This is a genomic window from Craurococcus roseus (assembly GCF_039523795.1).
Classification (GTDB): Bacteria; Pseudomonadota; Alphaproteobacteria; order Acetobacterales; family Acetobacteraceae; genus Craurococcus; species Craurococcus roseus.
Map to the genome: position 1 here is coordinate 1 of NZ_BAAAFZ010000014.1, position 48328 is coordinate 48328.

Sequence of the window (48328 nt, forward strand, 5' to 3'; positions counted from 1 at the left end):
GCGCGCCCGCGCGCCGGGCCTCCGGGTCACGCTCGACCCGGTGGAGTTCCGCGGCCTGCGCTACCACGTCGGCGTCGCCTTCACCCTGTACGGGCCGGGGGGCACCGGCGAGCTGGCGCGCGGCGGGCGCTACATGTCGCCGGGCGACGAGCCCTCCACCGGCATGACGCTGTACCCGAACGCCGTGCTGCGCGGCGCCCCGGCCCCGGCGGCGCGGCCACGCCTCTTCGTGCCGGTCGACAGCCCGGACGACGCGGTCCGGGCGTTGCGGCGCGAAGGCTTCGCCACCGTGGCCGCGCTTTCGGCGGCCGACACGCCGGAGCGGCTGCGCTGCACCCACGCCTTGCGCGACGGCCGCGCCGTGCCGCTCGCCGCGCGGACGTAGAAGAGAAGGTCCAGGAGCATGGCGAACGTCGCCGTCATCGGCGCGCAATGGGGCGACGAGGGCAAGGGCAAGGTGGTGGACTGGCTCGCCAGCCGCGCCGAGATCGTGGTGCGCTTCCAGGGCGGGCACAACGCCGGGCACACGCTCGTCGTGGGGGACCAGACCTACAAGCTGAGCCTGCTCCCCTCCGGCCTGGTGCGCGGCAAGCTGGGCATCATCGGCAACGGCGTGGTGCTCGATCCGCAGGCGCTGCTGGACGAGATCGACCGCGTGGCCGCGCAGGGGCTCAAGGTGACGCCGGACACGCTGCGGATCGCCGAGAACACGCCATTGATCCTGCCTGTCCACCCGGCGCTGGACCGGGCGCGGGAGGCGGCGCGCGGCGCGGGGGCGATCGGCACCACCGGGCGCGGGATCGGCCCCGCTTACGAGGACAAGGTGGCGCGGCGCGCGATCCGCCTTTGCGACCTGGCGGAGCCGGACACGTTTTCGGCCAAGCTGGACGAGTTGCTGCTGCACCACAACACGCTGCTCCGCGGCCTCGGCGCGCCCGAATTCGCCAAGGACGAGTTGCTGTCCCTGCTGAACGGCTGGGCGCCGCGGCTGCTACCCTTCGCCGAAGCGGTCTGGGAGCGGCTGGACGAGGCGCGCCGCGCGAACGCCCGCGTGCTGTTCGAAGGCGCGCAGGCGGTGATGCTGGACGTGGACCACGGCACCTACCCGTTCGTCACTTCCTCCAACACGGTGGCTGGCAGCGCGGCGGCGGGCGCGGGCATCGGGCCGGACGCCATCGGCACCGTGCTCGGCATTGCCAAGGCTTACACCACGCGCGTCGGCAGCGGCCCCTTCCCCACCGAGCTGCACGACGAGGTGGGCCGGGGTTTGGGCGACCGCGGGCGCGAGTTCGGCACCGTGACCGGCCGCCGGCGCCGTTGCGGCTGGTTCGACGCCTGCATGGTGCGGCAGGCGGTGAAGCTCGGCGGCATCCAGGGCCTCGCGCTGACCAAGCTCGACGTGCTGGACGGGATGCCGCAACTGCGCGTCTGCACCGGTTACCGGATCGGGAGCCGCGGCGAGGTGGTGCGCCGCTTGCCGGCGGCGTCCGGCGCGCAGGCCGCGGCCGAGCCGGTCTACGAGGAGATGGAAGGCTGGAGCGGCTCCACGCGCGGCGCCCGCTCCTACGCCGACCTGCCGGCGGCGGCCGTGAAGTACGTCCGCCGCATCGAGGAGTTGGTCGAGGCGCCGGTGGTGCTGCTCTCGACCAGCCCCGAGCGCGACGACACCATCAGCCTGCGCGATCCCTTCGCCGATTGAGCCGGAACCCGCCCGCCATGCGCCTCGCCGCAGCCCTCGCCGCTTCCGTCGGCCTCGCCGCGCCCGCCCTGGCCGAGAAGGCCTGCTTCATCTCCTACAGCGGGTTCGAGGAGAAGATCGCCCACCTCGACATCGAGATCTGCCCCGGCGCGCCGATGAAGCCCGAGGAGGGCTTCTGCCGCATCGGCCTCGATGGCGGCGCGGTGCTGATCTACACCTTCCGCCACACGGACGCGGAGCCTTGCCTAGCGCGGGTGGACCGGTACGAGTTCAACGATTTCGTCGGCCGCTTCGGCGCCACCTACGACAAGCCCTGAAAGGGCCGCGGCCTTGGAGACGTTGCTGCCGCTCGCGGAAAAGGCCGCCGCGCTGCTCAAGCCGCGCAACGAGACGGTCGCCGTGGCGGAATCCTCGGCCGGCGGGCTGGTGTGCGCGGCCCTGCTCGCGGTACCGGGCGCCTCGGCCTACTTCCGGGGCGGGGTCGTGGCCTACACGCGCGAGTCACGGCGCGTGCTGCTCGGCTTGTCGGACGCGGCGCTGGACGGTGTGCCGCCCAACTCCGAGCCGCTGGCGTCGCTGCTCGCGGAGGCGGCGCGGGACCAGCTCGGAACGGTTTGGGGGCTCGGCGAAACCGGCGCCGCCGGGCCGACCGGGAACCGCTATGGCCACCCGGCAGGGCGCGCCTGCCTCGCCGTGGCGGGTCCGGGGGGTTCACGCAGCGCCGCCTTGGAGAACGGCAGCGCCGACAGGCCGGCCAACATGCGCCTGTTCGGCGCGGAGCTCCTACGGTTGTTGATCGGGGCTTTGGAAGCCGCCTAAGGCCCGGGCCGCCGGGCCACCACGAAAGGCGGGAGATTGCCGCCGTTGCGGGCGCGCAGCCGGCGCAGCCGCCACCAGATCGAAACGAAGGCCACCAGCCCGGCGCCGATGGCGACCGGCAAGAGCAGGCCGAGCAGCACGAAGGCGAGCGCCACGACGACCAGGCCGCCGGCGGCGACCGCCAGCAGCAAGGCAGCGCCACCGACCCGGGCGAGCGCCCGGTCGAGCCAGCCCTTCGGCGCCGCGGGTTCGCGGAAGCCGCCCTCGGGCGTCATGTCCAATATGGGCGGGCCAGGCCGCCAGCGCCGGTCGTGGTCCATGGGTCCCAAATTGCCCCGCGGTGGAGCGCCTTCAAGCCCGGCGCGGGCCCGGCGCGGAACGACGTACTCTGCTCGCCGTTTTTCAAGCCTGCACAGCGGACGAGGGGAGCGGCGCGGCATGATGCCTTGGAACCAGAATTACGACCCTCTCGGCTCCATCCTGCTTTCCGCGCTGGTGGCGGCGCTGCCGGTGGCCACCATGCTGGTGGCGTTGGCCTTCCTGCACGTAAAGGCGCACATCGCCGCCATCGCGGCGCTCGCGGTGGCCTTCGTCACGGCCGCCTTCGTCTTCGGCATGCCCTTCGGCCTCGCGGCCCGGGCGGCCGGCTACGGCATCGCCTACGGCCTGTTCCCGATCGGCTGGATCGTGCTGAACATCATCTTCCTGTAACGGCTGACGGTGGAGCACGGCAGCTTCCGCACGCTGCAGGAAAGCATCGCGGGCATCACCCCGGACCGGCGGTTGCAGCTCCTGCTCATCGCCTTCGCCTTCGGCGCCTTCTTCGAGGGCGCGGCCGGCTTCGGCACGCCGGTCGCCGTGACGGCGGCGGTGCTGATCGGCCTCGGCTTCTCGCCGCTCGCAGCCTCCGGCCTGTCGCTCATCGCCAATACCGCGCCGGTCGCTTACGGCGCGCTGGGGACGCCGGTGATCGCGCTGGCGGCCGTGACCGGGCTGGACCTGCTGGACCTCTCGGCCATGATCGGGCGGCAGTTGCCGTTCTTCTCGCTGATCGTGCCCTTCTGGCTGATCTGGGCCTTCGCCGGGTTCCGCGGCATGGCGGAGATCTGGCCGGCCATCCTGGTCACGGGCGTCACCTTCGCGGTGCCGCAGTTCCTCGTCTCCAACTACCACGGGCCCTGGCTGGTGGACGTGATCGCGGCGCTGGTGTCCATGGCCTGCCTGATCGGCTTCTTGCGCGTCTGGCGGCCGGCGTAAATCTGGACCAGCCCGAGCCTGCGCGGGCACGAGGAGAAGGAACTGGCGACCGCGCGGGGCAGTGGCCCCAGCGGCGCGGGGGCGGCGGCCGGCCTGGCGCGGGAGGTGCCGGAGGAGATCGCCGTCACCGCCGTCGGCCGGGATGGCGCGGCCGTGGCGACTACGGTGGCCGATGGCGAGCCGGTCTGGAAGGCTTGGGTGCTCTGGCTGATCCTGACCGTCTTCGTCTTCCTTTGGGGCCTGCCGCAGGTGAAGACGGCCCTGAACGCCCTGTTCAACGCCAACTACACCTTCGAGGGCCTGCACCGCATGATCGTCAAGGTGCCGCCGGTGGTGGCGGCGCCGACGCCGGAGGCGGCGGTGTACGCCTTCAACATCCTGTCCATGACCGGGACGGGCATCCTGCTGTCGGCGATACTGGCCGGGGTGGTGATGGGCTTCGGGCCGGTGGCGCTGGTGCGCGAGTACGGCCGCACCATTTGGAAGGTGCGCTACTCGCTGCTGACCATCGCGGCCATGCTGGGACTCGGCTACCTGACCCGGTACTCCGGCCTCGACGCCAGCATGGGCCTGGCCTTCGCGCAGACCGGGGTGCTCTACCCGCTCTTCGGCACGCTGCTCGGCTGGCTCGGCGTGGCGCTGACCGGCTCCGACACCGCCTCCAACGTCCTGTTCGGCGGCTTGCAGAAGATCACGGCGCAGCAGATCGGGCTGTCGCCGGTGCTGATGGCGGCGGCGAACTCCTCGGGTGGCGTGATGGGCAAGATGATCGACGCGCAGTCCATCGTGGTCGCCTCCACCGCCACCAACTGGTTCGGCCACGAGGGCGACATCCTGCGCTACGTCTTCTTCCACTCCATCGCGCTCGCGGTGCTGGTGGGGCTGCTGGTGACCTTGCAGGCCTACGTGCCGCCCTTCACCGGCCTCGTGATCCACGGATGAGGCCGCGCCCCTACTCGGGGCGCACGATGAGGGTGGTGCCGTCCACGCCCTCCACCCGCACCGGCACCGGCCCTTCCGGCACGCGCTGGTCGCGCGGCAGCCGGGCGGGCCAGTCGGAGTCGCCCACGCGGACGCGCAGGCCCGGGCCTTCGCCGGGAAGCAGCGTGCCGGTGCGGCCGATCAAGCCGGAGCCGGGCGTGTTCACCGTCGGCCTGGGGCGCTTCGAGCGGCGGCCCAGGCCGAACCAAACGCCGCCGGCAAGCAGCGCCAGGAAGAACAGCACGGCCGCCCCGAAGCCCGGCGTGGCCACCAGCAGCAGGGCGCCGGTGCCGATGGCGGCGAGGCCGACCCAGAGCAGGAACACGCCGGGCAGGACGAGTTCGGCCACCAGCAGCAGCAGCCCGGCCAGGATCCAGATCAGCCCCGGTTCCAAGGCTCAGACTCCCGGCAGGCTGCTTGTCGCCGGCGGCGGCGTGCGCGGCGGCCGTGGAGCTTCGCTCGCCGGCCGGCCCTCCGCGGCGCCGCCGCCGCCGGCGCGCAGCAGTTCCAGGGCCCCGGTGATGCCGCCGGCGAGCGCGCTCGCCTCCACCGGCACCACCACGAGCTTGCTGGTCGGGTTGGACGCCAGCCCCTCGAACGCCTTCACGTACTTGTCGGCGATGAAGTAGCGGAGCGCCGCTTCGCCCGCGCCCGCGGCGGCCTGGGCGACCATCTCGGTCGCGCGCGCCTCGGCTTCCGCAAGCCTTTCGCGCGCTTCGGCGTCGCGGAGCGCCGCCTGCTGGCGGCCTTCGGCGGCCAGGATCAGCGCCTGCTTCTCGCCTTCGGCGCGCTGGATGGCGGCGGCGCGGTCGCCTTCCGCCCGCATCACCGTGGCGCGGCGCTCGCGCTCGGCGGTCATCTGGAGGTTCATGGCGCGGACGAGGTTCTCCGGCGGCTCCACCTTGCGGATCTCGACGCGGCCGACCTTGACGCCCCAGGGATCGGTGGCGCCGTCCAGCGTGACCAGGAGGTTGGTGTTGATGCGTTCCCGCCCGCTCAGCGTCGCGTCCAGGTCCATCTCGCCGATCACGGAGCGGATGTTGGTCATGGCCAGGGCCGCCAGCGCGCCGGTGAGGTCCTGCACCTGGTAGGCCGCCTTGGCCGCGTCCATCACGCGGTAGTAGACGATGCCGTCCACGGCCACCGTGGCGTTGTCGCGGGTGATGACGGACTGCTCGGGGATGTCGAGCACCACCTCTTGCACGTTCATCTTGCGGCCGACGGTGTCGACGTAGGGGATGATGAGGTTCAGCCCCGGTTGCAGCAGCCGGGTGAAGGCGCCGAACCGCTCCACCGTCCACACCCAGCCCTGCGGCACCGTCTTGATGCCCTTCCAGGCGGTGACGACGCCGAGCAGCAGCAGGACGAGGAAGATCACGGTCCCGGTGGTCATGGTCGCTCCGCTGCGGTTCCGGCACGACCATACCACGGCCGTGGCCGGTTCCGGCACCGCCCGCGGCGCCCTAGTCTCGCGCGGCAGGTGGCAGGGAGGGACGCGATGCAGGGCAGCAAGACGCCGCTGACGGTGCGGCTGGACGGATTGCGGGTGGCGGTCAGCGCCGGAGCGGCCGGAATCGGCCGGGTGATGGCGGACAGCTTCACCGCCTGCGGCGCGCGGGTGTTCCTGTGCGACGTGGACCGCGAGGCGCTCGCCGCTTGCCCCCACCCGTCCGTGTTCGCGGACGTGGAAACGCCCGAGGGCTGCGACGCCTTCATGGACGCGGCGCTGTCGCACCTCGGCGGGCTGGACGCGCTGCTCAACAACGCCGGCATCGCCGGGCCGACGGCGCGGGTGGAGGACGTGGCGCCGGATGCGCTCTCTCGCACGTTGAAGATAGATTTGGAGGCGATGTTCCACTGCGCGCGCCGCGCCGTGCCGGCGCTGCGGGAGGCTGGCGGCGGCAGCATCGTCAATCTCTCCTCCGCGGCCGGGCGCTTCGGCTTCCCTCTGCGCAGCCCCTACGCCGCGGCGAAGTGGGGCGTGGTCGGCTTCACCAAGTCGCTCGCCATCGAGGTGGGCCCGGACGGCATCCGGGTGAACGCCATCCTCCCCGGTCTGGTGGAGGGCGACCGCATCCGGCGCGTGATCGAGGCCAAGGCGCAGGCCCGGGGCGTCTCCTTCAAGGAGCAGGAGACGGAGTCGCTACGGAACGTCTCGCTCCGCTGCTACGTGACGCAGCAGGACATCGCCAACATGGCGCTGTACCTGTGCAGCCCCTTCGGCGCCACGGTCAGCGGGCAGGCGCTGGCGGTGGACGGCGACACGCAATCCCTGGTGTAGGAGGCGCCGCCTTGGAGCCCATCCGGTCTTTCGACGAACTGTCCGTCGGCCAGGAGTTCCGCTTCGGAACCATGGCCATGCCGCTGGACGAGGTGCTCGACTTCGCGCGGCGCTGGGACCCGCAGCCCTTCCACACGGACGAGGCGCGGGCGCGCGAGAGCCCCTACGGCGGGCTGATCGCCAGCGGCATCCACACCCTCGCCGCCGCCTTCGGCCACATGCTCCGGACCGGCTTCGTCGAGCAGGTCTCGATGGGCGGCACGGGCCTGGAGGTGCGCTGGCCGGCGCCGGTGCGGCCGGGCGACGAGATCGCCGTTTCCGGCCGGGTGGAGGAGCTGACGCCGAGCCGGAGCCGCCCCGACCGCGGGGCGGTGAAGGTCCGCTACACCGGCACACGCGTTTCGGACGGCGCGGTCGTGATCGAGATAACCGCGACGCACATCTTCAAGCGGTGAGCGGGGCGGGGCGCCCTACCCCGCCTTAAAGTTTGACCTTCAGCAGGTTGCCCAGCTCGCCGATGATGCCGCGGCGGAAGGCGAGCACGCAGGCCACGAAGATCACGCCCTGGATCACCGTCACCCAAGCGCCGAGCTCGGCGAGGTAGTTCTGCATGGTGACGATCACCGCGGCGCCGATCACCGGGCCGAACACCGTGCCCAGGCCGCCTACCAGGGTCATCAGCACAACCTCGCCACTCATGGACCAGTGGACGTCGGTCAGCGTGGCGATGCCGAAGACGAGCGACTTGGTGGCGCCCGCCACGCCGGCGATGGCGGACGACAGGATGAAGGCGATCAGCTTGTAGTCGTCCGTCCTGTAGCCCAGCGAGGTGGTGCGCGGCTCGTTCTCACGGATGGCCTTCAGCACCTGGCCGAAGGGCGAGTGGACGATGCGGTGGATCAGCAGGAAGCCCGCCAGGAAGATGCCCGCGACGAACCAGTACATGCTCATGTCTTCGTCGAGCGGCACCGCGCCGAGGAGGTTGCCGCGCGGGATCGCCTGGATGCCGTCCTCGCCGCCGGTGAACGGCGCCTGGACGCAGAAAAAGTAGACCATCTGCGCCAAAGCCAAGGTGATCATGGCGAAGTAGATGCCCTGCCGGCGGATGGCGACCCAGCCGAAGGCCGCGCCGAGCAGGCCGGCGACGGCGCCGCCGCCCAGGATGGCGAGTTCCGGCGACAGGCCCATGCTCTTCGCCGCGTACCCGGCGATGTAGCCGCCCATGCCGAAATAGGCGGCGTGGCCGAAGGACAGCAGCCCGACGTAGCCGATGAGCAGGTTGAAGGCCAAGGCGAACAGGGCGAAGCAGAGCAGCTTCATCAGGAAGACGGGGTAGAGAACGAAGGGCGCCACGGCCAGGAACACGACCATGACGACCAACGCGCCCAACTGCGCCCGCGAGAAGCCCCAAACGCCCTCCTCGGACCTGGGGGCGGGCAGCGCGCCCGCGGTGATGGCGGTGTCGGACATGGGGCTCAAGCCCTCCCGAACAGGCCCGCTGGGCGCGCCAGCAGGACGATGACCATGATGACGAAGATCACGGTGGCGGAGGCCTCGGGGTAGAAGACCTTGGTCAGCCCCTCGACGATGCCCAGGCCGAAGCCGGTCAGCACCGCGCCGAGGATGGAACCCATGCCGCCGATCACCACCACCGCGAAGACCACGATGATGAGGTTCGAGCCCATCTGCGGGTTCACCGAGTAGATGGGCGCCGCCAGCACGCCGCCGAGCGCGGCCAGCGCCACACCCGCGCCGTAGGTGAGCGTGACCATGCGCGGCACGTTCACCCCGAAGGCCTGCACGAGGGGCGCGTTCTCCGTCGCCGCCCGCAGGTAGGCGCCGAGTCGGGTCTTCTCGATGACCAGCCAGGTGGCGAGGCAGGCGACCAGCGCGAAGATCACCACCCAGCCCCGGTACACCGGCATGAACATGAAGCCGAGGTCCCACGACCCGGACAGCTCGGGCGGGATGCGGTAGGGCAGGCCGGAGGAGCCGAACTGGTTGCGGAACACCCCTTCGATCACCAGCGCCAAGCCGAAGGTGAGCAGCAGGCCATAGAGGTGGTCCAGCTTGTAGAGGCGGCTGATGAACAGCTTCTCCAACAAGACGCCGAACGCGCCGACGATGAAGGGCGCGAGGAGCAGCGCCCACCAGTAGCCGAGGTCCAGCCAGGTCAGCAGCATCCAAGCCACGAAGGCGCCCATCATGAACAGCGCGCCGTGGGCCATGTTGACGATGTTGAGCAGGCCGAAGATCACCGCCAGCCCGAGCGAGAGCATGGCGTAGAAGGCGCCGTTGATGAGGCCGAGCAGCAACTGCCCGAAGAGCAGCGGCAGCGGTATGCCGAAAATCTCGCCCATGGTGTCCGTCGGTCCTTCCGGTCAGCTCCGTACGAGGGGGCAGCCGCCCTCGGCCAACGGGCGGAACGCCTCCTCGGCCGGGGTCGTGCCCACGACCTTCAGGTAGTCCCACTGCCCGCGCGACTCCTCGGGCTTCTTCACCTCGAAGAGATAGGTCGGGTGGATCTTGCGCCCGTCCTCGCGGATGCGCCCCTGGCCGAAGGCGTCGTCGTCGGTCGGCATGGCCTTCATGCGAGCCACCGCGGCGCGGCCGTCGGCCTTGGCCTGCGCGGCGCCCATGTCGGCCACCGCCTTGAGGTAGTGCAGCGCCACGCCGTAGCAGCCGGCCTGCACCTGGGCGGGCATGGCTTGGCCCGGCATGCGCGGGCGCACGCGCTCGGCGAAGGCGCGGGTGCGGTCGTTGAGGTCCCAGTAGAACGGCTCGGTCAGGACCAAGCCCTGCGCGGTCGGCAGGCCGAGCGAATGCACCTCCATGAAGGAGAGCAGCAGGCCGGCCACCTTCATGTTCCGCGTGAGCCCGAACTCGCGCGCCTGCTTGATGCAAGTGGCGGCGTCCGTGCCCGCGTTGGCGAGGCCGAGTACCTTCGCGCGGCTGGCCTGGGCCTGGAGCAGGAAGGCCGAAAAGTCGGTGGTCGCCGGGAACGGGTAGCGCGCGGCGCCAAGCACCTTGCCGCCGGCGGCCTCGACGAAGCGGGAGGTGTCGCGCTGGAGGGCGTGGCCGAACGCGTAGTCGGCGGTGATGAAGAACCAAGTGTCGCCGCCGGCCTTGGCGAGCGCGGCGCCGGTGCCCTTGGCCAGCATGTAGGTGTCGTAGGTGAAGTGGATGGTGTTCGGGCTGCACGCCGGCCCGGTCAGGTCGGAGGTGGCGGCGCCCGAGTTCAGGAACACCTTGTTCTTCTCGCGCGCGATGCCGTTGATCGCCAGCGCCACCGACGAGGTCGGCACGTCCACGATCGCGTCCACGCCCTGGTCGTACCACTGCCGGGCGATGTTGGCGCCGACGTCGGGCTTGTTCTGGTGGTCCGCCTGGAGGATCTCGACCGTGAGGCCCCGGTTCGCCATCTCCGCCGCAGCCTGCTGCGTGCAGGCGGCGCTCCCCGGCCCGGTGGGGTCGCGGTAGGGGCCGGACATGTCGGTGAGCACGCCGAGGCGGATGGTGTTGCCGCCGGGGGCTTGGGCCCTCGCCGGGACGCCCGGGCCGAGCAAGGCGAGGCCCCCCGCGGCGAGCAGGCCCCGGCGGCCGATGTCGCCGGGCGCGCCCATCATGAACGCACCAGGGAGCAGCCGCCCTCGTTGATCGGGCGGAAGGCTTCGTCGGCGAGCGTGGTCTGGAGCAGCTTCAGGTAATCCCAGGGGCCCTTCGCCTCATCCGGCTTCTTCACCTCGAACAGGTAGGCCGGCACCAAGCGCCGCCCGTCCGGGCGGATGGTGCCGGGGCCGAAGGCGTCGTCGTCGATGGGCATGGCCTTCATGCGGTTGATGACCTCGGTGCCCGACGCCTTGGCGGCCGGGAGGCCCATGTCCTGCACCGCTTTCAGATAGTGCAGCACGGCGGAGTAGTTGCCGGCCGTGACCATGTTCGGGGGCTGGTTGCCGGTGAGTCGGGAGCGGACACGCTGGGTCAGCGCCCGCGTACGGTCGTTGAGGTCCCAGTAGAAGCTCTCGGTCATGACCAAGCCCTGCGCGGTCTGGAGGCCGAGCCCGTGCACGTCGTCGATGAACATCAGCAACGCCGCGATCTTGGTGCCGCGCCGCGTGATGCCGAACTCGGCCGCCTGCTTGATGCAGTTGGTGGTGTCCTGCCCTGCGTTGGCCAAGCCGATCACCTTGGCGCGGCTGGACTGCGCCTGCACCAGGAAGGAGGAGAAGTCCGAGGTGCCCGGGAACGGCGTCCGCACCCCGCCCAGCACCTTGCCGCCCGCCGCCTTGACGAAGTTGGTGGTGTCGCGCTCCAGAGCATGGCCGAAGGCGTAGTCGGCGGTGAGGAAGAACCAACTGTCTCCACCCGCCTTCACCATGGCGCCGCCGGTGGACTTCGCCAGCATGTAGGTGTCGTACACCCAATGCGCGGTGGTCGGCGCGCATTGGGCGCCGGTCAGGTCCGAAGACGCCGCGCCGACGTTGATGTACGCCTTGTTCTTCTCGCGGGCGACGCCGGCCACCGCCAAGCCGACGGAGGAGGTCGGCACGTCGAGCACCATGTCCACGCCCTGGTCGTACCACTGCCGGGCGACGTTGGAGCCGACGTCCGGCTTGTTCTGGTGGTCGGCGCGGAGCACTTCCACCGTGAAGCCGCGGGCGTTGAACTCGGCCGCGGCGGCTTGGGCCATCGCCACGCCGTTGACGCCGCCGATGTGGCTGTAGAGGCCGGACTGGTCGTTCAGGACGCCGATCCGGATGGTGTTGGACGCCTGCGCCCGCCCGAGGCGGGGCGCGGACTGCATGGCGGCCGCGCCGATGCCGGCCGCGGCGATCAGGTTGCGACGGGTCATCGGCATCGGCGTGTTCCTCCCTTTGGCCGCGGCGGCGTCAGCTACGGACGAGCGGGCAGCCGCCCTCAGCGACCGGCCGGAAGGCCTCGTCCGCCGCGGTGGTCTGCAAGAGCTTGTAGTAGTCCCAAGGCCCCTTGGACTCTTCGGGCTTCTTCACCTCGAAGAGGTAGGCGGGGTGGATCTTGCGCCCGTCCTCGCGGATGCGCCCCTGGCCGAAGCAGTCGTCGTCCGTCGGCATCGCCTTCATGCGGGCGACCGCGTCCGTGCCGGAGGCCTTGGCTGCCTGCGCGCCCATGTCGGCCGCCGCCTTGAGGTAGTGCAGCACGGAGGCGTAGCAGCCGGCGTGCGACATGGCCGGCATGTTGCCGCCGAGCCCCCCGCGCACCTTGTTGGTGAAGGCGCGGGTGCGGTCGTTGAGGTCCCAGTAGAAGGTCTCTGTGCAAACCAAGCCCTGGGCCGTCTGGAGGCCCATGCCGTGGACGTCGTTGATGAACATCAGCAGCGCGGCGAGCTTGGTGCCGCGGCGTGTGATGCCGAACTCGGCGGCCTGCTTGACGCAGTTGATGGTGTCGCCGCCGGCGTTGGCGAGGCCGATCACCTTGGCCCGGCTCGCCTGCGCCTGGACCAGGAAGGAGGAGAAGTCCGTGGTGCCCGGGAAGGGGGTGCGCACCTGCCCGACGACGCGCCCGCCGGCGTTCCGCACGAAATTCGCCGTGTCGCGCTCCAGGGCGTGGCCGAAGGCGTAATCGGCGGTCAGGAAGAACCAGGTGTCGCCGCCAGCCTTCACCATGGCGCCGCCGGTGGACTTCGCCAGCATGTAGGTGTCGTAGGTCCAGTGCACCGTGTTGGGCGAGCACGCCGAGCCGGTGAGGTCGGCGGTGGCGGCGGTGGAGTTGAGGTAGACCTTGTTCTTCTCCCGGACGACGCCCGCGACCGCGAGCGCGACGGAGGAGGTCGGCACGTCCACGATCACGTCCACGCCGTCGCGGTCGAACCACTGGCGCGCGATGTTGGAGCCCACGTCCGGCTTGTTCTGGTGGTCGGCCGAGATCACCTCGACGTTCAGGTTGCCGCGGCCGGCCAAATCCTGGATCGCCTGCCGGACGCAGGCGACCGAGGTCGGCCCGGAGATGTCCCGGTAGAGGCCCGACTGGTCGTTGAGCACGCCGATCTTGATGGTGTTGGCCGCGCCTTGCGCGCGGGCGGCGCCGCTCCAGGGCAGCGCCGCGGCCGACGCGCCGGCCGCGGCGGTCTTGAGGAGGGTGCGGCGGTCGATGGTCATACGGGTGTCTTCCTCGTTCGTGCTGGGTGGCGCCGTCAGACGCCGAGGTACTCGTGCAGGCGGCCCAAGGACGCGGTCAATTCGCTGTTCGGCACCATGTCCACGACCCGCCCGTGCTCCATGACGTAGTGCCGGTCGGCGACGGTTTGGGCGAAGCGGAAGTTCTGCTCCACCAGCAAGACGGTGAATCCGCGCGCCTTGATTTCGCGGATGGTGCGGCCGATCTGCTGCACGATCACCGGCGCCAAGCCTTCCGTAGGCTCGTCCAGCAGCAGCAGCTTGGCCCCGGTGCGGAGGATGCGGGCGATGGCCAGCATCTGCTGCTCGCCGCCCGAGAGCTTGGTGCCGGGGCTGCGCGCCCGCTCCTTCAAGTTGGGGAAAAGCGCGTAGATGGTGTCGAGATCCAGCCCGCCCGGCTGCACCACGGGCGGCAGCATCAGGTTCTCGGTCACGTCCAGGGACGCGAAGATGCCCCGCTCCTCCGGGCAGAAGGCGATGCCAGCGCGGGCGATGCGGTCCGAGCGGTCGTTGATCGTCTCGCGGCCCTCGTAGCGGACGCTGCCGCTACGCCGCCCGACCAGGCCCATGATGGCGCGCAGCGTGGTGGTCTTGCCGGCGCCGTTGCGCCCGAGCAGCGTCACCACTTCGCCCGGCGCGATCTCCAGCCCGACGCCGTGCAGGATGTGGCTTTCGCCGTACCAGGCTTCGAGGTTGGACACCTCAAGGAGCGCTTTACCGCCGCCGGCCGGCGACGGGCCGCCGCTCCGCCCGTTCGGCATCCCATCAGCCATGCGCCGCGGCTCCTTCGGCCTCGCTGCCCAGGTAGGCGGTGACCACCTCGGGGTTCCGGGACACGCTGGCGTAATCCCCCTCGGCCAGCACCTTGCCGCGCGCGAGGACGGTGATGGTGTCGCACAGGCCGGAGACCACCTTGAGGTTGTGCTCCACCAGCAGCACGGTCCGACCCGCCGAAACACGCTTCACCAGAGCGACGATGCGGTCCACGTCCTCGTGCGTCATCCCGGCGGTGGGCTCGTCGAGCAGCATCATCACCGGATCGAGCGCCAGGGTGGTGGCGATCTCCAACGCCCGCTTGCGGCCGTAGGGCAACTCGCCGGCGGTCAGGTCCGCGTAGCCGTTGAGGCCGACGTCGTCGAGCAAGGCCCTGGCCCGGTCGTCGTACTGCCGCAGCAGCGTTTCCGACCGCCAGAAGTCGAAGGAGCCGCCGCGCTGCCGTTGCAGGGCCAGCCGCACATTCTCCAGCACGGAAAGGTGCGGGAAGACGGCCGATATCTGGAAGGAGCGCACGAGCCCGAGCCGAGCGACCTGCGCCGGCTTCATGCCGGTGATGTCCCGCCCGTCGTAGCGGATGGTGCCCCGGGTCGGGGGCAGGAACTTCGTCAGGAGATTGAAGCAGGTGGTCTTGCCGGCGCCGTTAGGCCCGATCAGCCCGTGGATGCTGCCGCGCCGGACCCGGAGCGAGACGTCGCTCACCGCGACGAATCCCAGGAACTCCTTGGTCAGCCCGGCCGTCTCCAGGATGATGTCATCCACCTGGCACGCTCTCCCGATCTCGCCCCGCCTGCGGCCCGTCCGAGGCCGTCGTTGCGGCTAGGTATGGCCGTCTCGCCTATGGGGCGCAAGGGAGCGTCCGGGCAAACAAAAGAGATCGGGCGGGCCGCTCCGGGCCGGTGCGCCCCTGGGCAGAGCCGCCGGGCACGGCCCGGCGCTCCGGTTCAGGCCTGGGGGCGGAGTTGGCGCACCACCTCGTCGGGCGGGAGGTGGTCGCGCCCGTCGGCGTAGCGCCAATCGGCCATGGCGCCCCGGCCGTCGCGGAGCACGGTGCGGCCGACGAACGCGCCCATGGTGGACTGGTGGTCGATCGCCCGGAACTCGACTTCGCCGAAGACGCCGTCGAACTTGAGGCCGCGCATGGCGGCAACCATGGCGTCGGTGCCGGTGCCGTTCGCGCGCCGGAGCATGGCGGCGACGGCCCGTACCGTGTCGTACCCGACCACGCTGCCGAGCCGGGGATGGTCGTTCCAGCGTCGGCGGTAGGCGTCGCGGAAGGCGGCGTGCGCCGGCGTTTCGAGCTGGTCATGGGGGTAGCCTGTGACGATCCAGTCCTCCGGCGCCTCGTCCAGCATGGGGAGGAGGTACTCCGGCTCGCCGGTCAGGAGCGAGACGACGCGGCGGCGCTCGAACAAGGCGCGGGTGGCCGCTTGGCGCACGAAGTTGGTGAGGTCCGCGCCGAAGGTGACGTTGAAAATGGCATCCGGATTGGCGGCCGCGAGCGCTTGCACCGTCGCGCCGGCGTCGATGCGTCCGAGGGCCGGGAACTGTTCGGCCACGAACTGCGCGTCCGGCCGCGCGCGGCCGAGCAGCTCCTTGAACCAGCGCGCGGCGGATTGGCCGTACTCGTAGTTGGGCGCCACCACGGCCCAGCGCTTGGCCGGCAGCTTGGCCGCCTCTTCGACCAGCATGGCGCATTGCATGTAGGTGCTAGGGCGCAGGCGGAAGGTGTAGCGGTTGCCGCGCGACCAGACGAGCGCGTCGGTCAGCGGCTCGCTCGCCACGTACAGCCGGCGGCGCTGGTCGGCGAACTCGGAGACGGCCAGGCCGACGTTGGAGAAGAAGCCGCCCGCGAGCAGGGCGACGCGCTCCTCGCCCACCAGTTCGCCCGCCATCCGCACGGCATCCTCCGGCCGGCCGGCGTCGTCGCGGAACACCGTCTCGATCAGCCGGCCGTCGATGCCGCCGGCGGCGTTGATCTGCTCCTGCGCCAGCATCCAGGCATTGCGGTACGGCTGGAGGAAAGCCGGTTGCGCGGTGTAGCTGTTGATTTCCCCGATGCGGATCGGCCCGCCCTGGGGCCGCGCGAGGCGGGGCGCCGCGAGGGCGGCCGCTCCCGCGGCCGCCACGACGACGGCCCGCCGGCCGGTGCGGTGGCCGGCGCGCGGCATTACGCCGCGAGCGCCCCGCCGGCCTCCGCCAGCGCCCGCACGTGGTGGTCCGCGTCGCCGAAGGTGGCGTCGTTGACCGTGAGGCGCTTGAAGTAGTGGCCGGCGGCGTACTCCATCGTCACCGCGATGCCGCCGTGGAGCTGGATCGCCTGCTGGCCCACGAAGCGGGCGGACCGGCCGATCTGCACCTTCACCGCCGCCATGGCCTTGCGCCGCTCCGCCGCGTCCGGCTCCTCCGCCGACATGGCCGCGAAGTAGGCCATGGAGCGCGCCTGTTCGAGCTGCACCAGCATGTCGGCGGCGCGGTGCTGCAAGGCCTGGAAGCTGCCGATGGGCCGGCCGAACTGCTGCCGCGTCTTCATGTAGTCGACGGTCATGTTGTGGGCCACTTCCATGGCGCCCACGGCTTCCGCCGCGAGCGCGGCGATGGCCTCGTCCACCACGCGGTCCACGAGCGGCAGGCCGTCCGCCGGGTCGCCGAGCACGGCGCCGCCGTCCACCCGCACGCCGGACAGCTCGACTTCAGCGGCGCGCTGCCCGTCCACCGTGCGGTAGCCGCGACGGGTGACGCCTTGGGCGCCCGCGTCCACCACGAACACGCCGATGCCCCGGTGGTCGCGCCGCTCGCCGGCGGTGCGCGCCGTGACCACGAGTTTGTCGGCGCTGTCGCCGTGCAGGACCATGCCCTTGCGGCCGTCCAGCACCCAGCAGGAGCCGTCGCGCCGGGCGGTGCTCGCCACGTCGTGCAGGTCGTAGCGCGACTGCCGCTCGGTGTGGGCGAAGGCCATCAGCAGCTCGCCCGCTACCATCTTGGGCGCGAATTCCGCGCGCAGCGCGTCGTTGCCGCCGTGGCGGAGGAAGCCGCCGCCGAGTACCATGGTCGGCAACCAGGGTTCGAGCGTGATGGCGCGGCCCATCTGCTCCGCGACCAGCATGGTCTCGACCGGGCCGCCGCCGAAGCCGCCCTCCTCCTCCGAGAAGGGCAGCCCGAGCAGGCCGAGCTCGGCGTAGCTGGACCACATCTCGCGGCTCCAGCCTTCCGGCGCCTTCATGTACTCCTTGCGCTGCTCGAAGCCGTAGCGGTCGGCGAGCAGCCGGGCCAAGCTGTCTTGGAGGAGCCGCTGCTCCTCCGTCAGGTCGAAGTCCATGGCGGTTCAGAGCCCCAAGAACGCTTTGGCCATGATGTTGCGCTGGATCTCGTTGGACCCGCCGTAGATCGACTGCTTGCGCCAGTTGAAGTAGACGCCGGCGAGGCCGAAGGCCCAGTCGGGCGCCACGTCCACCTCGTTCGCGCCCTCCGCGTCCGGATCGCCGTCCACCCAGGCGTAAGGGCCGGCGGCCTTCATCAGCAGCTCGGAGCACATCTGCTGGATCTCCGTGCCCTTGATCTTGAGCACCGAGGTCGCCGGGTCCGGCTTCTTGTCCTTGCGCTTGGCCTCGGAGGCGATGACGCGCATCACCGTCATCTCCAGCGCCTTCAGCTCGACCTCGATCTCCGCGACCTTGCGGGCGAAGTCGGGGTCTTGCATCAGCGGCTTTCCGCCATCCATGGACTCGGTCGAGGCGATGGCCCTGAGCCGGCGGATGCGCTCGCGGCTGGCGCCGACCCGGGCCTGGCCGAAGCGCTCGTTGCCGAGCAGGAACTTGGCGCAGTCCCAGCCGCGGTTCTCCTCGCCGATCAACTGGTCCGCCGGCACCTTCACGTCGTCGAAGAAGACCTCGTTGACCTCGTGCCCGCCCTCGATGGTGATGATCGGCCGCACGGTGATGCCCGGCGAGCGCATGTCGGCCACCAGGAAGGAGATGCCCTCCTGCTTCTTCGCGTTCGGGTCCGTGCGCGCCAGCAGGAAGATCCAGTCGGCGTGCTGCGCGAGCGTGGTCCAGGTCTTCTGGCCGTTGACGACGTAGTGGTCGCCCTCGCGCACCGCCCGCGTCTTGAGGCCGGCGAGGTCGGAGCCGGCGCCGGGCTCGGAGAAGCCCTGGCACCACCAATCGTCCAGGTTCGCCATGCGCGGCAGGAAGCGCTTCTTCTGCTCCTCCGTGCCGAACTCGATGATCACCGGGCCGCACATGTTGGTGTTGAAGGCGAGCGGCTGCGGCGCCGGCGCCTGCTGCAACTCCTCCCGGAAGATGTAGCGCTGGCCGAGCGTCCAGTTCGGGCCGCCCCATTCTTGCGGCCACTCGGGCACCGCCCAGCCCTTGGCGTTCAGCTTGCGCTGCCAGTCCACGACCATGTCCTTGGTCGGGCTCTTGCCGGCGACCATGCGCTCGCGCGTCTCGGCCGGCAGCTCGCGGGCGATGAAGTCGCGCACCTCCTGCCGGAAGGCGCGCTCGGCGTCGTTGAAGCGGAGTTCCATGGCGTCCTCTCGGATGTCGGTGGGCGCGTCAGGCCGCCTGGGCCGGCGCCTTCATGGTGGCGAAGCTGCCGCCCTCGGCGGCGAGGCGTTCGATCAGCGGCGCCGGGCGCAGGTTGGGGTCGCCCGTGGCTTCGGCGTAGTGCGCCAGCTTGTCGCGCACCTGCTCGAGGCCGAGGCTGTCGGCCCAGAACATCGGGCCGCCCCGCCAAGCGGGCCAGCCGAAGCCGTTCACGAACACCACGTCGATGTCCACCGGCCGCGCAGCGATGCCCTCCTCCAGGATGCGCGCGCCCTCGTTCACCATCGGCAGCAGCAGCCGCTCCAGGATTTCGGAGTCCTCGATCTTGCGCCGCCGCACCTGCATCTTCTCGGCGACGTCGAGGATGATCTTTTCCACTTCGGGGTCCGGTTGCCGCTTGCGGTTCTCGTCGTAGCGGTAGTAGCCGGCCCCGGTCTTCTGGCCGAAGCGCCCCTTGGCGACGATGGCGTCGGCGATCGGAGCGACGGTGCCGCGCGCCTTGCGCACCGCCGCGCCGATGTCGAGCCCGGCGAGGTCGCCGGTGGCGAGCGGGCCCATGGCCATGCCGTAGGCCTCCATCACCCGGTCGATGTCCTGCGGCAGGGCGCCTTCCAGCAGCAGCTTCTCCACCTGCGGGCCGCGCTTGCCGGTCATGCGGTTGCCGACGAAGCCGTCGCAGTTGCCCACAACGACGTTGAGCTTGCCGATGCGCTTGCCGACGTCCATCGCGGTGGCGAGCGTCTGCGCGCTGGTCTTGGCGCCGCGCACGATCTCCAGGAGCCGCATGACGTTGGCCGGGCTGAAGAAGTGCATCCCGCAGACCAGTTCCGGCCGCGACGTCGCGGAGGCGATCTCGTCGATGTCCAAAGTCGAGGTGTTGGAGGCGAGGACGGCGCCCGGCCGCGCGACCTTGTCGAGCCGGCCGAAGATCTCTTTCTTCACCGCCATGTCCTCGAACACAGCCTCGACCACGAGGTCGGCCTCGCGCACGGCGGCGTCGAAGTCGGTGGAGCCCTTCAGCAGGGCCGAGCGGCGCTCCATCTCCTCCGGCTTAAGGCGGCCGCTGTCCACCGTGCGCTGCCAGTTGGCGCGGCAGCGGTTCAGCCCCTTCCCCAACGCTTCGGCGCTGGTCTCCACCATCGTCACCGGCAGGCCGAAGTTGGCCGCGCTCATGGCGATGCCGCCGCCCATGGTGCCACCGCCGATCACCACCAAGCGCTGCACGGGCAGCGGCTTGGTGTCCGCCGGCACGCCGGGCACGCGCTGCGCTTCCCGCTCGCCGAAGAAGACGTGCCGCAGCGCCTTGGACTGCTCGCCGGAGACGAGTGTCTGGAACAGGTCCCGCTCGCGCTTCAGCCCCTCCTCGAAGGGCAGGGTGAAGGCGGCGCGCACCGCCTCGACGCAGCCCTTGGGGCTTTCCTGCCCGCGGCTGCGCGCCAAAAGCTTCTGCGCCGCGGCGTCGAAGGCGGCCATGCCCTGGCCCTGGATCTTGTCCGTGCGGTCCCGCGCCAATGCGAAGCGCCGCCCGGACGCCGCAGCGTCCCGCGCCCAGGCAACCGCCGCCTTCTCGAGTTCGCCTTGCAGCACCGCGTCCACGAAGCCCAGGCGTTGCGCCTCCTCCGCCGTGACCGGCTCCCCGCTCACTATCATCCGCAGCGCTTCGAGGCCGATCAGCCGCGGCAGGCGTTGGGTACCGCCGGCGCCGGGCACGAAGCCGCGCTTCACCTCCGGCAAGCCGAGTTGCCCGCCCGGCGAGGCGACCCGGGCGTGGCAGGCGAGCGCCAACTCAAGCCCGCCGCCCAGCGCGTTGCCATGGATGGCGGCGACAACCGGCGCGTCCGACGCCTCGATCGCGTCGAACACGTCCGGGAGCGAGGGCGGCTGCCGCGGCTTGCCGAACTCGGTCATCTCGGCGCCGGCGCTGAAGCCGCGGCCGGAACCGATCAGCACGACCGCCCGCGCCCCGGCCTTCTGCGCCGCCCGCAGACCGTCGAGCAGCCCGGCGCGGACCTCCGTGCGGAGCGTGTTCACCGGCGGGTTGGCGATGCGGAGGACGTGCACATCGCCGTCCACGGCGTGTTCGACGAAGCCCGACCCTTCGGCCATGGCGATCTCCTCCGTGGTTGATTGTCAGCGGCCGCGGCTGTTGCGCCGCATCCTCCGTCCGCGCCGCCTGGCCGTCAACCGAGGGGCCCGGCGCCCCCCGGCGCGTCGCGGCGACCGTTGGACGCGCCCGTCCCGGCGCTTACCGTCACGAGGCGAAAGGAGGAGGACCGACTGATGGACCGGCGCGCAACGCGGGAACCCGCCCGTTCTGACGACGTGCCGGCCGCCGATCGGCGCGCGGCCGACCGGGAAGCACGGCTCGCCGCGGCCCTGCGGGCCAACCTGCGGCGGCGGAAGGCGCAGTCGCGCGCGCGCCAGGACGCGCCGGAGGACGGCCCGCGCTCCGGAGCGTCCTCCGATGCTGACGAGGGCGGCGGGACCTAACGCTTTGGTTGCGACGAGAGCAGCGGTACGCTAGACGAAAGGGCGGAAGGGCAGGCCCGGCAGAGGGGTATCCGCGCCCCGCGTCCCGGAAGTGCCGCCATGCCCATCATGCCCGACCACTGGATACGCCGCATGGCGGCCGAGAAGGGCATGATCGAGCCCTTCGTGGAGCGCCAGCAACGCCAGGGCGTGATCAGCTACGGCCTGTCCTCCTACGGCTACGACGCCCGCGTATCCGACGAGTTCAAGATCTTCACCAACGTCGACAACGCGGTGGTGGACCCGAAGAACTTCTCCGAATCCGGGTTCGTTACGCGCAAGACTGATGTCTGCATCGTACCGCCCAACTCCTTCGCCTTGGCGCACACCACCGAGTACTTCCGCATCCCGCGGGACGTGCTGGTGATCTGCTTGGGCAAATCGACCTACGCCCGTTGCGGGCTGATCGTGAACGTCACTCCCCTGGAACCGGAATGGGAAGGGCAGGTGACGATCGAGATTTCCAACACCACCCCCCTGCCCGCCCGCATCTACGCCAACGAGGGTATCTGCCAATTCCTGTTCTTGAAGGGCGACTCGCCGCCGGAAGTCAGCTACGCCGACCGGGCGGGCAAATACATGCACCAGCGCGGCGTCGCGCTGCCGAAGCTGTAGCGACGCCGGCCATGGACCGCATCCGCATCCGCGGCGGCCGGCCGCTCACCGGGACCATCCCGGTCAGCGGCGCCAAGAACGCGGCCTTGCCGCTGATGGCGGCGGCGCTCCTCTCCGACGGGCCATTGCGCCTGGGAAACGTCCCGGACTTGGCGGACGTGGCGACCATGGGCGCCCTGCTGCGGCACCACGGACTGTCCGTGGACCACGACAAGCGCGAGCGGACCATCACCCTCGCCGGCGCCGCCAACGACCTCGAAGCCCCCTATGACATCGTCCGGAGGATGCGCGCCTCGGTGCTCGTGCTCGGACCGCTGCTGGCCCGGCACGGCGAGGCCAAGGTCAGCCTCCCCGGCGGCTGCGCCATCGGCACCCGGCCGGTGGATCTGCACCTCAAGGCGCTGGAGCAACTCGGCGCCGCGATCGAGTTGGAGAGCGGCTACATCCACGCCAAGGCGCCGCGAGGCCTCAGGGGCGCGACCGTCATCTTCCCGCAGGTCTCCGTCGGGGCCACCGAAAACCTGCTGATGGCGGCGACCTTGGCCGAAGGCGAAACCATCCTGGTGAACGCCGCCCGCGAGCCGGAGATCGCCGACCTGGCCATGTGCCTGATGCGCATGGGCGCCCGAATCGAAGGCATCGGCACCGACCGCTTGAGGATCGAGGGCGTCCGCGCCCTCACCGGCGCCACGCACCGCATCGTTCCCGACCGCATCGAGGCCGGCACCTATGCCTGCGCCGCCGCCGTCACCGGCGGGTCCGTGCTGCTGGAGGGCGCCCGCATGGAGCACCTCGGCGCGGTGGTCCGCACCTTGCGGGACGCCGGGGTGGAGGTGGCCGAACGGCCGGAGGGCTTGCGCGTCAGCCGCAGGAACGGGCTCTCGGGCACGGACGCCATGACCGAGCCTTTCCCGGGCTTCGCCACCGACATGCAGGCGCAGTTCATGGCCTTGATGTGCGTCGCGGAGGGCGCCTCGATGATCACCGAAACGATTTTCGAGAACCGCTTCATGCACGTGCCCGAGCTGATGCGGATGGGAGCGCGCATCAACTACCACGGCGCCAGCGCCATCGTCCGCGGGGTGCCGCGCCTGTCCGGCGCGCCGGTGATGGCCACGGACCTGCGCGCCTCGGTCTCGCTGGTGCTCGCCGGCCTCGCCGCCGAAGGCGAAACCATCGTCAACCGGGTGTACCACCTCGACCGGGGCTACGAGCGGGTGGAGGCCAAGCTCGCCGCCGTCGGCGCGAACATCGAACGGCTGTCCGGCTGACATGGAAGTGTGACTTCCGCGACTCCGACTCGGATGCTACCCGATCGCATGGACGGTTCGCTTTCTTCCCCGCTCAACCCGGCGGGGTCCACCGACGACTCCGGAACGGTAGTGTTGGCCTTGCCCAAGGGCCGCATCCTGGGCGAAGTCGGCCCGTTGCTGGCGCGCGCCGGCATCCATCCCGCCCCCGACTACGCCGACGAGGACAGCCGCCGCCTCCGGTTCGAAACCGACGACCCGGCGCTCGACGTGGTGCGCGTGCGGCCTTTCGACGTCGCCACCTTCGTGGCGCACGGGGCGGCGCAGATCGGCGTTTGCGGCGCCGACGTGCTGATGGAGTTCGACTACCCGGAGATCTACGCACCGCTCGACCTCGGCATCGGCCGCTGCCGCGTCAGCGTGGCGGAGCCGGCGGGAACGGCCGGGGCGGACGACCCGGCCCGGTGGTCGCGCGTCACGGTCGCCACCAAGTACCCCAACATCGCCCGCCGGCACTTCGCAGCCCGTGGCGTGCAAGCGGAGTGCGTCCACCTCAACGGCGCGATGGAACTGGCGCCCTCCCTCGGGCTGTCGCGCCTGATCGTCGATCTGGTGCAGACGGGGAGCACCCTCGCCGCCAACGGGCTGGTCGAGACGGAGACCATCGCGCACGTCACCTCCCGCCTGATCGTCAACCGCACCGCCCTCAAGACCCGCCCCGAGCGGATCGGCGCCTGGATCGCCCGACTCCGCACCGCCTTGGCTTCGCCGTGAGGCGGCTGTCCACGGCCGATCCCGGCTTCGAGGCCGCCTTCTCGGAGCTGCTCGACGCGCCTCGGGAGGACGCGGCGCGGGTGGACGCAGCGGTAGCGGAGATCATTTCGGTGGTGCGCGCCGGCGGCGACCGCGCCTTGCTGGACCTCACCGCCCGCTTCGACGGGCACGCGCCGGAAACCGCCGAGGCCCTGCGCGTGCAGCCGGCCGAGATCGACGCGGCCGTGGCCGGAGTCGCGCCCGACCTGCTGGCGTCCCTCGACCTCGCGGCGGCGCGGATCGAGCGGTTCCACGCGGCGCAGATGCCGCGCGACCTCGCCCTGCCGGACCCCGCCGGGCTCACGCTCGGCATGCGCTGGACAGCGCTGGACGCGGTCGGCCTCTACGTGCCGGGCGGCAAGGCGGCCTATCCCTCCTCCGTGCTGATGAACGCCATCCCCGCGCGCGTGGCCGGTGTCCGGCGTGTGGCCATGTGCGTGCCGACGCCTGGCGGCGTGCTGAACCCGCTGGTCCTGGCGGCCGCGCGGCGGGCGGGGGTGGACGAGGTCTGGCGGGTCGGCGGCGCGCAGGCCATCGCCGCCTTGGCCTGGGGCACGGAGAGCATCGCCCCCGTGGACCGCATCGTCGGCCCGGGCAACGCCTACGTGGCGGAGGCTAAGCGGCAGGTCTTCGGCCGCGTCGGCATCGACTCGATCGCCGGGCCGTCCGAGGTGGTGGTGCTGGCCGACGCCGCCAACGATCCCCGCCACGTGGCCCTGGACCTGCTGGCCCAGGCCGAACATGACGAGGCCGCCCAGGCCATCCTCATCACGGACGCCCCCGCCTTCGCCGACGCGGCGGCCTCCGCGGTCGAAGACTCTTTGCGCGGCCTGGCCCGCCGTGCCATCGCCGGGGAAAGCTGGCGGCGGCACGGCGCCGTGGTCGTTGTGCGCGACTGGGACGAGGCGGCGGCGCTGACCGATCGGCTGGCGCCGGAGCATCTCCAAGTCATGGTCGCCGACCCCGCCGCCCTTTTCGCGCGCGTGCGCCACGCCGGCGCCGCCTTCCTCGGCCGCTGGTGCCCAGAGGCCCTCGGGGACTACACCGCCGGCCCCAACCACGTGCTGCCCACCGGGCGCACGGCGCGGTTCGCCTCCGGCTTGTCGGTGTTCGACATGCTAAAGCGCACCACCTGGGTCGAGGCGTCCGAAGCCGGGCTCGCGGCCATCGGCCCCGCCGCCGTCGCGTTGGCGGAAGCCGAAGGATTGGGCGCGCACGCGGCCAGCGTTTCGGCGCGCCTGCGGTAGGCCTAGCTGCCCGCGCCCTAAGCGCTTGGTGGTACCCGGCGCCCGCCGTTCTTGACCGGGCGGCGCCGGATGCTCATGTTTCGGCCCTGCGGCCGACCCCTCGCCTCGCGCGCCGGGATCCCCGCCTTCCCAGCGCGCCAGAAACGACGAGGCTCGATGTCCAAAGAAGACATGATGGAGTTCAGCGGCACGGTCCAAGAACTGCTGCCGAATGCCATGTTCCGCGTGAAGCTCGACAACGAGCACATGGTGCTCGCCCATACCAGCGGAAAGATGCGGAAGAACCGCATCCGCGTCCTCGCCGGCGACCGGGTGAATGTGGAGATGACGCCCTACGACCTCACCAAGGGCCGCATCACCTTCCGTTACAAATGACGCCGCCGTTGTAGGGCAAACCGTAGTGGCCGAGCAGCGGCCGCCGCTGGTTCTGGCCTCGGCGAGTCCCCGGCGGCTCGACCTCCTGGCCCGTATCGGCGTGGTGCCGGATGCCGTCAGCCCCACCGACATCGACGAAACCCCGCGGAAGGGCGAAGCGCCGCGTCGACTCGCCGCCCGTTTGGCCGCCGCCAAGGCGGGCGCCGCCGAAGCGCCGCCCGGCGCGCTCGTGCTGGCCGCCGACACGGTGGTGGGCCTCGGCCGTCGCGTCCTGCCCAAGGCCGACACCGAGACGGAGGCGCGGCGCTGCCTGGAGATGCTGTCCGGCCGCCGGCACCATGTGGCGACCGGCGTCGCCCTGCGCCTGCCGAACGGTCGGGTGCGGCACCGGTTGGTGCTCACGGCTTTGGCGTTCCAGCGCCTGACCGCCGCCCAGATCGACGACTACGTCGCGGGCGGCGAATGGCGGGGCAAGGCGGGGGGCTACGCCATCCAGGGGCGCGCCGAGTGCTTCGTGCGCTTCTTGTCCGGCTCCCACTCCAACGTCGTGGGCCTGCCGCTCTTCGAAACGGCGCAGCTCCTGCGTGGGGCGGGCTGGCTGGTCCCGTGAGGATCCTCGCAAGCCAGTCCCCCGGGGAGGTGCGGGTCGCGCTGCTGGACGACGAAGAGCGCCTGGTCGAGGCCTGGATCGAACGCGTGGGAGCGCCGGACGGGGTCGGCGACCTCCACCGCGCCCGGGTGACAGCGAAGGCACCCGCGATGGCCGGCGCCTTCGTCGCCCTCGGCGGCGGCGAAACCGGGTTCCTGCCGGAAAAGGACGTTCCGGGTCCGCCGGGAGAGGTGCTGCAGGAGGGCAAAGGCTTCGTCGTCCGTGTCACGCGCGCTGCCCAAGGCGGCAAGGGGCCGCGCGTGTCGGCGCGCCTCCACGCGGGCGAGGAAGCGCTCGCGGCTGGAGCAGCGGCGCCCGGAACGGCGCCGCGCTTGTTGGCGCGGGGCCCGGGCCCGGCGCTACGCCTCGCCCACGCGCATCCAGGCACAGTGGTTGAGACCGACGGGGCCGTCGTGGCCATGCGGTTGCGCGCGGCGCTGGGCCCGGACCGCGTGCAGCTCCGATCGGCCGCGCGCGTCTTCGATGACGCCCTGGAGGCGGAGTGGGACTCGCTGGCCGGTCCGGTCGTGCCGCTTCCAGGCGGCGGGCGGGTGCTGGTGCAGCCGACCGCCGCGCTCACCGCGATCGACGTGGATGCCGGCCCGGTGGCGGGCGGGCGCGACCGGAACGCTCAGGCGCGTTTCAACACGGATGCGATGGCGGAGGCGGCGCGGCAGATTCGGCTGCGCAATCTGGCCGGGCCGGTGCTGCTCGATGCAGCGGGCCTGTCGCGGCGCGAGCGCGAGCGCTTGGCGCAGCCCTTGGCCCGCGCGCTCGCCCCCGATCCGCTGGTGCAGTTGCTCGGCCTCGGGCCGCTCGGCTTGTTCGAAATGCAACGGCGGCGCGTCCACCCCCCGTTGCACGAGGTCCTCGGCTGGCCGCCCTCGCCCCTCACCCGCGGCTTGGCGGCCCTCCGGCGCGCCGCGCGAGAGGCGGCCGCGACCCCTGGCCGCGCGCTGGCCCTACGCGCCGCCCCCGCCGTGGTGTCCGCCTTGGAGGGTTCGGCGGACGCGATGCGCGAGATGGCCGAAGCCGCCGGGCGCCCGCTGCAACTCCGCGCCGACCCAGCGCTTTCGCCTGGCGACGAAACGCTGGAGGAGAACGGAAATGGCCGATGAGCCCCGGCCTGCCGGGTCGCCCAGACGCTGCCCCGTCTGCGGCAAACTCGCCGCCGCAGCATTCCGCCCCTTCTGTTCCGAACGATGCCGGCAGGTGGACCTCGGCCGCTGGCTGTCCGGCCGATACGCCGTCCCGGGCGACCCGGAGCCGGACGGCGACGGCAGGCCCCAAGAGTAGGAGCCGGTGGACAGGCGTGGCGGTTTCGGTTATTTCCGCCCGCCTACCCCGAGCGGCGCGACTGCCGTACCGCCCGGCAGGGCCCAGGTAGCTCAGTTGGTAGAGCATGCGACTGAAAATCGCAGTGTCGGTGGTTCGATTCCGCCCCTGGGCACCTTCCAAAACACCTGAAATAGTTGGATTTAACGACGATCCCGGGCACCCCCGGGGCGATCGTAAGCGTTCGTAAACATTGACGATCTGGGATGGATGTATCCCAGGCGCCTTACACGAACCCACGGTGGTGGGAAGTCGCGCGTTGGTGGTTGTTCAACGCGGCTCTGCAATTATTCTGGCGAACGGTCCTCAAGGGGGGGGTTGAGCGGCCGACCGGCGGCACGCCTTCCCGGCGGGACCGTAAACAGAAACTCGTTTACAGTTTTCGTACTGAAATCTTAATTAATCAGCCCTTCTGGCAGCAATAGAAATTAACGTCCAATTACAAATCAGTCATGGACTTCAAGCACGCGCGATATTATCGTGCCGTGGTTGCTTGGGCACAGGCGCAATCATGCTCAGTTGGATCAAGCCGCTCGCCGTGCGTGTGGTGCTGGGATTGTCCTTCGCGGGTTTCGCAACAGTTGCGCAGGCCAACTGCACCCCGCAGGAGACGCAGTTCGCGGTGGGCTCTTTCAACCTGCTCTTCGGGGGAGAGATCACCATCGGCCAGCTTGCGGACCGACTTGTCAGGAACCTTTCCCAGCCCTGCCAGCAGTCCCTTCAAGCGCAAGGATCCGCCCCCGCTCCACGTCCCCGGCCTCCCACGCCTCAACCACAGCCAACTTGCATCGGAGGCGTGTGCTGCCTGCCGGGCGGCGGTCCCTGTTTCGCCCGGTAGGCGCCCTTCAGTTGAACGGGCTGGGGGTTGCTCCCCGGCCCGTCGGCGCCGTGCTTTGGAATGGCGGCGTCAGCGGCCCTTCCGCTCCTTGGCGGCCAGCACGTGGTCGATCAGCCGCAGCGCCTTCCGTAGGTCGGCGCAGGGCTGGTCCTGGCGGTCAGGTGGACGACCTCCTGGCCGCCCCAGCAGGCCAGCATGAGGTGTAGGTCGCCCGGAAGCTCCGGCGCGGCCACCTCCAGGAACTCATGGATGATCTCGTTCAGCACGGGGGGATGTTTGTCGCCGCGCAGAGAGGCCCCGGTGCAGCCCTCATCCGCCGCGTCGGCGGCGCCATAGGCAGCGGAGGTGGTCCCGTCACCGCCAACGATGGAGGCGGCTGCTATGGAGAACGGCGCGCGGATCGACACCTTCCCCTGCGACGAACTGGAGTTCACGCCCGCCGAAGCCCGCGCCTTGCTGGCGGCGTTCCGGTGCGTCGGCATCCGGGGCGACCTCGGCGCCAAAGGTACGCTACTGATCACGCTCCGGAGCGAAGCCAGCGGCTTCGACCCCGCGGACGCCCTCCGCGCGCCCGGCGAGGACACCCGCCGCGGACCTGCCCGGGCACCCCGGCGCCCCGGCCGACCTCCCGCGCGCGATGCTGGACGCGGCGGAGAAGGTCGAGAAGCTGGGTGACCTGCTGTGCGAACGCCTGTTTGGCTGGGTGCACGACTTCCGCGAACCGGCGGGCGTCCACGGCACCGCGAACGGCGCCTAGCCCCGCCCAAGCAACACGATGCTTGGCCGGGCCATGGAGACCGCCGTGGCCGAGGCGCAGGCGGCGGCGTCGAGCAACGGGTCGTGCTCACGGCGTACCGCGGCGGGAGTCGGCGGTGACCGGGAGGGTGCTGCCTACGCGGCGCGCGCGCGATCGCCTGATTGCCGCCTGCTCAATCCTGCCGTCCGATCCCCCGAGGCGCGGTGCCTTGCCCTCAACCAGGGAGGAGGTCGGAGCCGCACGGCATGGTCAACCGTGCGGCCGCACCTTGCCGGGTTCGGCGCGCACGGTGCTCCCGCGCATCTTTCGATGCGACCCACCGCTGGCCGGTTCGCACACGCCCCGCCGCGAGGACCACGCGACCAAGAACGCGATGCAGGTCGAGTTCTACCCGGAGATGGGCGTCACCGCCGCCATCCCCACCCGAAGCCACGCCCCGCAAGGCATGCCCGCAAGCCGTTCTGCAAGAACGAGATTTTTCGGCCCGCCCGGACCAACAGGCGGCTCGTGGTGCGGGTCGGGACGCCGGACGGCATCCGAACCGGCGGGGGTTCAGCCTCGGCCGTAGCGCCGCCCGCGTCGCCCCGGTCTCCCATCGCCTACCGTTCGCACCTCGGCCGATCGATGGTCCCGCGATGACGACAAGAGCGACAGCGCCTCCGCCCCCTGCGCCCCCGGAACCGGACCCTTGGGGTGACCCGCCGCCCGAGTGGGTGGCGCTCAGCAGCGTGCTCCACAGGGTCCAGCATGAGCGTGGCATTCTGCCCGCCGCAGCGGCGCCTGTGCTGCGCCCGGCGATCATGCGCGGCGCGTCGCCCGGGTTCGATCCGGAACCCGGAGCCCCGCCCGGCATCCCGCACCGCGTCGGGGTGGTCAGGCCGCCCGGGTACCCGTCGAACTTCGGCAAGTTCGCCTCGCGCGACGAACGCCTAGTCTACGTGTCCGGGCACGCGCTCGGCGGCTGGGGAGCCGTCGATTGGCGCACCGGGACCGTCGGGTTGGACCGGACGTACCTCGCGTGGCTGACAACCTGGGCCGCGTACGATCCCGGCACCGGCGCCACGACGGAGCATCCCGTGCCCCGCGGGAGCGGTGTGGTCGAGGTGGGTTGGACGGAGACGTGCGAACTCCTCTCCCGCCGCTTCGGCGGCGAGCGCCAAGTGGAGGCGCCGAGGGGACGTGCGCACGGCTCGCCGGACGAGGGCCGCGCCGCCCGGGCGCGGCGCGGCCCCCAACGCACCGATTGGGCAGAAGCGGACGCCCCGCTGCTCGACGAAATGGACGACATGATCCGCGGCGGCCGTGCGCGCAACGCGACGGACGCCGCGCGCCTGCTCGTCGCCGCCGGTCGCGTCGCGGGCCTCGGCGGAGAGGCCGCCAAGGTCCGGCGGCTGCGCGACAGGTTCTTGGCCCGCAAGACCTGACGGCTGACTCACGCCGAGGCCAGCGTCGCGCCCCGGCGCTGGCGCCGCCGAGGGAGCAGCCGTGGGTGCAGGGGTGCGCCACGGCGCAGCGGACTCCTCGGCGGCGGCCTAGCACTGTGCGGCTCCGCCCCGGCGCCGACCAGCCGGGCTCGACTCCGGGTGGGGGCGGTCGTGCAGCCGTCCGCGCGCCCGGGTGCGCCCGGCGGCTTTGCGGCTTCCGCAAGCCCGGCGCCGGTGCGCGGAGCAGACGACACGCACGGCCGAGTCGTGCCCGAGGAGCACCTACATGATCGCTTACGTCCCGCCCCCCTACCCCGCCCTGTTCGAGGCGCGCCCTCCGGACCCCAACGCCGACGGGCTGGCGTGGCCGGTGTGGGCCTTCGGGTTCACCGCCGCTGAGGCTCGGCACGTCGCAAGCTCCGGCACCGCGTTCCTCGGCGTGAGCGAATGGCCGAACGGCCCGGACCGGGAGGGCATGGTCGAGACACTGCTCGACAACAGCGACGACAGCAGCCGCAAGGTCGGCGCCGCGGCGGCGCGCAAGATCGATGCGGTGAGCCGCGAAGACTAGGAACGTCTCGTCGCCTGGATGCAGGGCTTTGCCCACGGCCGCGCCGCGCCGCGGCCGTGACCTGCCGGTGGCGGGCGGCGCCCGGCCCGCCACGCAGGCCGACGCCCGCGCCCCGCTCGCACCACACATCCCGCAAACGACCGCGGAGAACACGAACACCATGGATCAGCAACAGACCAGGGACAGCAGCGGCGCGGCAGGACCGCCGTCCGCGGGCGACCGAGGCTCGGAACGGCCTCGGTCCGCGCCGCCGCCATCCATGTCGCCCCGCCCGGACGGGCCGGGCCTGACGAAGGCCATTGATCGAGAGGACCGATGACAACCGACCCGCCGACGCGGACCAACGACTGCGGCGCCTGCAACCGGTGCTGCAAAACCACAGGGGTCGCGGACGCCGCTGCCCGGTTCTTCAAGCCCCCCGGGGTCCGGTGCGGGCACGCCAGGAGGGGCAAGGGGCGCGCGATCTACGCGGCGCGCCCCCGCGCCTGCGCGGGGTACGAGTGCTTCTGGCTAGCGTCGCAGAAGGGCCGGGGCGGGGGGCGCGGCAGGCTGCCCGGCGCCCTCCGGCCCGACCGCTGCGGCGCCATCCTGGAGGAGAACGGGCGCGGCGAGATGGTCGTCTGGATGGACGCCGAGCGGCCCGACGCCATCGAGAGGGGGGCGTTGGAGCGGTTCGTCGACGCGGAGGTCGACCGGGGCCGCGTCGTGGTCGCGCGGGTCGGCGACGACGACGTGCGGGTGATCGGGCACGAGGAGGCGGCGCTGGCCTTCGACGCGCGCGTCCGGGCCGACGGGGACGCCCTCCCGCATCGCCTCGTCTTCCGGCCGCGGCGGGGCCGCGCCGGAGCCACCGAGCCGTAGGGGGCGCTCGCCAGCTTGCCGGGCGTGGCGCACCACGGCCCGCGTTCCGGCTGCGCTCCGGCCGCGGCCGGTTCAGCCGCCCTCGCAGCGCCACCACAGCGTCGCCAGCGCCGCGTCCTCGCGCGACTGGAACACCACCCGGCGGCCGAGGACGATCATGTAGTCGCCCGCGCAATGCTCGGCGCACCACGCCCGCACCTCGTCGACCTTGGCGGGCGGGATCGGGATGGCGATGTGGGTCCCGTCTTCGTGGCGCTCCCACCCCGCGGAAGGCGCCGTCGTCACGGGCTGGCCTCCCCGCCGTCGGGCTTTCTCGGTCGGCCGCGCCCCCGCAGCGTCCCCGCCGCCGCCTTCTCCACCCTCTCCTTCTCCCTCTGGCGCTGCTTGCGCAGGCGGTCGCCTTCGCGCCGCTCGGCCTCGCGCTGCTCGAACGACCTGCCCGACGCTGCCGCCTTGGCGCCCGGCTTCGGCCCGGGCTTCGGGCGCTGCACGTCCAGGATGCCCGCCTCGGCCACCGGCTCTACCGACACCTCGTCGGCGACGCCCGCCTCGCGCAGCATCGCCGCCAGCGCCTCGGCCTGCCACAGGTCGTAGACGTACACCGTGTAGAGGCCGTCGAACCCCGCCTCGCGGACGGCGCCGCGCATGGCGAACTGCCAGATGTCCTCCCGTTCGCGGGCGCGCTCCACCTCCTCGCGCGTCAGCCCGAACACGTCCAGCAGGATGGCATCCTCGGGACGGGCCTTGCTGCTGTAGATCAAGGCGCACGAGGTTTGGCGCCGGTACAGGTTGGAGCCCGCCACCTTGGGCCGGACCTGCTCGCCGGGCACGCAGCCCTCGAAGTACGACACCACTCCTTCGTTGCCGCTCCAGTAGCCAAGCCCGTCGACGCCCTCCAGGTGGCGGCTGACCGCGGCGAGGCAACGCTTCCCCTCCCTGCCCTTGCCGGAACCGGAGGGGAACCACCATTCGGTCGAGGCCCGGTGGCCGCGGGTGAAGTAGCGGACGCGCACCGTCGGCTTCCGCGTCGAGGCTTGCCCGCCACCGACCTCGCGCCGCACGAACTCCACCTCCGTGCCGGACCACTTCCGCGCGGCGAGGCAGGTGAGGCTGTGAAAGAAGCCGCTAGCCGCGATCGTGGCCGTGGCGAAGGGCGCCAACTCGGCGGGCGTCCAGGAGGACCACCAGCGGACCGTCCGCTCCCGGTCGCGCGCGTCGCGCCAGTCCGCCACGTCGACGAACACGCCCTGCGGCGACCTGGACCGCTTGTGGAAGGCGGCCAAGCCCCCGACGAGATCGTCGGCCAGGATGTCGGCGGGGCTCGGGGCGTCGGCCTTGGGCGACACGCGGTGCCACGCCGTGCCCTCGACCGGCGCGAGGTCGTAGGCCGCCTGGAAGAACCTGCTGGACGCCGGGGCGCGGAAGCCGCCCGCGACGGTGGCCGAGGGCACCTCGTCGATCCTGGCGTGCCAGGGCGCGGCGGCCGCGCAGGAGAGGTCGGTCGCCATCAGCCCCTCGTGGGTCACGACCAGGATCGCGTGCCGCAGGGAGGACAACTCCTGGATGGCGTCGGCGATCTCGCGGGCGACGCCCGCCGGGGCGCGTCCCGCGACCTTGCTGTGGATGGCGCGGATCACCGGTTCGGTGCCCGAAAGGGCCGCCTCACGGCGGAGGCCGACCAGCGCCTCTCCGATCAAATCGGTGGTCGGCAGCGCGAACATGTACCGCCCTGCCACGCTCGTCATCTCGACGAGCAGTTCCTTGGTCTTGCCGCACCCGGGCGGACCGACCAGCACCTCTATTGTAATCAATGCACCTCTCCAAATCACCCGACACCGGAATGCGGCAGGCGGCAGAACCTCTGAAGTGACCTATGGCCGGTAATGGGTTCGGCGCGTGTCTACCTACTTATAGAATTCTTGGTGACCTATTTATCTCCTGCACGGACGCGCCCGCTCCGCGGCCGCGTGCCGCATTGTATTTGGCTGGCGGGGCGGAACTCCAGCTTCGCGTCGGGGCCGGTGGCCGCCTGACCGACCGGGCACGCGAGGGCCTGCGGGCGCGCGCCAGCGCGGGCGCGGGCCGGAGCGAGGGCGCCCGGGGCGCCCGTTGCCCTGGAGGTCAGGCTTGGGCCGGGCGCGGCCCAGGGGCGAAGCCCCGGCCGGGGCCGCGGGCGGCCCGACCTCGTTGCCGGTGCCGCGCCGCGCAGCGGCATGGCGTCGTTCCACTTGACCAAGCCGGTCACGCGGCCCGCCGACACCCCACCGCGCGCCCGTGCCGTCGGCCGCTGGCGCGGCCTCCCCACCGCCCCACGGAAGCGCGGGTCGCCAGCGACGTGGCGCAGCCGAACCGCACGGCCTCACCGGGGCGGAGCCGCGCCCAAGGCGCGTCCCCGCCCGGAGAGAACCGGACGCGGCGGGAACCGGGCTGGCGCCCTCGCCGCGGCGGCGTCGCGCGGGGCGCGCTCCGCCGCCCGGCGTTCCCGCCGCGTCACCCGCTCCGCCAAGTCCCCATGCGTCCCGGCCGCCCAACGGCCGTGCCCGTGCCGGGCTGGCGCCGCGGCGGGCCAGGAACGCACCGCTCGCCGGGGTCGCCGTCGCAAGGGAAAAGGTCCGCCAGACACGCGCCGGACCGGATTGCGCCCGCACCCGCGCGGGGTGTTCGGGGAGGCCAGCCCACGACGGGCTACTCCGCCCCTTCCGGCAGGTTCGACAGGGTGTCGGCGTGGTCCAGGTGCGGTTCCTCGACCGGCTCCGGCGGTTCGAGTTCCACGTCCTCCAGGTCGGCCCCATCCCACTCGGCCAGCTACGCCGCCGCGGCTTCGCCGCGCTCCCCTTCCTGCCACCGCTCGGACTTGTCGTCGTACTCGCCCTGGCGGCGGTCCCGCACCTCCTCGACGGAGGCGCGGGCGCCGTCGAGGGCGCCGTTGCACCCCTACAGAACCGCCTGGACGCCCGGACCGCGTAGGTTCGCGCAGGCCACTACGGCTGCCGCGGCGTGCCGCGCGCCGCGGTCGACGGGGGGCAACCCCGGCGGCGAGGAGCGCGGCCGCCTGCCTGCGCCTCCTGCTCAGCCGCGGCGGGGCGGCGGCACCGCCTTCCAGGTCCCAGCCTTGCTCTTGTTCCTGGACGCCATACCGCACCTCCGAAGATACCATGCCGCCTAGGATGACCGCCCGGCGGCCCGCGATGCTCTCGATGGCCGCGCCCCGCCGAGCCCGCGTCCGCCGTATCGGACACCACCGCAGCCAGCTTCACCGTGCGCAGGCCGGTGGTTCCGCGGCCGCCGGGGAACGGGGCGCTGCGGCCTAGGCGTCGCCGCCTGCCGCCTCCCACGCGCGGGGGTCGTCGACGATGCGCCGCATCTGCGCCAGCCACGCCTCGACCTCCCGCTGCGCCGCCGCGCGGGCGTCCGGGTCGGCGATGGCTGGCGCGGCCATGAGCGCCTTGCGGGCGCCCTGGTGTCCCCTCTCCAGCGCCACCATCTCGGCGGCGATTCGCAGCCGCCGCAGCAACACCTCCCGGACGGGCTGGGGCGTCGACGCCTGACCCTCGCCGTCCGCCTCCCGCCACCGCAGCAGGCGCGCCAGCAGCACCTCCGTCAGATGCACGGCGCTGCCGTCGGGAGCAGTCGGGAAAGTTTTGAAGCATGCGACGGCCTCCGCCGCGATTTGCCGAGTGGTGGGCCAGGACCGGCGGCCGTCTCGCCAACCTCCGCCCGCCCGTCGCGGAGCAGCGGGTCCACCGGCATTCCGAACGCTCTCCCTCCCGCCCGATCGACCGCTTGATCGGCTCAAAGGTTGCCCAAAGCGCCGGACCGCCGGGCGCATCCCTCACGCTGTCGGTCAAGGGCGGCCAGACCCGGATGTCCGCCGACCACCGCACCACCGCCAACTTCGTGCGGATCGACAACACCATCACCAAGCTCGCTGCGGTGGGGCACCCGGGCCGCGGCTTACCTCACCACTAAAACGGCGATCTCGGGGCCAGCCGTGAAGGACCGCGCCAACCCATTGATTTGGCCCGCTTCGGTTCGACGTGCTCGACTCCAACACCGACAGCGGCGGTCGGCGAACGCCACGCCAAACCGGAACAAACTCCGCGCCTCGCCGCGCTCCGCGGCCCGCCGGGCTCGCGTCCGACGCCGATTTGGCCACCATCGCGCCCGTCGCCCGACGCGGACGACACGCAGCGGGACCGGCCCGCCGCGGAGCAGCACGGGCGCAGTCCGGTCGCCCGCCCATAGGGGAGCCGTGCCATTGGGAACCACGATGCCGACGGTGGCCTACCCGTCCGCCATCTTCCACGCAGACCCGCCCGACCTTTCAGCCGACTGGTTGGCGTGGCCCGCCTACAGCTTCGATCTGACCCGCGAGGAGGTCTTCGCCATCGCCGCGCACGGGGTGGCGTTCCTCGATGCGAGCGGCGCGCCGGGCGGCCCCGACCAGGAAGGCTTCGTGGACGCTTTGGAGGCGGGCGGCGACGGCGCGCGCGCGGCTTGGGGCAGGGCGGCGGCCGCGAAGCTCGCGCGGATGGACGCCGACACCTACGGGCGGCTCGTGGCCTGGATCGAAGGGTTCGCCCACGGCTGCGGCGCCTCTCGGCCGTAGTCCCGCAGGCGGACGACAGGACGCTCACCCGAGACGCGCGCCGCGGCGCGGCGCTGGCCAACCGGCGGAGTCCTTCGGACTCCGCCTCCACCTCAAGGACAAAGCCATGGATGACGACACCAGCCAGTACGCCTCGCCGGAGGAGTTGGCGCGCCACCGGCGCGGCGGCGAGAACGTGCTGATCCACGCCATGCCCGACGCGGGGCCGCACGCCGGGGAAGCGGTCGTCGTGGTCGCCGAACGCGCCCAACTGGATGGAGCGATCAAATCGATCCTGACGCTGGGCGGCAACCGCCCGCACCACCTGGGGGTCCTGACGCGCTCGGTGCGGCGCGCCCTCGCACGCCCCGAGGAGCCGCACCAGGACGGTGACCTCATGCTCGACCTCACCATCCTGTTCGCCCACAGGCTGGTGGCGGGCGGCGCCTCCGAAGTGCTGGAGGGCAGCGGCGTGGCGACTTTGGCGCTGATCATCGAGCCCGACGGCCCCGGCCTGACGTGGCGGGAGCGCGGCATGCTCGACCCGGAACTCGAACGCGCGCTCAACGTGCCCACCACGCCGGGGGTGGTGATGTTCTGAACCGGCGCGCGCCGACAGACCGGTTGGTGAAGGGTCGCGGACTCCGCGCCTTGGCTTAGCGGATGAAGCAGGAGCCTGTGGCGCCGGAGAGTGCGCCTTTTCACGCGCGGGGGGCCGGACGCCGCCCTGTTCCGCCCGCAATTCGTTTGAAGAGGAGAGACGCGATGGACACGGAGCCCGGCGGAGCGCCGGACGACGGGGACAGGATGCGGTTCTACAGCCGCGAAAAAACGTGGCCCGACTCGTGGCTGGTGCCCGACCCGTCCGACCCCGACATTTCCGCGGACGATGTGCTGGAAGCCCTCTTGGCAGACATGCCCGATTACGCCGAAGAGGCGCTGGTCGCCGCGTGCTGGGACAAACGCTCGACGCAGGCGGTCCGGCGCGCGGTGATCGCCGCCCCGAACGAGTGGCGCGGCTGGGTGGCCCGTTTCTTCCACCTCCGCTTCGCCGAGGGCCGCGGGCCGCGCCGCCAGCACCGGGCGGCGCTGGTCGAGGCGTGGACCCACGACCACGCGGCGGTGGGCGCGGCGGCGGGGGGCCGGGCCGCGCTGCGCCGCATGTTCGCGGACGCGGAGAGCAAGGTGCCGGTGCGCCTCGGCGACCCGGTGGTCCTCTGGCGCGGCTACTCGGTGGACGACCCGCTCCTGCGCCGCGGGGTGTCGTGGACCACCGACAAGCGGGTGGCGGCGTGGTTCGCCCAATTGCCGCGTCCGGTCTCGCCCGTGGTCCTGCGGTGCGTGGTCCCCCGCACGGCGATCCTGCACTGGTCGGACGAGCACGGGGAGCGCGAGGCCGTGTGCTTCGAGACCGACGGCGCGACGGTCGACGGCGACCCGGCCGAATGGGCGCGGCTCGCCGCCGAGACCAAGACCTGAACGCCCCGGCCTACCCCGCCCGTGAGCGGCCCGGCCAGCCGCGGGCGCGGCGCGCCCGGCGGAAACGCAATGCCTTGCGTCACCAGAGCGGGGCATTGCGTCGCGGGAGCCGCCCCGTCAGCAAACGAAAAGCATTGTGTTTCCGGAGGTCGCCGTGGCTGTGCTGGACCCGGGATGGATCGTCCTGCTGGCGCTGGTGGTCGGCGCGAGCAAGATCGAGTGGACCGGCGACAGTTGGAACCCGATCGTGGGCTGCTCCATCTGCACCACGGGCTGCTCGCGCTGCTACGCGATGTGGCATGCGCTCCGCCTTTCGGGGAAGCCGGGCAGCCCTTACCGGGGCACGGTCGAGAAGGTGAAGGGCCTGCCGGTCTGGACCGGCGTGGTGAACTGGAACTCCGACGCCAAGCGGTACGCGATGCGCCACCTCAGACCGAACCCCGCGCGCCCGCACCGCATCTTCGTCTGCTCGATGAGCGACCTCTTCCACCCGGAAGCGCTCCGCCAGGGCATGACGCTCTGGGTGTACCGGGAGATGGCCCGCCACCCCGGGCACCACTACCAAATCTTGACGAAGCGCCCCGAACTCGCGCTCGAATTCTACCGCGAGCACCCGGAGTTCTCCTGCCTGCCCGGCGTGTGGCTGGGCGTCAGCGTCGAGCACCAGGACACGGCGTGGCGGATCGACACGCTGCGCGCCATCCCCGCCGAGGTCCGGTTCGTGAGCTTCGAGCCGCTGCTCGGCCCGATCGCGGGCGTCAACCTCGCGGGGATCGACTGGGCGATATACGGCGGCGAGAGCGCGAACCGCGTCGAGCGGGCGCGGCCGATGCGGCCCGAATGGGTGCGCGGCGTGCGCGACCTCTGCGCCGCCCTCGGCGTCGCGCAGTTCTTCAAGCAATGGGGCCACTGGTACAGCCGCCGCAACGGGCTGGACGGCAAGGGCGGCGGCGATCAGGCGGTGATCGACGGCAGGCGGTGGGACGAGTACCCGGTGGCTCCCGCCGACGCGCGACGGGAGATGGACCGCCTCCGCGCCGCCCTGGCGTCGGCGACGCCGCCCTCCAGGGCCTCCGCCAGGACATCATGTCCTCGGCGCACCGCGCCCGCCGCCAGCGCGCCGACGAACGGGCCGGTGACATATGGCCGCGTGTTTCCGCCGTCATCGGTGACCATCCGCCGGGCGCCGACAACGAGGCCATCGCCAAGGCTTTGACCGCGGCCGGGGTTCCGACTCCCGGCGGCGCCCGGTGGTTCCGCACCCAGGTGGCGCGGCTGCGGCGACGAATGGAGGGGTTGTAGCCGGAGGCTCTTCACGGGGCGCGGGCTGGCAGGGACACCGGCCCCGTGTCGGTCCGGCGCAATGCGATCATGGCGGTCCGCGGGCGGCGCAAGCTGCCGACCGCCCACGCGGGCGCGTCCGGGCGGGAGAGCGTCCGCGTCCACTGCCCGGTGCCGACGGCCCACCACGTCGATGCCTCGCCGGTGGCGCCGTGGTGCGAACTGCGCATCGGCCTCCGGCACTGCCGCGTCGAGCGGGTCGCGGTGCCCAAGGTGTTGGACAAGCCCCACCCCGACGACCGCGGGCGCCTGCTCGCCGCGTGGCTCGCGCTGGAGAGGGACCGTCCCCAAGCAGCGCCGCAGAGATGAGGTGCGACGGGGCGTCGGGCGCGCGCTACAAGGCGGTTTCGACGAACTCACGCAGCGTCAACCCGCTTCCTTCGAAGCCCGTCAGGAACACGACCTTCCCGCCCTGCCGGTGCGCGTCGGCGAGCGCGCCCGGCTTCCTGTCCAGCGTGAGGACAACCCCGAGGAACGCCCGCGCCGCGAGGGCGACATCGGCCTCGTTCCGGCGCAGCTTCACCTCCGGCTTCCGCGGAGGATCGTCGCTGCGCCAGGGGGTGTGGGCCGCGAAGTCTCTCTCGTCCTCGGTGATGAACCGGCCCGAGCCGAAGCCCATGGTCCGCTGCTCCTCCGGCGGCAGGTTGTCGTCGCGGAAGCCGAAGTGCCCGTCGACCTCGACCCCGCACCGCCCGATCGTCCCGTTAATGAAGGCCCTGAGTTCGGCCCTGCGCTCCGGGATGGCCGTCACCTCCATCTCGCCCTCGCGGGTGATCAGGATACGGAACTCCCCCGGCGGCAACTCGGCGCACAGGTCGAGGCGCAGATCGAACAGCAGGTCCCAAACGTTGTTGTCGAGGTAGGTGTCGATGACCATGCCCGCTTCAGCCTTCTCGGCGTTCCAACGCTCCATGTCGCGCCGGTTCCGCTTGACAACGCTTCCGGCGTTTGGCGAAGTTCCCAATCTGTTCTCTTGAGGGGACTTGCCGATGCCGGACCGATCCCGCGCGCTCCCGCCCGCGCAGCGGAGCCGCCTGCTGGAGGTTGCGCGCGCCTGCCGGGAGGAGTGCAGCAAGGCATCGGCGGTCGTCCCCGTAGCGGACCCGGCCTTCGCGCGGCTCTACGCGGTGGCGGAGGAGATCGACGCGCTGACGGCGGAGTTAACCGGCCAGCCGACGCTGTTCGCCGCCGCCGTCCGGGCCGGCCGCCTCCACTGACGCGGGCGGGGCGCCGGACGGCACGCCGCCGCCCCTCCCCGCCCCGGACGGCTGCGATGCGAGCGAGGCGCGGATGGACCGGTCGCCAGGGCGCCCGGAGGGTGCCACCGTCGTCCGCGCGGCAATTTGGCCACACCCGAAGGGTTCGCGCGCGCGGCCCCCCGCCCGGCGGCTATCTGGCCTCGGCGGGCAGGAGCACCTTCAGCACGTTGCCGAGCAGGACGAGCAGCGAGCCGAAGCCGTAGGTCAGGACGAAGGCGAAGCCGAACCGGTCCCGCCTCGCCTCGATGTCGCGGCGCATCCCCGCGGCCTTCCTCTGGACATCCTCCAAGTGGCCCTGCATGCGGTCCTGCGGCACGTCGTAGCCGACGACGCGTTCCGTGCCGGTCACCTCCGCCAACCTGACCAGCCCGAGACCGTAGTTGTACACCTGGAAGCGGCGCACCTCGCGCTCCGCGTCCGCGTCCTGTGGCCGCACGGCGATGATGGCGTTGAAAAGGGCGTTGGTGGACTGGTAGGTGCGGTACACGTCCTCGGCCGCGTCGATCCGCCGCAGCGCGGCGTTCGCCCTCTCCAGCGCGGACTGCTGGAACACCCACGCGGAGAAAAGGACGACGGCCCCGCGGACGGACAACAGTTCGTAGAGGGCCTTCCTGTTCATCGCCACCTCGGCGTCGCGGCGGCACAAGTTGGCCTCCGGCGCCGTCGCAGGCGTCGGCGGGGGCTCCCGGCGGGGACGGCGCGGGGCTCGCCGGTGTCCGCCGCGCGCGTGGCCGATCCATCGGGGCGGCGCTGCGCGTCGATGGCTCCTCCCGGCGCCGCGCACCAGGGGGCCGTGGACATCTTGGAGCCGTGCACGCGGCCTACGGCGTGACGGGGCGCACAGCGCGCGCGGCGCGGGGCGACCAACGTCGGGGCGGCCCGACCGGCTTCATCCGGAGGGCGCGGGCACGAAGGAGGCTCCGATGCGCGCGTCCCGTGGAGAGGACCGGCCCGCAGTCGCAGGCACCGACCCCGACGCGCTGCTCCGCATGCGCCTCGCCATCGCCGACGCGGCCTTCGTCGCCGAGGGCGTGACGCTCGGGCTGTTGCTGAGGTGGGCCGGGCGGGCGGCGCCGCCTTTCGACGGCCTGCCGCCGCCGGTCCTGCGGCGGCGCGCTCTGGACGACGGCGCGCGCCTCGGCCGACCACCGACGGCGTGCGGTCGACAGGGGCGGCATCGCCGGAGGTCCGTCGACGCCTTTCCGGGCGGCGCTCAAGGCGAGCCCAGCCGCTCCCCGCCGGGTTCGACAGCCTCCTGGCCAGGAGGGGCGACGAACGGCGGCGCCGCCGGATGCAGCGGGGTACGAATGGGCCATTCCCATGCGCGATGAAAAAGCGGCCCTCCCCGTCGATGGGAAACCGCGCGCGGGGGCACCCGCCGCCCCGGCACCATCCCCGGCGGTGGAAGTCTCGAAGGTCGTCGATTTGATCATCGGCAAACAGACCCAGTTCTACACGCTGTGGGGCGTGTACACCGCCGTCCAGTTCGCCGCGGGCAGCTTCGGTTCCGGGCACAAGGTGGTCCCCGGCGCCGCGTTGGCGGTTTTGCTCGGCGTGTGGGCCTTCAACCTCGGGCACCTCGGATTCTTGCTGCAATGCCTGAAGCAGATCAACGAGTTGCGCGCCGCCCTCTGCCATGGCCTCGACCAGAACGATCAGCAGTACGGATCAAAGTTGAAGGTCGCGCTCAATGACCTGCAACAAGGCGACTTCTTTTGGCGGTTCTACCGGCTGAGGGACGGCCGAGGGGGGTACGTCATGAACTCGGCCGTGCATTTCTTCATCGATGCGTGCGCGTCCCTGGCTCTGATCAGGCGAATGGGCAACCCGGCTCCGGGCGTCGGGACTGATTTCTTCTAGGACACACACCAGGGTCGAACCCCGATCACCCCGGTCGTGGCGGTTGGCCAGCGGGCACGATGGCAGGGCGGGCTGCGGCCGAGCGGGGGCGAGCGCGAGGCCATCGCGCCGGGTCGGGTGCGGCCCGGGTTTCGACTGCCCCGGTGAAGGGCCGCCCGTGTCCGGCATGGCCGCCGCCCTGGGGTCAGGGCACCTCCCCGGCGAACGCCGCGCGCAGGCGACCGATGCGCTCGGCGTCCTCGGCGGCCACCGCCAGCACCGCCCTGGCCCCGTCCGCCGTGACCGCCAGCGCCGCCGCGAAGTCGCGCCCGCCCTCGGCCATGTGGCGCCGGGCCAGCCGGTCGAGGAACAGCCCGACGTGCTCGTCTTCGCCGGTGCGCTCGACGACGACGACGAGGAGGCGCCAGCCTCCGGACTTGGGCAGGGCGGCGAGCGCGGCGCGCTTCATGGCCGCTGCGAGGTCCGCGTCGGCGGGCACCAGGAAGGTCCGCTTCACGTCGCGGACCCGGCCCAGGTAGGCGCGGACGCGGACCGCCCTCGCTCGATCCGGTTCGGTGCGCATCTCCATCCCGGCAGGTTGGCACGCACCGGGGCGGCCGGGGAAGCGGCGGCCCGGGGCGGCGGCCCCGCGTCGTGCAAACACGACGAAACCGGGTCGGCCGGACGGCCGTTGGCGGCACGGCCGGGCGACCGGCGAGCGGCGACGGGGGATCGGACCGGTGAAGCTCTTCCTCGACCTCGACGGTGTGCTGGCCGACTTCGACCGCGGCGTCCAGGAGGTCACCGGCAAGCGGCCGGAGGAACTGCCGCTCAAGGTCATGTGGGCGGCGTTGGCCCGCGCGCCGCGCTTCTACGAGACGCTGGAGTTCATGCACGACACGGAGGCGCTGTGGCGCTTCTGCGAGCCGCACCGGCCCACGATCCTCACCGGCCTGCCGCTCGGGACATGGGCGCCGGAGCAGAAGAGGCGCTGGGTGGCGCGCATGCTGGGCGCGCACGTGCCCGTCGTCACCTGCATGGCCCGCGACAAGCCGCGCTGGTCCGGCCCGGGCCACGTGCTGGTCGACGACCGCGCCTCAGCGCGCGAGGGCTGGGAACGGAGGGGCGGCGCCTTCGTCCACCACACCTCGGCGGAACGCAGCATCGCGGCCCTGCGGAGCCTCGGCTTCACCGCGGAGCGGCCCGCGCCCCCGCAGGACGAGCAGCCCGAGGACTGAGCGCCGCACAGGTAGCGTCGTGCTGGCGAAGATTGCCGCGCCTCGGGAGGTGTGCCGCACCTCACGGCCTGCACGGCGGGCACCGCATAACGTGGGCGGCGCCCCCGACCGGCTTCCCCGGAGGTGGCGAAGGCGGACGGGGGTTCCGATGCAAGCATCTAATGGCGACCACCGGCCCGCCCCCGCTGAGGCCGACGCCGACGCGTTGCTCCGGGCTCGCCTCGCGGTCGCGGACGCGGCCTTCGTCGCCGAGGGCGTGACGCTGGGGCTGCTGCTGGAGTGGGCCGAGCGCGCGCCGCCGTTCGACGGCCTGCCGCCGCGTGAGCAGTGACATGCGCGTCCCCCACTGGCCGCTCTTGTTCGCGCTCCTCGTGACGGGCGCAAACGCGCTCGCGCCAAGGCAGCGGACCACCAACGAAGCGAAGGAGGCGCGCGAGGCGGACGAGGAAGCAAGCCAGCAGCGCCTCGACTACCTGCTCGACATCTACAAGCTGTACCACGGCCACATAAACACGATGTTCAACTACTTTCTGATCATCGCTGGCCTGATCGCCACCGCATACGTCCAGTCCATGAACGTGGCGACGCAAATCGACAAGGCGGTCCCGGCCTGCATCTCCCTCTTCGGGGCGTTCATCTCGTACATCGCCCTGCGCATCCACATACGCAGCCGCGACATGCTCGACGCGATCGAGCGCGGATTGTGCCGCGAGGAGGGGAGGATGTTCGAGCCGGGCCGCGGCTTTCTAACGGCAGACTTGCCGAGGCGGGGGCTACTGGGTCGGCACAAGCACCAATTCCGCATCACCTATTGGGCGTTCGTGTTCGCGTTCGTCGCCATGGCCGCCTACGCATGGACGCTCAGGCAGGGAATCGACATTGCGACGTTGTTCTGCAAGCTCGTCATCCGGTAGGAGGCCGTCCACGCGTCGACCGCCGCTTTCACGGCCGGAAACCGATCAGCCGAGCGGCGGTGGCGGCGCTGGATCGGCGCACGCTTCCGGCGAGCGCCGCCGCCCGTCCTTGTCCACGTGGACGAGGCGCCGCGGCACATGCCGGGCGGCCCGCAGCGCGTCGGCCACGCCCATCCGCTCGGCGGCGTCGGGGCCGGGGTCGGCGAGGCCGAGCACGTAGCCGCCGTCGCGCAGCCCGGGCGAGCGTTCGACGACGACCGGCGTCATGCCCCGCTGGCGCAGGAGCAGGGCCAGCGACAGCCCGGCGATGCCCGCGCCCGAGATCAGCACCCTCACCGGCCGATCCCCTGCACGACTTGCGCCGGGCGGCGGAAACGCCGTTGGCCATATCCCCTGGGGCGCGTCCCAAGGCGGTCGGCCGGACCGGCACGCCGCCGGTGTTCCGCTCCGCGACCGGTCATCCGCTTCCGCGGCGAAGGTCCGGCGCCGGACGCCGCGGCAGCCGGTCGAGCCAGCCCAGGTCCCGGCGCAGGAAGGCGCGGGTGCGCCGCTGCCCCGGGCTCCCGTCCTCCAGCCACAGCCGCAGCGCGCGCAGGAACACCAGGGTCAGCCCGACCTCCTCCGCCTGCCGCGGCAGGCCGCGCGCGTCCAGCCGCGCCGCCTCCAGCGCCCAGTGGATCAGGCGGGAGAGGCTGAACGCCATCGGCACCCAGTGGTGCGGGTGCGAGGGGTGCAGCTTGGCCCGGATCATCGAGCCCACCGCCCGCCTGTGCGCCGCCTGGGCGTCGAACCAGCGCATCAGCGCGGCGTGCACGCGCGCGCTCGGCGGCACGCCGCCGAAGCCCGGTGCGGGCTCGCCGCCGACCATGGCGCGCAGCGCCCGGGCGAACCACGCGTCGGCGATGGCGTCGGCGTCGCGGAAGCGCTCCAGCACCGCCGAGAGCGGCACGCCGAGCCGATGCGCGACGAGGTGGAGCCGGAGGTCGTACCAGCCGCCCCTGTCCTCCTCGGCGATGGCGAGCGCCGCGTCGACGATGCGGTCGCGGAGCGGGTCGGGATCGATGGCGAGGTCGGCCATGGCGTCCTCCACAAGGGGGTGTGCGCGTTGCCGCCGATATGGGGAGCGCCGCGGTCGGTGCCGGTGGCGCGGGTTTCCGTTGACCGTTGCGCTGGCGGGGACGCAGCGTCCTGGGGCCGGGACCGGCACAGGCTTTTCTCCCGCGCCGGGACCGGCGGAGGACGGGGAGGAAGGCCATGTACGCCATGGTCAGGAGGTACGCGGGCAAGGGCGGCCTGATGGACAGGCTCGCCCCGCAGGTGCAGGACGGCCTCGTGCCGCTGCTCAAGGCCGCCCCGGGCGGCAAGGCCACCAGCGGAGCGTTTGAGGTGTTGTGGGGCACCCGCAGCAGGCGGCGGTCGGCGGCCCGAGGAGACCGCCGGATGCACGCGAGGCGTGCGCGAGCGGGCACGCCCACCCTCTCACCCTGTGGCGAGCAGGCTTCGCCGACTTAGGACCCGCCGCCCTTCTGCTCCTTCTCCTTCTCCTGCACGGCGTCGAGCACGCGGTTGGCGAAGCTCCACATCGTGTCGCCCTTCTCGATGTGGACGTGCCCGGCCGCCTCCACCCCGCCCGCGATCTGCTGCTCGATGGTCGCCTTCATGGCCTGCCCCGGGGCGTCGCCGCGCCGCGCCCCCGCGATCATGGCCCGCGCCTTCTCGTAGTCGTCGCTCATGCCCGCCTCCAAAGACGCACCGAGCCTCCCGACCGGGAGCGCGGCGGTGAACACCCTGTGTCCGAAACCCGCAGCACGAACACGTCCGCCGTTCTGTCCCGCGCGCGGCGCCAACCCCGACGACGCGGCGCGCGCCGCCGGTCCCAAAACCGGCCAGCCGCGACGCGGTTCCTGGCCTGACGGGCCTTGTCGCCCGGTCCTGACGGTGCGCCACCGTGCACGAGACCGTCCGCGAACCGGTGCGGGCTGTGGTGGATGACGCGCCGCGCCGCGCCGAGCCGTCCAGCGGCCAGGAGCGGCGCCTGATCCCGCCGTTGCGGCCGCCGCCGCGGATGCGTGCGCACGCCCGCTGGCGAACCGTGTGGATGGCCCGGGACGTATCGGAAATGATATCGGCCCAGGGAGGACACCATGAAACGCTTCGCACTGGCCGCGCTCACGCGCGCGGCGCTCTGGCTGGGGACGATCGACGGCCGTCGCGCCGCCGCGCAGCCCGGCGCCTGCCGCTCGGCCCCGGAGCACGTCGAGTTTCAGTACCGCCCTTCTTACCGGCAGGACCGCCGCTACTCCCGGCAGGAGCGCCGGGCCGAGCGGCGGGCGTGGCAGCGGGAGCGCGAGCGGCAGGCCGCCCGGCGGGAGTACCGCGCCGGGCGCAGGGACAGCTACGTCGGCAGGCGCTACTGAGAGCGGGCAGAGGCGGCGGCGCGGTGCCGAAGCTCCCCGCCGCCGCGGCCGGACCGGGGACGCGGATCGCTCAGTAATAGCCCCGCCGGTAGCCGCTGCGGTACCCGCCGCCATAGCCGCTGCCGTAGTAGCCGCGGCGGCTGGGCGCGGTCAGGGCGCCGCCCGCCGCGCCCAAGCCGCCGCCGATCAGCGCGCCCGTGCCGATGCCGCCGCCGGTCAGGGCCGACACGCCCGCCCCCGCCCCGGCGCCGAGCAGGCCGCCGGAGACGGCGCGCTCGCCCCGCGAGTAGCCGCAGCCCGCCAGGGGCACGAGCAACAGTACAGCCAAGAACACCCGCATGACGTTCCTCCCTTGGTACGACATCAGAGGAACGCGCGGCGGGCGCAACGGAAGGCGGCGGCGGGGCACGGTCGATCGGATGTGATCAGAGGAGGCACGACGGCGGGCCTTCTTCCATCCTCAGGCATGTGCTGGCCCGCCCTGCGCTCGGGCGCTGCGCGGCGCGGCGCGGCTCCGCCATCGGGACGGCGCGGGCGGCCAAGGTCGCCCGGACCCGGAGCCGCGCCGCCGCCCACAGGAGCGTCCGCGAACGCCTCGGACCGCGGCGGATCGGAACGCCGCTTCGGGCGCTTCCAGGCCACGCCCGGCAACACGGGCGCCGCTCTTGGAGGCCAAATGCACCACGTCATCCTTTCCGCACTCGCCATCGCCGCCACCGTCTCCGCCGCCGCGGCGCAGACCCCTCCCGCCCAGCAGGCCGACCAGCCGCAACTGCGCTTCTCGCCCGTGACACGCAGTTCCGATCCCGTGGGGGTCGTTTACGCCTCGCCCGCGCCGGGCGGCTGCCTGCCGGTGTTCGGCGCGACGGCGCGGCCGGATGGCAACACCGCCCAGGGCGCGGTCTACGTCCCCCACGGCTGCCCGCGCGCGGTGGCCGCGGCCGCCGAAGGCGCGACGAGGCGCTGAGCCCCCGGGCCGGACCCGGCAGGGCCTTTGGACGGGGCGCCTACATGCGGCCGTTCAGCACCACCCCTCCCCGCTGGCCCGCTCGACCCGGAGGAGGGTCTGGTTCACACCCAGGAACGGCATGCCGAGGTAGACGCGCGCCACCAGCACGTCCGCGGACACGCGCGTCGCCGCGAGGCCGTAGCCGCGCCCGTCCCGCGGGTCGTAGAACGACCCGGCGGCCCAGCGGCCGGGCTCGTCGGGGACCGGCAGCAGGCCGTCGAGCACCGCCACGCCGCAGAGCGGGCGGTCGCGCAGCCCAGGGTCCGGGTTCATGGTGTCGCGCCTCGGGCGCCCGGCGTCGTCGCGCGGCGTCCGCAGCCACGCGATGCGCCCGCAGAGCGCGTCCCCGTCCGCGTCCCCGCACGGGGCGATGGCCAACGCGACCTCGCCCTCGATCATCCAGACACCCTGGACCGGCGGATCGTCGGCGGCAGGGGCGGCGCGGCCCGGGGCGGCGAGGAGGAACGCCG

General features: G+C 72.1%; 57 protein-coding genes, 1 tRNA gene and 1 pseudogene. 33 read left to right on the forward strand and 26 right to left on the reverse strand.

The window, feature by feature from the left end; translation table 11 throughout:
* From ABD067_RS06945 to ABD067_RS06960, 4 genes are all read left to right on the forward strand, one after another.
* On the forward strand, positions 1-385 hold a 385-nt coding region (locus ABD067_RS06945; protein WP_343894477.1), incomplete at its 5' end, for an ATP phosphoribosyltransferase regulatory subunit.
* 18 nt (positions 386-403) lie between these two features.
* The gene (locus tag ABD067_RS06950; protein WP_343894478.1) at positions 404-1699 is read left to right on the forward strand and encodes an adenylosuccinate synthase; all 1296 of its coding nucleotides are present in this window, start codon (positions 404-406) and stop codon (positions 1697-1699) included.
* Positions 1700-1716: 17 nt separating this feature from the next.
* Positions 1717-2016, forward strand: coding sequence for a hypothetical protein (locus ABD067_RS06955; protein WP_343894479.1), 300 nt, complete (start codon positions 1717-1719; stop codon positions 2014-2016).
* A 13-nt stretch (positions 2017-2029) separates the two neighbouring features.
* A complete protein-coding gene (locus tag ABD067_RS06960) occupies positions 2030-2518 on the forward strand; it encodes a CinA family protein (protein ID WP_343894480.1) in 489 nt (162 codons plus the stop codon).
* Here the strand turns inward: ABD067_RS06960 and ABD067_RS06965 are convergent.
* A complete protein-coding gene (locus tag ABD067_RS06965) occupies positions 2515-2838 on the reverse strand; it encodes a hypothetical protein (protein WP_343894481.1) in 324 nt (107 codons plus the stop codon). The genes ABD067_RS06960 and ABD067_RS06965 overlap by 4 nt on opposite strands.
* Positions 2839-2959: 121 nt before the next feature.
* Here ABD067_RS06965 and ABD067_RS06970 point away from each other — a divergent pair.
* A pseudogene (locus ABD067_RS06970) lies at positions 2960-4717 on the forward strand (L-lactate permease).
* 10 nt (positions 4718-4727) lie between these two features.
* Here ABD067_RS06970 and ABD067_RS06975 read toward each other — a convergent pair.
* Together ABD067_RS06975 and ABD067_RS06980 are read right to left on the reverse strand one after the other, a co-directional pair.
* Positions 4728-5150, reverse strand: coding sequence for an NfeD family protein (locus ABD067_RS06975; protein WP_343894482.1), 423 nt, complete (start codon positions 5148-5150; stop codon positions 4728-4730).
* Positions 5151-5153: 3 nt separating this feature from the next.
* A complete protein-coding gene (locus ABD067_RS06980) occupies positions 5154-6149 on the reverse strand; it encodes an SPFH domain-containing protein (protein WP_343894483.1) in 996 nt (331 codons plus the stop codon).
* Positions 6150-6254: 105 nt separating this feature from the next.
* Here ABD067_RS06980 and ABD067_RS06985 point away from each other — a divergent pair, with 105 nt between their 5' ends.
* Positions 6255-7037, forward strand: a complete 783-nt coding sequence (locus ABD067_RS06985) for an SDR family oxidoreductase (RefSeq protein ID WP_343894484.1) — start codon at positions 6255-6257, stop codon at positions 7035-7037.
* A gap of 11 nt (positions 7038-7048) precedes the next feature.
* Entirely contained in the window at positions 7049-7492 is a 444-nt protein-coding gene (locus ABD067_RS06990) for a MaoC family dehydratase (RefSeq protein WP_343894485.1), read from the forward strand.
* Positions 7493-7517: 25 nt separating this feature from the next.
* Here the strand turns inward: ABD067_RS06990 and ABD067_RS06995 are convergent, their stop codons facing one another.
* From ABD067_RS06995 to ABD067_RS07045, 11 genes are all read right to left on the reverse strand, one after another.
* Positions 7518-8507 (reverse strand): branched-chain amino acid ABC transporter permease, encoded by a 990-nt coding sequence (locus ABD067_RS06995; protein ID WP_343894486.1) that lies wholly within the window; start codon positions 8505-8507, stop codon positions 7518-7520.
* A gap of 5 nt (positions 8508-8512) precedes the next feature.
* A complete protein-coding gene (locus tag ABD067_RS07000; protein ID WP_343894487.1) occupies positions 8513-9397 on the reverse strand; it encodes a branched-chain amino acid ABC transporter permease in 885 nt (294 codons plus the stop codon).
* A 21-nt stretch (positions 9398-9418) separates the two neighbouring features.
* Complete coding sequence (locus tag ABD067_RS07005; RefSeq protein ID WP_343894488.1) at positions 9419-10663, reverse strand: ABC transporter substrate-binding protein; 1245 nt, start codon at positions 10661-10663, stop codon at positions 9419-9421.
* Complete coding sequence (locus ABD067_RS07010; protein WP_343894489.1) at positions 10660-11895, reverse strand: ABC transporter substrate-binding protein; 1236 nt, start codon at positions 11893-11895, stop codon at positions 10660-10662. The genes ABD067_RS07005 and ABD067_RS07010 overlap by 4 nt, the downstream gene beginning before the upstream one ends.
* 31 nt (positions 11896-11926) lie before the next feature.
* Positions 11927-13171: an ABC transporter substrate-binding protein gene (locus tag ABD067_RS07015; protein ID WP_343894490.1), complete on the reverse strand. Its 1245-nt coding sequence runs from the start codon at positions 13169-13171 to the stop codon at positions 11927-11929.
* A 35-nt stretch (positions 13172-13206) separates the two neighbouring features.
* On the reverse strand, positions 13207-13950 hold the full coding sequence (locus tag ABD067_RS07020; RefSeq protein ID WP_343894561.1) for an ABC transporter ATP-binding protein: 744 nt from the start codon (positions 13948-13950) through the stop codon (positions 13207-13209).
* Positions 13951-13954: 4 nt separating this feature from the next.
* A complete protein-coding gene (locus ABD067_RS07025; protein ID WP_343894491.1) occupies positions 13955-14725 on the reverse strand; it encodes an ABC transporter ATP-binding protein in 771 nt (256 codons plus the stop codon).
* Between the two features lie 182 nt (positions 14726-14907).
* Positions 14908-16134, reverse strand: coding sequence for an ABC transporter substrate-binding protein (locus tag ABD067_RS07030; protein WP_343894492.1), 1227 nt, complete (start codon positions 16132-16134; stop codon positions 14908-14910).
* Positions 16134-17282: an acyl-CoA dehydrogenase family protein gene (locus tag ABD067_RS07035; protein ID WP_343894493.1), complete on the reverse strand. Its 1149-nt coding sequence runs from the start codon at positions 17280-17282 to the stop codon at positions 16134-16136. Before ABD067_RS07035 ends, ABD067_RS07030 begins: the two co-directional genes overlap by 1 nt.
* Before the next feature lie 6 nt (positions 17283-17288).
* Positions 17289-18491, reverse strand: a complete 1203-nt coding sequence (locus tag ABD067_RS07040; protein ID WP_343894494.1) for an acyl-CoA dehydrogenase family protein — start codon at positions 18489-18491, stop codon at positions 17289-17291.
* A gap of 28 nt (positions 18492-18519) precedes the next feature.
* Positions 18520-20616, reverse strand: a complete 2097-nt coding sequence (locus ABD067_RS07045; protein WP_343894495.1) for a 3-hydroxyacyl-CoA dehydrogenase NAD-binding domain-containing protein — start codon at positions 20614-20616, stop codon at positions 18520-18522.
* Positions 20617-20790: 174 nt separating this feature from the next.
* On the opposite strand from ABD067_RS07045, the gene ABD067_RS07050 reads away from it, so the two are divergent.
* The 10 genes from ABD067_RS07050 to ABD067_RS07095 all read left to right on the forward strand — a co-directional run bounded on the left by ABD067_RS07050 (position 20791) and on the right by ABD067_RS07095 (position 27438).
* On the forward strand, positions 20791-21000 hold the full coding sequence (locus tag ABD067_RS07050) for a hypothetical protein (protein ID WP_343894496.1): 210 nt from the start codon (positions 20791-20793) through the stop codon (positions 20998-21000).
* A 99-nt stretch (positions 21001-21099) separates the two neighbouring features.
* Positions 21100-21654: a dCTP deaminase gene (gene dcd / locus ABD067_RS07055; protein WP_343894497.1), complete on the forward strand. Its 555-nt coding sequence runs from the start codon at positions 21100-21102 to the stop codon at positions 21652-21654.
* A gap of 11 nt (positions 21655-21665) precedes the next feature.
* A complete protein-coding gene (murA, locus tag ABD067_RS07060; RefSeq protein WP_343894499.1) occupies positions 21666-22925 on the forward strand; it encodes a UDP-N-acetylglucosamine 1-carboxyvinyltransferase in 1260 nt (419 codons plus the stop codon).
* Between the two features lie 48 nt (positions 22926-22973).
* A complete protein-coding gene (hisG, locus tag ABD067_RS07065) occupies positions 22974-23678 on the forward strand; it encodes an ATP phosphoribosyltransferase (RefSeq protein ID WP_343894500.1) in 705 nt (234 codons plus the stop codon).
* On the forward strand, positions 23675-24964 hold the full coding sequence (gene hisD, locus ABD067_RS07070; RefSeq protein ID WP_343894501.1) for a histidinol dehydrogenase: 1290 nt from the start codon (positions 23675-23677) through the stop codon (positions 24962-24964). The genes hisG and hisD overlap by 4 nt, the downstream gene beginning before the upstream one ends.
* Positions 24965-25120: 156 nt before the next feature.
* Positions 25121-25339: a translation initiation factor IF-1 gene (gene infA, locus ABD067_RS07075; protein ID WP_343894502.1), complete on the forward strand. Its 219-nt coding sequence runs from the start codon at positions 25121-25123 to the stop codon at positions 25337-25339.
* Positions 25340-25364: 25 nt separating this feature from the next.
* Positions 25365-25949, forward strand: coding sequence for a Maf family protein (locus tag ABD067_RS07080; protein WP_343894503.1), 585 nt, complete (start codon positions 25365-25367; stop codon positions 25947-25949).
* The gene (locus ABD067_RS07085) at positions 25946-27106 is read left to right on the forward strand and encodes a ribonuclease E/G (protein ID WP_343894504.1); all 1161 of its coding nucleotides are present in this window, start codon (positions 25946-25948) and stop codon (positions 27104-27106) included. The genes ABD067_RS07080 and ABD067_RS07085 overlap by 4 nt, the downstream gene beginning before the upstream one ends.
* The gene (yacG, locus tag ABD067_RS07090) at positions 27096-27284 is read left to right on the forward strand and encodes a DNA gyrase inhibitor YacG (protein ID WP_343894505.1); all 189 of its coding nucleotides are present in this window, start codon (positions 27096-27098) and stop codon (positions 27282-27284) included. The genes ABD067_RS07085 and yacG overlap by 11 nt, the downstream gene beginning before the upstream one ends.
* Positions 27285-27365: 81 nt before the next feature.
* Positions 27366-27438, forward strand: a tRNA-Phe gene (locus ABD067_RS07095).
* Between the two features lie 833 nt (positions 27439-28271).
* On the opposite strand, the gene ABD067_RS07100 is transcribed toward ABD067_RS07095, so the two are convergent.
* Entirely contained in the window at positions 28272-28643 is a 372-nt protein-coding gene (locus ABD067_RS07100; protein ID WP_343894506.1) for a hypothetical protein, read from the reverse strand.
* 1003 nt (positions 28644-29646) lie between these two features.
* Here ABD067_RS07100 and ABD067_RS07105 point away from each other — a divergent pair.
* The 3 genes from ABD067_RS07105 to ABD067_RS07115 all read left to right on the forward strand — a co-directional run bounded on the left by ABD067_RS07105 (position 29647) and on the right by ABD067_RS07115 (position 31774).
* The gene (locus tag ABD067_RS07105; RefSeq protein ID WP_343894507.1) at positions 29647-30342 is read left to right on the forward strand and encodes a hypothetical protein; all 696 of its coding nucleotides are present in this window, start codon (positions 29647-29649) and stop codon (positions 30340-30342) included.
* Positions 30343-30628: 286 nt separating this feature from the next.
* Positions 30629-30913 carry a hypothetical protein gene (locus ABD067_RS07110; protein ID WP_343894508.1) on the forward strand — a complete coding sequence of 95 codons (285 nt, stop codon included), beginning with the start codon at positions 30629-30631 and terminating at the stop codon, positions 30911-30913.
* A 315-nt stretch (positions 30914-31228) separates the two neighbouring features.
* Positions 31229-31774, forward strand: coding sequence for a hypothetical protein (locus ABD067_RS07115; protein WP_343894509.1), 546 nt, complete (start codon positions 31229-31231; stop codon positions 31772-31774).
* A 72-nt stretch (positions 31775-31846) separates the two neighbouring features.
* Here ABD067_RS07115 and ABD067_RS07120 read toward each other — a convergent pair whose 3' ends face one another.
* Positions 31847-32059, reverse strand: a complete 213-nt coding sequence (locus ABD067_RS07120; RefSeq protein ID WP_343894510.1) for a hypothetical protein — start codon at positions 32057-32059, stop codon at positions 31847-31849.
* On the reverse strand, positions 32056-33585 hold the full coding sequence (locus ABD067_RS07125; protein ID WP_343894511.1) for a hypothetical protein: 1530 nt from the start codon (positions 33583-33585) through the stop codon (positions 32056-32058). Before ABD067_RS07125 ends, ABD067_RS07120 begins: the two co-directional genes overlap by 4 nt.
* A 913-nt stretch (positions 33586-34498) precedes the next feature.
* On the opposite strand from ABD067_RS07125, the gene ABD067_RS07130 reads away from it, so the two are divergent.
* Positions 34499-34741: a hypothetical protein gene (locus tag ABD067_RS07130; protein WP_343894512.1), complete on the forward strand. Its 243-nt coding sequence runs from the start codon at positions 34499-34501 to the stop codon at positions 34739-34741.
* A 340-nt stretch (positions 34742-35081) separates the two neighbouring features.
* Here the strand turns inward: ABD067_RS07130 and ABD067_RS07135 are convergent, their stop codons facing one another.
* A complete protein-coding gene (locus ABD067_RS07135) occupies positions 35082-35384 on the reverse strand; it encodes a hypothetical protein (protein ID WP_343894513.1) in 303 nt (100 codons plus the stop codon).
* A gap of 660 nt (positions 35385-36044) precedes the next feature.
* Between ABD067_RS07135 and ABD067_RS07140 the strand changes: the two genes are divergently transcribed.
* From ABD067_RS07140 to ABD067_RS07160, 5 genes are all read left to right on the forward strand, one after another.
* Positions 36045-36383: a hypothetical protein gene (locus tag ABD067_RS07140; RefSeq protein ID WP_343894514.1), complete on the forward strand. Its 339-nt coding sequence runs from the start codon at positions 36045-36047 to the stop codon at positions 36381-36383.
* A gap of 106 nt (positions 36384-36489) precedes the next feature.
* Positions 36490-36963 carry a hypothetical protein gene (locus ABD067_RS07145; RefSeq protein WP_343894515.1) on the forward strand — a complete coding sequence of 158 codons (474 nt, stop codon included), beginning with the start codon at positions 36490-36492 and terminating at the stop codon, positions 36961-36963.
* A gap of 164 nt (positions 36964-37127) precedes the next feature.
* Positions 37128-37841: a hypothetical protein gene (locus tag ABD067_RS07150; protein WP_343894516.1), complete on the forward strand. Its 714-nt coding sequence runs from the start codon at positions 37128-37130 to the stop codon at positions 37839-37841.
* Positions 37842-37995: 154 nt separating this feature from the next.
* A complete protein-coding gene (locus ABD067_RS07155) occupies positions 37996-39057 on the forward strand; it encodes a DUF5131 family protein (protein WP_343894517.1) in 1062 nt (353 codons plus the stop codon).
* 155 nt (positions 39058-39212) lie between these two features.
* Positions 39213-39491, forward strand: coding sequence for a hypothetical protein (locus ABD067_RS07160; protein WP_343894518.1), 279 nt, complete (start codon positions 39213-39215; stop codon positions 39489-39491).
* Between the two features lie 25 nt (positions 39492-39516).
* Here the strand turns inward: ABD067_RS07160 and ABD067_RS07165 are convergent, their stop codons facing one another.
* On the reverse strand, positions 39517-40095 hold the full coding sequence (locus ABD067_RS07165) for a hypothetical protein (protein ID WP_343894519.1): 579 nt from the start codon (positions 40093-40095) through the stop codon (positions 39517-39519).
* Positions 40096-40171: 76 nt separating this feature from the next.
* Between ABD067_RS07165 and ABD067_RS07170 the strand changes: the two genes are divergently transcribed.
* A complete protein-coding gene (locus tag ABD067_RS07170; RefSeq protein WP_343894520.1) occupies positions 40172-40399 on the forward strand; it encodes a hypothetical protein in 228 nt (75 codons plus the stop codon).
* A 172-nt stretch (positions 40400-40571) separates the two neighbouring features.
* Here ABD067_RS07170 and ABD067_RS07175 read toward each other — a convergent pair whose 3' ends face one another.
* The gene (locus ABD067_RS07175; RefSeq protein WP_343894521.1) at positions 40572-41087 is read right to left on the reverse strand and encodes a hypothetical protein; all 516 of its coding nucleotides are present in this window, start codon (positions 41085-41087) and stop codon (positions 40572-40574) included.
* A gap of 674 nt (positions 41088-41761) precedes the next feature.
* On the opposite strand from ABD067_RS07175, the gene ABD067_RS07180 reads away from it, so the two are divergent.
* Positions 41762-42301, forward strand: a complete 540-nt coding sequence (locus ABD067_RS07180; RefSeq protein WP_343894522.1) for a hypothetical protein — start codon at positions 41762-41764, stop codon at positions 42299-42301.
* A gap of 184 nt (positions 42302-42485) precedes the next feature.
* Here the strand turns inward: ABD067_RS07180 and ABD067_RS07185 are convergent, their stop codons facing one another.
* Complete coding sequence (locus ABD067_RS07185) at positions 42486-42863, reverse strand: hypothetical protein (RefSeq protein ID WP_343894523.1); 378 nt, start codon at positions 42861-42863, stop codon at positions 42486-42488.
* A gap of 157 nt (positions 42864-43020) precedes the next feature.
* Here ABD067_RS07185 and ABD067_RS07190 point away from each other — a divergent pair, with 157 nt between their 5' ends.
* From ABD067_RS07190 to ABD067_RS07200, 3 genes are all read left to right on the forward strand, one after another.
* Positions 43021-43518, forward strand: a complete 498-nt coding sequence (locus ABD067_RS07190; RefSeq protein WP_343894524.1) for a hypothetical protein — start codon at positions 43021-43023, stop codon at positions 43516-43518.
* A 148-nt stretch (positions 43519-43666) separates the two neighbouring features.
* On the forward strand, positions 43667-43849 hold the full coding sequence (locus ABD067_RS07195; RefSeq protein WP_343894525.1) for a hypothetical protein: 183 nt from the start codon (positions 43667-43669) through the stop codon (positions 43847-43849).
* Position 43850: 1 nt separating this feature from the next.
* Positions 43851-44432 (forward strand): hypothetical protein, encoded by a 582-nt coding sequence (locus tag ABD067_RS07200; protein ID WP_343894526.1) that lies wholly within the window; start codon positions 43851-43853, stop codon positions 44430-44432.
* 45 nt (positions 44433-44477) lie between these two features.
* Here the strand turns inward: ABD067_RS07200 and ABD067_RS07205 are convergent, their stop codons facing one another.
* The 3 genes from ABD067_RS07205 to ABD067_RS07215 all read right to left on the reverse strand — a co-directional run bounded on the left by ABD067_RS07205 (position 44478) and on the right by ABD067_RS07215 (position 46165).
* A complete protein-coding gene (locus ABD067_RS07205; RefSeq protein WP_343894527.1) occupies positions 44478-44768 on the reverse strand; it encodes an FAD-dependent monooxygenase in 291 nt (96 codons plus the stop codon).
* A 121-nt stretch (positions 44769-44889) separates the two neighbouring features.
* Complete coding sequence (locus ABD067_RS07210; protein ID WP_343894528.1) at positions 44890-45510, reverse strand: hypothetical protein; 621 nt, start codon at positions 45508-45510, stop codon at positions 44890-44892.
* A gap of 430 nt (positions 45511-45940) precedes the next feature.
* Entirely contained in the window at positions 45941-46165 is a 225-nt protein-coding gene (locus ABD067_RS07215) for a hypothetical protein (protein ID WP_343894529.1), read from the reverse strand.
* Between the two features lie 411 nt (positions 46166-46576).
* On the opposite strand from ABD067_RS07215, the gene ABD067_RS07220 reads away from it, so the two are divergent.
* On the forward strand, positions 46577-46849 hold the full coding sequence (locus ABD067_RS07220; RefSeq protein ID WP_343894530.1) for a hypothetical protein: 273 nt from the start codon (positions 46577-46579) through the stop codon (positions 46847-46849).
* A 70-nt stretch (positions 46850-46919) separates the two neighbouring features.
* On the opposite strand, the gene ABD067_RS07225 is transcribed toward ABD067_RS07220, so the two are convergent.
* Positions 46920-47189 (reverse strand): hypothetical protein, encoded by a 270-nt coding sequence (locus ABD067_RS07225; protein ID WP_343894531.1) that lies wholly within the window; start codon positions 47187-47189, stop codon positions 46920-46922.
* Between the two features lie 336 nt (positions 47190-47525).
* Between ABD067_RS07225 and ABD067_RS07230 the strand changes: the two genes are divergently transcribed.
* On the forward strand, positions 47526-47816 hold the full coding sequence (locus ABD067_RS07230; protein ID WP_343894532.1) for a hypothetical protein: 291 nt from the start codon (positions 47526-47528) through the stop codon (positions 47814-47816).
* A gap of 54 nt (positions 47817-47870) precedes the next feature.
* On the opposite strand, the gene ABD067_RS07235 is transcribed toward ABD067_RS07230, so the two are convergent.
* On the reverse strand, positions 47871-48328 hold a 458-nt coding region (locus ABD067_RS07235), incomplete at its 5' end, for a DUF2147 domain-containing protein (protein WP_343894533.1).

Bases quoted from the DNA above. Each gene is read 5' to 3' on its own strand.
- ABD067_RS06950 (WP_343894478.1), top strand. From the start codon at position 404: ATGGCGAACGTCGCCGTCATCGGCGCGCAATGGGGCGACGAGGGCAAG.
- ABD067_RS06955 (WP_343894479.1), top strand. From the start codon at position 1,717: ATGCGCCTCGCCGCAGCCCTCGCCGCTTCCGTCGGCCTCGCCGCGCCC.
- ABD067_RS06965 (WP_343894481.1), bottom strand. From the start codon at position 2,838: ATGGACCACGACCGGCGCTGGCGGCCTGGCCCGCCCATATTGGACATG.
- ABD067_RS06980 (WP_343894483.1), bottom strand. From the start codon at position 6,149: ATGACCACCGGGACCGTGATCTTCCTCGTCCTGCTGCTGCTCGGCGTC.
- ABD067_RS06985 (WP_343894484.1), top strand. From the start codon at position 6,255: ATGCAGGGCAGCAAGACGCCGCTGACGGTGCGGCTGGACGGATTGCGG.
- ABD067_RS06995 (WP_343894486.1), bottom strand. From the start codon at position 8,507: ATGTCCGACACCGCCATCACCGCGGGCGCGCTGCCCGCCCCCAGGTCC.
- ABD067_RS07000 (WP_343894487.1), bottom strand. From the start codon at position 9,397: ATGGGCGAGATTTTCGGCATACCGCTGCCGCTGCTCTTCGGGCAGTTG.
- ABD067_RS07005 (WP_343894488.1), bottom strand. From the start codon at position 10,663: ATGATGGGCGCGCCCGGCGACATCGGCCGCCGGGGCCTGCTCGCCGCG.
- ABD067_RS07010 (WP_343894489.1), bottom strand. From the start codon at position 11,895: ATGCCGATGACCCGTCGCAACCTGATCGCCGCGGCCGGCATCGGCGCG.
- ABD067_RS07015 (WP_343894490.1), bottom strand. From the start codon at position 13,171: ATGACCATCGACCGCCGCACCCTCCTCAAGACCGCCGCGGCCGGCGCG.
- ABD067_RS07020 (WP_343894561.1), bottom strand. From the start codon at position 13,950: ATGCCGAACGGGCGGAGCGGCGGCCCGTCGCCGGCCGGCGGCGGTAAA.
- ABD067_RS07030 (WP_343894492.1), bottom strand. From the start codon at position 16,134: ATGCCGCGCGCCGGCCACCGCACCGGCCGGCGGGCCGTCGTCGTGGCG.
- ABD067_RS07035 (WP_343894493.1), bottom strand. From the start codon at position 17,282: ATGGACTTCGACCTGACGGAGGAGCAGCGGCTCCTCCAAGACAGCTTG.
- ABD067_RS07040 (WP_343894494.1), bottom strand. From the start codon at position 18,491: ATGGAACTCCGCTTCAACGACGCCGAGCGCGCCTTCCGGCAGGAGGTG.
- ABD067_RS07045 (WP_343894495.1), bottom strand. From the start codon at position 20,616: ATGGCCGAAGGGTCGGGCTTCGTCGAACACGCCGTGGACGGCGATGTG.
- ABD067_RS07050 (WP_343894496.1), top strand. From the start codon at position 20,791: ATGGACCGGCGCGCAACGCGGGAACCCGCCCGTTCTGACGACGTGCCG.
- dcd (WP_343894497.1), top strand. From the start codon at position 21,100: ATGCCCATCATGCCCGACCACTGGATACGCCGCATGGCGGCCGAGAAG.
- murA (WP_343894499.1), top strand. From the start codon at position 21,666: ATGGACCGCATCCGCATCCGCGGCGGCCGGCCGCTCACCGGGACCATC.
- hisG (WP_343894500.1), top strand. From the start codon at position 22,974: ATGGACGGTTCGCTTTCTTCCCCGCTCAACCCGGCGGGGTCCACCGAC.
- infA (WP_343894502.1), top strand. From the start codon at position 25,121: ATGTCCAAAGAAGACATGATGGAGTTCAGCGGCACGGTCCAAGAACTG.
- yacG (WP_343894505.1), top strand. From the start codon at position 27,096: ATGGCCGATGAGCCCCGGCCTGCCGGGTCGCCCAGACGCTGCCCCGTC.
- ABD067_RS07100 (WP_343894506.1), bottom strand. From the start codon at position 28,643: ATGCCGACGCACCGGAACGCCGCCAGCAAGGCGCGGGCTTCGGCGGGC.
- ABD067_RS07110 (WP_343894508.1), top strand. From the start codon at position 30,629: ATGATCGCTTACGTCCCGCCCCCCTACCCCGCCCTGTTCGAGGCGCGC.
- ABD067_RS07115 (WP_343894509.1), top strand. From the start codon at position 31,229: ATGACAACCGACCCGCCGACGCGGACCAACGACTGCGGCGCCTGCAAC.
- ABD067_RS07140 (WP_343894514.1), top strand. From the start codon at position 36,045: ATGCCGACGGTGGCCTACCCGTCCGCCATCTTCCACGCAGACCCGCCC.
- ABD067_RS07145 (WP_343894515.1), top strand. From the start codon at position 36,490: ATGGATGACGACACCAGCCAGTACGCCTCGCCGGAGGAGTTGGCGCGC.
- ABD067_RS07150 (WP_343894516.1), top strand. From the start codon at position 37,128: ATGGACACGGAGCCCGGCGGAGCGCCGGACGACGGGGACAGGATGCGG.
- ABD067_RS07160 (WP_343894518.1), top strand. From the start codon at position 39,213: ATGGCGGTCCGCGGGCGGCGCAAGCTGCCGACCGCCCACGCGGGCGCG.
- ABD067_RS07165 (WP_343894519.1), bottom strand. From the start codon at position 40,095: ATGGAGCGTTGGAACGCCGAGAAGGCTGAAGCGGGCATGGTCATCGAC.
- ABD067_RS07170 (WP_343894520.1), top strand. From the start codon at position 40,172: ATGCCGGACCGATCCCGCGCGCTCCCGCCCGCGCAGCGGAGCCGCCTG.
- ABD067_RS07180 (WP_343894522.1), top strand. From the start codon at position 41,762: ATGCGCGATGAAAAAGCGGCCCTCCCCGTCGATGGGAAACCGCGCGCG.
- ABD067_RS07185 (WP_343894523.1), bottom strand. From the start codon at position 42,863: ATGCGCACCGAACCGGATCGAGCGAGGGCGGTCCGCGTCCGCGCCTAC.
- ABD067_RS07195 (WP_343894525.1), top strand. From the start codon at position 43,667: ATGCAAGCATCTAATGGCGACCACCGGCCCGCCCCCGCTGAGGCCGAC.
- ABD067_RS07200 (WP_343894526.1), top strand. From the start codon at position 43,851: ATGCGCGTCCCCCACTGGCCGCTCTTGTTCGCGCTCCTCGTGACGGGC.
- ABD067_RS07210 (WP_343894528.1), bottom strand. From the start codon at position 45,510: ATGGCCGACCTCGCCATCGATCCCGACCCGCTCCGCGACCGCATCGTC.
- ABD067_RS07215 (WP_343894529.1), bottom strand. From the start codon at position 46,165: ATGAGCGACGACTACGAGAAGGCGCGGGCCATGATCGCGGGGGCGCGG.
- ABD067_RS07220 (WP_343894530.1), top strand. From the start codon at position 46,577: ATGAAACGCTTCGCACTGGCCGCGCTCACGCGCGCGGCGCTCTGGCTG.
- ABD067_RS07225 (WP_343894531.1), bottom strand. From the start codon at position 47,189: ATGCGGGTGTTCTTGGCTGTACTGTTGCTCGTGCCCCTGGCGGGCTGC.
- ABD067_RS07230 (WP_343894532.1), top strand. From the start codon at position 47,526: ATGCACCACGTCATCCTTTCCGCACTCGCCATCGCCGCCACCGTCTCC.